Consider the following 57,671-nt stretch of genomic DNA (forward strand, 5'->3'; position numbering starts at 1 on the left):
AACTCTATATAATCCATTTTGTAAAACACGCGTCTTAACTCCTGTTATCATATAAGTCCAGAGTGCTACTTTGCTTCCATCAATAGGTGGTTGCTGAATTACAGAAATAGCACAGTCACTAGTTTCCATGTTGAATACATCGTTTTCTTGATTTGCGGAATCACTGAGAAAGTATCTCTTAAAAACGGCAACTGCATTGCCTGAAATATTAATTCTAACTTCATTGTATGTGTTAATCAATGTTTCAAGTTGTTGTTTGAAATTTAGTTCAGTATTTGTTACATGAACCATAATATGATATTCTCTAGCTTCCGTGTTGTTTGCAAAGCAGAATACTTCTGCATACGCATCTTTTAGTTTTACTGTTTCTTTGAATGATTTTTCTTGTAGCATATTGTTGTTGTTTATTTATTAATAAAGTTACGTTTAGGCATAAGAGTGCATACCTCCTAAAAAATAGTTTACTCCGAAATACGTCATGAGTATCATTGCAAATGCAACCGTAGTGTATATATGATAAGATAATGGACTATTGAATACAGGTAATGATTTTTTGTGTAATACAATTGCATAAAACATAAATGTAATCAAAGCCCATACTTCTTTTGGATCCCAACTCCAATATTGTCCCCACGAAATATTAGCCCAAATTGCACCCACGAAGATTCCTATTCCCAATGTAGACATTGCAGGATATAATAATATTTTTGATAGTAAGTATAATGATGATAGTTGATTATCAATTATAGTCTTTTCATCATGCTTTATTCTATGTGTAACATATAATATCAACGCTGTCAACCCGCATATAAATGTAAGTGACAGAAGAGCGAATGACATCATAATTATTGATACGTGGATGCTTAATAATGGTGATGACAATACAGGCATGATGGGAGTAATCTGAGGATCCATTTGTCCTATATGTGATACAAGAAGAAAGAAGCCAGACATAAGGAATCCGAAAGTTATAAGAATTTTAAATCTATGATAAAAAATTAGTGAGAACAGCATAACAAACCAAGCCAATAATAGCATCGTTTCGTATCCATTTGCCATAGGTATATTTTTACTAATTATCCATCTTAATATTTCACAATATGTTAATGCTATAAACGATAAAAGCATTATTATAATAGATGTGTAAGATATTATTTTATTAGTTGTATGTCTGTTGTTTTTTATACTTGTCAATCTGTATATATAATAGAATAGAGTTATAAATCCCATTGTAATATTGATCATAAATAGGATATTGGCAAATGGAATTCTATTATAAGTAAGTTCCGCTATAACCTGTGTTACTGAGGGTAATGTATTTCCTCCGTTTTGTTCTTGATATATCCTTATTTTAGCAATCAACGAGTTGAATTGATTATAGTCTCCTGAATGTGCAGACTGATTTAATAATGTGAATATATTTTTGACAAACATAGACTTGTCTGTATCCATACTCTTCGGAACTTGCGCTTTAGGACTATACCATATAATATTATTCCCTTTGCCGTAAGGGAATATTTTAAATGGTTCTCCATGTCGTAACGACATTATCAGTTGCACCTTATCATCAATTTCAACTACAGCTTTATGCAGTTTGTCATGATTACCTTGATAGTATTCCTGAACAGCCGGTCCGAGTATGTAACCACCTAAATTCTTATTGAAAAGTTGATTGATTGAAATGTATTTTGGTAATCCAAAATACTTTCTAAGCGTATTGTCTTTTATTTTAATAATTGGTTCATTCTTCCATTCATCATTCCAAAATATAAATCCTGTCAAGACTTGCTCTGCTGAATAGTCATTATACGATGAGCTTCCATAAAGTTTTTCAGTAAAATCTATTGCAAATGTCTGAATCGGACATATCCTATTGTTGTACATAATGTCTAGTTTGCCAAATTTATTAGCAGTGATATCAGGTAGCGTTGATGTGGCTTGTGTAACAGAAGAAAATCCGCCTAGAAACACAATGCACAACATGCCTTTTTTAAGCAAAGGAGATTTAAGCAGTTTTCGATAAGAACCATTTGGATCTATTAGTAGCCATATTAACGAAAAGAAAAGTAATGCATAGCCTGTATATGAAATAGCTATTCCGTAAGGATCAGAGTTTATAGTGAGATACGTTCCGTTTCCATCATCGTCGTATGAAGTTTGGTATAACCTTACGAAATTATATGTAAAAATGTTGTTAATAGAAATATATCCATCTTTACTTTGTTTGTCATTCGTAATAGTGATATACGAAATATAATCTTTGGGTGCTGATGTGCCATTATTATATATAATATTAAAATTGTTTAGACGTATGTTGAATGGCAGAGTTTTTATTTCTTTGCCATTGTTCACTATATATTGATTTGTCGTTATCCCCTTTCTTATATGGACAAGCCCTTTAATTGCAAACAAATGTGTGATGAGTGCACCTGTCAATATCACGATAAATGAAGTATGTAGTAGCAATAGTGTTACAGAATGCATGCGCATCTTTATTATATATGTTATTGTGCCTATGGCTAATGCAGCCCAAAGCACACAAAACCACCATGAACCGTAAATATGTGTTGAGACAAATTGTGTACCTTTTGAATATTCAATGAATGTAGCTAGAGCCATGACGATGATGATAGTAACATATAATGTAGTGATAGATCTTTTAATTTTTTGCCTCATTTTGTTTGTATTTAAGCCCGCCAATATATATTGACGGGCCTTATAGTTAATTTTGATTATATTGCATTTATGAAACTCACAACGGCATCTCTGTCATCTTTGGGTAGATTATAGAATTTTTGTGAAGCTCTGTATGCATCACTGTTCTTACTGTATCCATGCCACATAATCGCTTCAACTACGTTCCTGGCTCTACAATCGTGCAGCCTGTCATGAGCACCAGTTTCCTGATAGCTAAGTCCTCTTCCCCATAAAGGAGTTGTTCGACACCAGCCAGAGCGTATGTCATTTTCCATGTGTAATCTGTGTTGAACCATGTCTGTATATGGCCATATCTTCTGATGTGCATATCTTGGTAACGGTCCTTGATTCCTAACAATGTAGTCTTTCCAATATTCGTCATTACCAGTAGTCCATGATGGACGGTGGCAAGCAGTGCATCCCATAGAATAAAATAGAGTTTTGCCTCTTTTTACTTTATCTGTATTCAGACCACGTGCTTTTGGTACAGCTAGTCCTCTATGCCATACCATAAAGTCATAATAGTCTTGGTCACTCATTTCCTCGCCTTTACTATCGTTGTTAACAAAGTATTTTTCGTAGGTCTGTGAGTCAGATTTAGAGTTTAGTCCTAGTAATAGGTTTACTAGATAACTCACGCTATCCTTGCTTCCGTCTGCATAATACGGATGTAGAAGAGATGTTTTTGTAGCACCTTTATCTTGAATATACTTTATGACATTTGGATTTTCAGACATTGCTTTTGCCCATGCTTTTGTTGTGTATAGATAATGTCTGTCACTGCGTGTCACGTTTGTTATATTCCACATGGCATTAGCTCCAGGTCCATCCTGTAATGATCCACGTGTCAAAGCATACGTGAACTTTTTAATACGTTTGTCTCCATCCGCAAGTGTATACCATGCATTAGAAGCCCACGTCTTTGATGCAGCGTCCCACATTGTTGGATTTAATGTAACGTAAGGTGATTCGTGAGCATACTGCATTTGCAGCGAATCATCAGGAATTGCATCTAGAAGTGCTGTTCCATAAATGCCTATAGTTGATTCGAGACGAACTTCATAGTTGTCTGGCTTAGGATCAGTGTTAAATGCAGATTGAGGAATAGTCACATCTGGATATATGAGATCATAACTTTCACCGTCTGGAAATTTATTATTGTGTTCGTCGGTAGCTTTCTTCCATTTTATACTAATCTGACTTTCGTCGATAGGAGCGAGGAATGGGTCCATCGCTTTTGTCTGAGGCATACCTGTAACCTCCGAAATATAACTGTTTGCTGCATACGCATTACCGTTAATATCTGTTCCTGCTGTAAGATGATACACAACAAGTAGATATCCATTTCCCATATCATTAGCTTGATAACGTTCCATTCGTTTACCATGACCGTATGATGGATGACAATACATGCAGCTGGATCTTACCCATGCTGGTCCTAAGCCACGACGTGGCTGCGTGTTCAGTGTAAAGTCGTTCTCGAAAAATGTTTCTCCCTTTTTAAACGTTTGATACATTCCGTTGTTTTCTACATACGGAGACGGATTGGAATAACATCCCTCTTCATTTGATGTTGTTCCAAGTTCTCCGCCTGGATTCCATTCTGCAGCCGTAAACACATTGTTTGCTGAATCTACACCTGCGTTTGGATTGACAATATCAGCAGTGTCATTGTCAGTGCATGAGAATATAGCTACTGTTGACAGTCCTAAGAATAAAGTTTTGCTGATTTTTGATAATTTCATAATGTGGGTATTTAATAGTTTAAAGGAGAATGCCATATTAAATGGCAAACTCCTTTTCTAAATATAAAATAATTATGATGGGTTATTTATTTGTTTTCTGTACAAACTGGTCTGCCGCACTTAATGCATCGCTAAGTTCCTGACATGCAGAAATAGCTTTAGCACATTGTGCATTCTTATAATTATTTACGAATGGTGCAGGGATTGCTTTTATTTGTGCCAATGCATTCGTTATGGCTGTTTCAACACGCTTACCAGTTTCTGCGTCATATTTAGCAAAATAATCATGGAATGATTTTCCGTTGCTGCGATTATTTGCAGTTCCACCATACCAAATGTTTTCAATACTGTGTATGTTGTTTTGGAAATCAATAAGTGAATGTTGACTATATGGTGATTCAATGTAGCTAACGTCAGCACCAGAGTATGGGTTGTTAATCTTCGTGTTACCCACTTCATCTGCAATTCCTGCTGCTCCATGATCACCGCTAAGAATAGCACTTACTGCTGCTTTGACAGATGTATATGTACTACCTGTGTTTCCTGCATTCTGTAGGTCATATCCGTATGACTTTTCAAGGTCAGTTGTGTATGCCTTTCCAAGATTGTCTAGTTTGTCGAAATGACTTTTTGATGCGTTTTCGTTCCAAGAGCATTCCAATTGATAAACACTGTTGCGTAAGTCTTCTGACACAGCAGTTGCAAATTCAATCTCTCGGCTACCACTTACTGTGGTGAAATCCATTCCGTCTTGATTGTATGTATCTTTACTGTTTAGCTCTTGTGCATTTCTGCTTTTTCCGTCACGGAATAATATAAACTCGATTCCATGAAAGCCGATAAGACTTTGATCGTAATTGCTTGCAGTTGCAATGCTGTTATTACTTGTTAGCAACTTTTGTAAAGAAGCAAGGTCCAGCGGCCATGAGTCAATATGTGGATCAATGCTGAAGTGTGAAGCTGCACCAAGTAAGAAAGCCTCGCTGCGTTCATAATTGCTTCGTGCATTTAGAAATATCTTGCATGCGGCATCTACTTGTGTCTGAGTAATGTTGCCTGTTTTCATTGCAGCCAGTGCCTCGTAAAGTTGAGAACAACTATCAGCAAGAGCCTTGTATGTAGGATTAATTGTGTTGTTCACGTCTGCGGCTATAGCTTGTTGCAGCAGTTGGTCTCCTTCACTTAATGTGGTAGATGATGTTTTGTTATCATCATCAGAACAAGATGACATTCCGAGTGTAAATACAGAACTTAGTAGTAATGCTATTGAATAGCTTGCTAATTTTTTCATTTTCTTTGTTTTAAATTATTATAATTGATTATATATATTCTTTATAGGAAGAAACCTTCGTATGCTATTCCGATAGAAATAGAAGGTTCGTCGTTATATCCGCTTTTCAGGAATCTTTTTGAGTACTCTGCTTTTAAAGCAATTTGTGGAATAGGGTAGTAGTTGACTCCAAAGGCCATACGATTCTTTTTTGTATATGGATAAGCAGGTTCTTCTGATGTAGGTATATATGAGTTGTAATATTCATAATGTCCGAATACATAGAATTTTTGTTTATCTTGTCTTAGTTTTTGAATCTGTGAAAACACATCCCATCCAGCCTCAATGCCAGTAGCGATTGCAGCTTTGCCTACATAATCTCGATTGAATGGAGATGTTTTGGTCTGTCTTCCGGTAAGCAGTCTCACGTCGTTAGCATCGCCCAGATGTCCGTAGTCAAAGTTTCCTCTCACAATCCAGTTGTGGGCATTGTATGTAAAATCAAATGTACCTATTGTCACCGCTCCTTTTAGGTTTCTTGAACTAGCCTCTTTACTTGCTTCGCGACCTAGCGAGTTATCAATGCTATGACCGTAATATCCGCTTACGCCAAGTCTTAATCCTGGTATAGAATAGTTGTCAATTCTTAGTGCTACGGCATATTTGTTAGAAGGTTCAAACTCAAATGCTGTTGTTCCACCTTTCTGTATCCAGTTGTCACGACTGAAACTCAAAGCATTTAATCCAGCTAGTAACTGTACTTCATATCTGAATTTGCCTAACATCCCCCAAACGCTAGCTCCTGTCTGATGCCATGTGCATGGAAATATCGTAGCTTCGCCTTCCGGTCTGTATACCGTAAAGAAGTTTAGTGGTTCGTGATGTGCATTTGTAAGTCCTATTGGCACAACGATGTGACCGAAACGAAGATTCATTGCGCGAGAAAACGACTTCTGAATCCAAAACTGTTCTAGTTCCACTTCTCCACCTTTTTCTACTTCCTGTTCCCATTCTCCGCTTTCTTCATATTCCTTTTCAAATGAGCTTCCTGTTCCACCGTGTTCAAATTCAATTTCAGAGCCTATTGTCCAGCCTTTACCAAAGTCATAACTTAGATATATTACTGCATGTGGAATGTCAAATTTTCCATGACTCGGATCATTCTTGTAGGCGCTTGCCTTTGAATATCTATACACATTGTCACTAAAGAATTCGCGACTGTATGCCACTTCTCCGTATCCACCAACACTTAGTTTTTGCTTGTTGGCATGATTCATTACACTGTCTGATGCTGATACCTGTGCGCTTGAAGTACTTGGAACAGATAAACCTATTCCTGCTAATACGCATGCTGTAAATACATGTTTTAAATTATTCATTTATCTTTTTCTTAGTTATTATTTATTCTATCTTAAATCCCAGATTGCTGCTTAGAATTGATAAACAACATAATCTGGGATACGCAATGGAAAAGTGTCTTTCAATTTGCTGTCTCGTCTTAAGGTTAGTCTTTTTTCATGTAAGGATCTTTTATATAATCTAACCTTAAAAATCGGGAGTGACAATCTTCGTCACCTTTCCATTTCGTTTTCGTCTGCAAAGTTATGGCGAATGTTAAAGCAATGCAATACTCAAAAATCGGTAAATTGGCAATCAACATATCTAGGTATAGCCTGTAGAATAGGCATTCTTGCATGCCTAAAATTCAAATTCATTACATTTAGGTATTGTGGTTATAAACGAATAATTATAACTTTGCAGCAGATAAATTATATATTCATTTTATGATTCAATCAAATATCATGATGCATATAATTATATGATGTAGGATATGTATAATAGAATATTAGTAAACATACAAATTAAATTTCTTTAGAGTAAATGAATAGATGAAAATTAATAATGTTTTTGTACTGTATAAGGCTGCCAGTGATGGTAGCCCTATATGATTTATGATTCTTTGATTTTGATGGATAGTGTTAAAAGTTAGTATAAATAACGGATAATGTCATTATTTTTAATATCTTTGTACTTATAATAGGCATCATTGTTTATTTGAATTTACGTTAAGATTAATTTAATACCTTTGAAAAATGAAAAAACTTACACTTGAACAAATATCAGACAGCTTTATTCTTAGTTGTAAACGTTTCCCAATTTGCATATTTTTCCTGTTATGGTTGGCGGTTAGCTTAGTCTATTTTGGTTCTGGTGATTATAGTGATGCTAAGTTTTTCAATATATTCTATTCTGCATCGACTGCACTTTTGACCTGTGCTCTTCGTCTTTGGGAGGAAGAAGTTGAGGATTTGAAGCGATGCCGAGTTATTCAGGGAGCAATACATGTATGTTGGTTGGCGGTAGCTGTTTATATTAGTTTTTATTGTGATATTAATCAGACTGTTTTGAATAGTGTATTTGCATTATCATTTACTATTGCTATCGCATTTTTTATCGTTCCATTCTTCAAGGATAACGATGATATATCTTTATGGAAATTTACTTTCCATACATTCTTGATATCTATTTTGTCATTTGCTGTGGCTCAAATTCTTATGGGTGGCGTATTGCTGCTTCTAGAATCTTTCCGGCAATTGTTTGGTTTAGTTTTATGGAACGATGCTGCCTATGATGTTGCAGTTGTATGTAACGGTTTTATAGCACCATTTTTATTTCTTCAGCTTATTCCCAAGCATGATAAGATGCATAATGATTCAGTGAAAGGACTTCCTAAATTTATGTATGGTATCATCCATTATCTATTTATTCCTCTTACGGTGGTCTATCTTATCACACTCTATGCTTATGCCGTAAAGATTCTTCTTCTGTGGGAATTGCCAGAGGGGTGGGTCTCATGGCTAGTAACTGTTTTGATGACTTTGATGACAATCATTATTATTGCCGTTTATCCGTCTCAGTTTGTTGAGGGCCATGATGTAGATAAGAAGATTGTTAAATGGCTTCCTATGTTTGTATTGCCATTATTATTATTGATGTCAATTGGTATATTACGTAGAATTAGTGATTATGGTATAACAGTAAATAGACTCTATATATCCTTATTCAATCTGTGGTGTTATGGCGTATGTATCTGGTTAATTGTCAGTAAGGCTAGAAGAATCGTATGGATTCCAATCTCGTTCACAGTATTGCTTTTACTTTCTTCTGTTGGCCCACAAAACTTTTCAAGTTTAGCATTTTCTTATTTGAAATCTGATGTAATAAAGAGTTTGAAGATGACAAAAGTTGCAAAACTTCCAATGGATTTTGCTACATATAAAAAGTGGATAAAACAGAAAGATGCCTCAATGGGTGATATCATCAACAATCTTTATTATCTTAAATCTCAGTTTGGTAACAAGGTCTTGACTGATATTGCAGATTCTCTTACTCTTGAGAGAATTAATTCTTTCGGCGAAGATAAACGTATTCTTGATATAGAAATTAATAATGTAGGCGAAGAAAATGCTATAATGATTCCTTGTGGTTATAAGCATATAATACCTGCTTATCGTTATAATGAACATAAGGTTAAGGTAGATGGAGATAAAATCAGTTTTATTGTTGAGTACGTAGCTAATGGTCAAAAATTGAAGTTACCGATAGATATTTCTATCAAAAAATTGAAGAGTATAGAGAATTCAAAATATATTGTACCTGTCAAGTGTAGCAATGCTGTGTTATATTTTTCAGTGTTTTCATTCTATGAAAACTCTAAAACATTATATTTTTATGGTACAATCTTCTATTGATAATACCTAGAAATGATTATTGTGATTATGATTAATTTTATGTAATTTTGCAAACGATAATAAATAATATACAGAAGAAATGAAAAATCAGAAAATGTATGAGGCTGACGATCAGATGATTTCCCTTATAAGAGATAATTACAATATATTGCAGAGTTTGGGAGGTTTCGGTCTAAGTTTAGGATTTGGCGACAAGACTGTGAGACAAGTCTGTGAAGAACAAAAGGTAGACTGTTATACATTTTTGGCTGTTGTGAATTTTACTATCAATGGTTATACTGATGTAGATAATGAGGAACGTCTTTCATTACCTACACTATTGCATTATCTTAAAGCTAGCCATGACTATTATCTGGGTTTCCAGTTACCTTTTATACGCAAGGAGTTAGAGGATGCCCTTGATAAGACTGATAATTTGGCTATGCTGATACTTAAACTTTATGATGAGTATGCACGTGAAATACGCATGCACATGCGTTATGAAGAGAAAACAGTATTTCCTTATGTAGAATCATTGATTGAAAATCAGTCTTCTGTTAGTTATGATATTGACACATACTCAAAGCATCATAGTCAGATTGATAAAAAATTAAAGGAACTAAAGAATATTATTATCAAGTATCTGCCAAGTGATGAGTTGCATAACAATCAGCTCACAGCTACATTATATGATATATATAATAATGAGGACTGGTTGATGCAGCATTCAAAAGTGGAAGACCACATTTTTATACCAGCCATAAGACGACTGGAGCATAAGACAAGACAGAATGATGTCTCTGTGAAGATATCAAACATGATCAATAAAAATTCAGAAAGTAATGAAACGATTAGTGATAGAGAGAAAGATGTTATAATAAGTCTTGTTCAGGGAATGAGCAACAAAGAGATTGCCGATCACCTGTGTATTTCTATTAATACCGTTATCACGCATCGTAGAAATATTGCCAGAAAGTTACAGATCCATAGTGCTGCCGGACTAACTATTTATGCAATCGTAAATAATTTAGTTGATATCTCTGCGGTAAAACTATAATTTAAATATTGTTGATGTCAACATATCCGTGCATTACTGCATAAATAGTTAGTGCACTTACGCTCTTCAGTCCCAATTTATCCATGATATTCTTGCGGTGACTGATTACTGTTGTAAGACCAATATTCAGTTGGTCTGCTATTTCCTTATTAATTAATCCTTGCACGATTAGTGATAACACTTCAATTTCTCTGTCGCTAAGAATCTTTGTCTTTACAGGCTGTATCGTTTTAGGAAGATTTTTTCCTCCTGCATGACCGTGTTGTTCAAGTTGTAGCAGTGATTTTACAAGTTGTTCTTCTGGCACATTTATGCATAAGCTCTTGAAGTAGCTCATCTGTGTACTTGGATCGTTAGATGTAGTAAGTACGATCGTCTTGTGCTTGCGTTCCAAGAAGGCTGTTCTGTTTTCCAAAACAATCTTGATTGCAACGAAATAATGGAAGAAACTATCCATGTCATCCATTTGTAGTGCTTCGTAAGAGTTGAAAGTATCAATCTCTATTGAAGGCATCACATTCTGCAACATCGTTTTCAGTCCAATAACAGCCAATGTGTTATTGTCTACGATGGCGATTTTAGGTTTAAACCCCATTGTGGTATTATGTAATGTTTCGTTCATATTTCAATTATAAAGTAGAATTATAGGAATGGAGCAAGTAGATGTCCGAACCAGCCTCTGAACTTTTGCCATGGATCTCTCCATTTATCCCATCTAGCCTGAGTAAGTCTGAAACAGTTTGCTTTCTCTGTGTCAAACATATTGTCAAGTTCTTGTGTTGTGCATTTGTCAATTATCACAGCGTTGTCTTCATAGTCCCAGCTAAGGCTTCGCGCATTCAGGTTTGCACTTCCCACAGTGCACACTCTTCCGTCAACCATAATGATTTTTGTATGGTGGAATCCTGGTTTATACATCCATATATTGCAGCCTGCTTTCATCAACTTGTGTGCATTATAGAATCCGCAGTCTGGGGTCAGAGGAATATCGTTTCTTATGCTTAGCATTATATCCACTTTCACACCGCGCTTTACAGCATTTTTGAGTGCCTTCTTTATTTCGTGGTTTAGTGTAAAATATGGATTTATAATTTTTATGCTGTCTTGAGCATCGTTTATCGCAGCGAGATAAAACTGTCTGATAATCTTGTTCGAAGTATGTGGCTCTCTGTTCACAATACCTATCATCTTGTTTCCTGCCGATTCACATAAGTCAGGTTTCAGCCCTTTTATGTAATCTGCGTTGGTTACGCCTCGATAATATTGTTGTCCATGAACGTTCTGACCACTCACTTTATTCCACATCTTTAGGAATATAGCTTGAAGCGTGTTAACCTCGTCGCCTTCTATGCGACAGTGCATATCGTGCCATTCGCCTACATCCTCAGTTCCGGTTATGTAATAGTCGGCAACGTTCATACCGCCTGTATATGCAATTTTTCCATCAATGACAACAATCTTTCTGTGGTCACGAGAAAACACATGATTTATCCACGGAAATGTAATCGGGTCGAATTTATATATTTCAATTCCCTTTGCACGTATCTTTTCAAGATACTTGTTTTTAAGCGGGCGGTTGTTGGATGAGTTTCCAAAGGCATCAAACAAAGCCCTTACCTCGACACCCTGTCGCGCTTTCTCTTCTAGAATTTTGAACAGAAGTCCTGCAATAGAGTCGTTGCGGAAATTGAAATATTCAAGATGAACGCTTTTATGAGCCTGTCGTATAGCTTTGAATAAGTCGTCAAATTTTTCTTGTCCTGTTTTTAGAAGCGTTATCGAGTTGTTGTGTGAAAACTTTATTCCACAGTTGCGCAAATCTCTTACGATAAGAGAGTCGGAAGTTTGAGCACTACAGAAAGAGCAGCACAATATTAGAAATGAAAATATTAACTTTCTCAATGACATGTAAACGTTCTTTCTGTTAAATCATGCAAGCATAATGATCGACTACGCCAAGCAGATGCTCGTCTTCATCAACAACTAGTACTGTATGTATTTTGTGTTGGTGCATAATTCGTTGGACCTCACTAATCTTTGTTGTCGGTAATACCAGTTTTGGTGTGCGTGTCATGATGTCGCTCACTGTATGGTCGAAGAATTTTGCTTGCCATTTTTCCATAGCTCGGCGAATGTCTCCGTCGGTAATCAGTCCGATCACCTTATTGTCGTCTTCAACTGAAACTCCAAGTCCAAGTTGTCCCTTACTTACTCTGATGATAGCTTCTCCAAGGTGCATGTCCTGAGGTACTATAGGAAGATCGTCTACACGCATTACATCTGATGCTGTTGTAAGAAGACGTTTTCCAAGTTCTCCTCCAGGGTGGAACTGCGCAAAGTCCTGTGGTTTAAAGTCTCTTACCTGCATTAGAGCGATTGCTAGCGCGTCACCCATTGCTAGTGCGGCAGTAGTGCTGCTTGTAGGAGCTAGATTCAGCGGACATGCTTCTTTCTCCACCTTCACCTGTATATGTGCGTTGCTGTATTTTGCCAATAGTGAATTTGGATTACATGTCATAGATATAATCGGAATATTCATGTGTAGTACCATTGGGATGAAGCGAAGTAATTCGTCAGTCTGTCCAGAATTACTTAGTGCCAATACAACGTCGCTGGAAGTCATCACCCCTAAATCACCATGATATACATCCAAAGGGCTGATGAAGAATGCTGGTGTACCTGTTGAAGCCAATGTCGCAGCAATCTTCGCGCCAATATTTCCACTTTTTCCTACCCCGGTAACGATAATCTTTCCGTTGCAGTTATACATCATGTCTACAGCCTTCGTGAAGTTGTCGTCTATCTGCGGTATCAAGTCTGTGATAGCCTGTGATTCATCGCTTAATGCCTGAATGCCCCAATCACAAACGTGTTTCAGTCTTTCTTCAATATGTATGTCGTTCATTTTGTTACAATAGTTTTTCGATAAGTCCTTCTAATTTGTCAAGTTCCAACATGTTTGGTCCGTCACTAAGTCCTTCTTCAGGATTTGGATGAACTTCCAGAAAGTATCCTGTTGCTCCAAATGCTTTTGCAGCTAATGCCATAGACGGAACAAAACGACGGTCACCGCCAGTAGAACCGTTACCTGCTCCAGGACGCTGTACGCTATGCGTGCAATCCATGATTACGTTTGGAGTGATTTCCTTCATGTCTGGAATATTGCGGAAGTCAACTACAAGATTGTTGTAACCAAAACTGTTACCTCTTTCCGTAAGCCATACTTCCTTAGCACCGCTTTCCACCGCTTTCTCTACAGGATATTTCATGTCTGCACCACTAAGGAACTGTGCTTTTTTAATATTCACAATCTTTCCTGTTTTGGCAGCAGCTACAAGCAAGTCAGTCTGTCGACATAAAAATGCTGGAATCTGTATCACGTCGCATACTTCTCCGGCAGCTTCAGCCTGATAGCTTTCGTGTATATCAGTGAGTATTCTCAGTCCGTATTTCTCTTTTATGTCAGAAAGCATTTGTAATCCGCGTTCCAATCCAGGACCACGGAATGAATTTAGTGATGTGCGGTTAGCTTTGTCGAAAGACGACTTGAATATGATATCCACACCTAGTTTCTTGTTTATTCTTACCAGTTCGCGAGCTACTGTGTCAAGCAGTTCCGATGACTCTATAACGCAGGGGCCTGCAATAAATATTGGTTGCATACTTCTAGATTTTCTTAGATTGCAAAGTTACTAAAAATCTCTGAAATAGGCAAAGAAATAATACCAAAATGATGCTAATTGGCTAATTAATAAGCGATAACGATTGCATAGGTTACCAATAATAACACATGAGCGAATTAGGTTCGCCACATAAATCAATAGATTGGGCTATGATTGAACATGTTTTGATGTGTATGTTTTTGGAAAAACGAGTGAAGAGTTGATAAAATGCAAAAAAGGCGATTCTATACTTTTCAAACATGTTTATGCTTTAAAAAAAATCTATATAAGTAATGTGCGCTCGCTCGCACGCATAGACTTTTTCGTTTTTTCTAGCGTCTAAATGTTGACTTCTTGATAACCAGATTATTAGATGCTGTTTTTAGCGATCTATAGTGACGTTTAAGTGTCGTTAAAACTGGCGTTTCTACGATGAAATGCAAAAACTATGTTGCGTTGTAGCTAGTTTTATTAAATAAGACGCTTTTTCGACTCTATAATAATATAGAAATACAAGTTAACTTTCTGATATTCAGAGAATTGTCACTATGACGCTTGCTTTTTTGAAAAACCTATGTAGAAAGTGGTAAATCAGCTAGCATGTAGATCTAATAATTTGTAGCAAAACTATTCTCAATTTGCCCTTTGCGTTTTACGAAGAAATGCAATGCGTTTTACGAAGGAATAGGGGGCATTTTACGAAGGAATGCATTGCGTTTTACGATGTTTTGCATTGCATTGCTTCGTAAAACGCAAAAAATACGAAGTAAAAACGTAGCTCACCGTAGCTGAATATTGTTGGGTGAGTCTGTGATGTTTTGTCTATCAATGAATTAATATGCGACGTAGCTAGAAATAATAAATTAGCTAGAAGAGGCAACTATATTTTGACTGCATGGGCTTTAATCCTTAGTTGGTGGGGTGACTTCAAAAATTCGCTTTTAATTTTATGATTAGTGGGTCTTGTTTTTACTGTTATTATCATTTTTCGGTGTTGTGTATGGCGTAAAAAATCATAACAAAACCTGCTGCAATGTTGCGCGGGAAACATCAATTTTTGAAAAGTAATTATGCAAGAAAGTTCGAACTTTTTTGAAAAATGTTGGAACATTTTTGAAAAAAAGTTGCAAAAATAAACGTGTAACTCCCTGATTATCAATATCCCCACTATATATAATATACTAGATAGATATATAGATATATATATTCATAGAAACTAATGCTGCTACTGTAATAAAGAAAACAGCAGCAGCATTAGTTTTTCTAACGAAGATGAAATAAAACTTCTTTACATTATGATTTTGCGATATCTTCTGAATGCTTAATTGATATTTCGCGTTGCGGATATGGAATCTCAATATTGTATTTGTTCAGTGTGTCATAGATGCATTCAAGAATACATCCGTCGGCATTGTTTTGAGATAGCACAGGAACCCATACAAGAATCTTCAGATTTATGGCACTATCGCCAAAATCCTTTAATGTGATATTCACGTCCCGCTCTTTGTTGATGCAGTCTAGTTTTGAAATCTCGTCATGAAGCAACTGTTTCACTTTGTGGATATCTGTTCCGTAAGCCACACCAACTTCGAGGCAGTCAAGTTCGAAACCATGATTCTTAGTCATGTTCTTGTAGTTCTTTGTGAAGAGCTGACTATTTTGGAATGCAATCACCGAACCGTCATTTGCTTCAACGATGGTTGAAGTGTAACTTATCGAACTAACTTTGCCACGAGTTCCGTCACAGATGATATAATCGCCAATCTTTACACGTCCTGCCATCAAAGAAATACCGTAGTAAATGTTTTCTAGAATATCCTTCATTGCAAAACCAATACCAGTGGATAGACCTCCCGAAACAACAACCAGCCAAGTGCTGTCAATATGGAAAATCGCGAGTGCGCTTATCAACCATATACCCCACACAATAACTTGTACAAGATTCTTTGCCATCACGTTTCTACTGGCAGCGGTGCTGTAGTCGGCTTTCTCGAAATGTAGTTTCAGAAAAGCCTTAAAACATCTGTTGCCGTAAGAGAAAAGGTAAAATAATACGATTACCTGAGCGATAGAGAATATGCTAGCTGAGAACCATTTAGTTTCGATGTAGTTTTTTTTGAATATCATCCATGTGGTATCACTGAGGTTGAACACATCGGCAGCCCAGTATATAGCGATGATAAACGAATAGACGCTTAGCATGGGTAGAATCACCTGATAAATCAAGTCAAACATCCATGTCTTCTTGATATCCATGTTTTTATATCCTTTTCTGATGGCAATGCCTTTAAGCCATCCACGCAGACATGTTATTGTGAGGATACAAGTGAGCTGCATCACCCACCAGATCAGCAGTTGTACGCTGAGTAGAGTATAGCCATTCCATGCAGATAGCAAAGAAACGATGAACACAACCAGAGAAGCGTATGTGTAGGCTACATCACTTTTAGGAATGTTATTGTTGTGTCGTCTTATTACCCAAAATTGCCATATTGTGCAGACAAGTAGGATAGGCGAGAAGATGATATTTACTAAATCATTTGGAATCAATATGATACGGAATGCGATCACTACGAACCCTATAAATATCAACGGCGAGTATATTCTGAATCCGCTTGCAATCTGTTTGCCATCAAGTCGTAGAAGGAGTGAAATCAGAATCACACCTAACAGCCATGTGTATTCCACAAACAGTCCACTAGCCATGATTATGAAGTTTTGGTCGGAGAAGATAAGACTTGTAAGTCCTAGTATCACCGCTAGTGACACCACCGAAGAAGCCATAATAATGCATGTGCGCTTAGACATAAACGATTCTGTGCGAAATCTCTTAGGCATAAGAAATCTTATAGCCAGAACATTGATAAAGCTGGCAATGAAACTGTAGAAACAGATTATAGCAAACAGTCCGAAAATCAGTCGTGAGTCCCATTGTGATGGCACTTTAGTCTTAATGAAATATTTTGTTTCAATAGATTCCCGAGTTTCTCTAACATTCATCCGCAACTTTGATATAATCTTGAAATAGTTATCACCTGCATTGCTGAAAATGTTGTTTTGTATTTCAGAATAACGCTTATTGGCATAGTCGTTAAGATGTTTCAGTTGACTTTCTGTAGACTGATAATAGCCAATGTAGTCACTAAACTGATTGCTGTTATCATTGAGAGTATGCCTGATGTTGATTGCCAATGTGAGGCAGACATTCTTGTCGATTAACGCCTTTTTGCTGAGTGATGCAACGTGCATGCTGCTCAAAGTGTTAATGAGGCTGTCGTAGCGTGCTATTTCCGAGTTGGTTTTTGTGATATAGTTTTTAAACGGCAGTACGTTTTTCTTGTAGTCGTGATATTGTTCAGTTGCTTCATGGCAAGCGTATGCTAGGTCGAACACGTATTCAGGACGTTGCGAATAAAGCATCAGTGAGTTTTGACTGCTCTTGTTCATAATGCCAAACAGTTTGTCTACTACTTGAGTTTGCTGCTCTTTCATGAATCCCGATTGACGTTCGAGTTCTGTTCGATAGTTTGTGAGTTCGGAACGTAGAATAGACAGCGTGTTGTCAAGATTTTGTTCTTTGAGAACAGCTCTTGCCGGAGATAGTATCGTGGCAATGAGTAGAATTATTAGTAAGACTCTCTTGTTCATTATTTGCTTTGTTGTGAAAATATGAATGCAAAAATAATAAAAAGGCAATAATAAAGGCTTGAAAAGGCAATATTTTTTAAATAATTATCTTTAATCTCGTTTTTTATCACTACTTTTGTAGTTAAATAATTGATAATCCAAAACGATGTTGATAATAGCAGATAGCGGTAGTACCAAAACCGATTGGTTTGTTGTGAAAAACAACGAGATAACAAGAACATTCAAGTCGCAAGGCATAAATCCATTTCATCAGAAAGTTAATGAAATTAAGTATACACTCAAAGAAGAAGTGCTGTGCATGATGAGTGAAGAATTCTTGTCGTCTGACTTGAATATTGCATTTTACGGTAGCGGTTGTACCGTTGAGAAGATTCCTGTAATGCGAAATATTCTTGCAGAAGTATTCTCTTTGCCATTGCAAAACATTGAGGTTGCTGGTGATTTACTTGGTGCTGCGCGTGCGGTTTGTGGACACGAAAGTGGTATTGCGTGCATATTGGGCACAGGTGCAAATAGCTGTCTGTATGACGGACAAGAAATAACAGCCAACACACCACCGTTAGGTTACATACTTGGCGACGAAGGCAGTGGGGCTGTGCTTGGCAAAAGATTCATGAACGGAATATTCAAAGGATGGATTCCTGAACGTATAAAGGACATGTATCTTAAAGAGACAAATCAAACATATAGCAACATCATCAGCAAAGTGTATACTGAACCATTGGCAAATCGCTATCTGGCAACAGTGTCTAAGTTTGTTGGTGAGCATATTGATGAGGAACCTTTACGAAAACTTGTGAGGGATAATTTCTCTGATTTTATGAAATACAACATATTGCCTTACAGTGAGGTGCGCAAGATTGGTTTTATAGGCAGTGTTGCAGATGTATTTTCAGATATTCTCAAAGAAGTGTGTCAAGAATACGGATTTGAGGTGAGCAGAATTAGTCAAAGCCCTATTACTGGTTTGCTGGATTATTATAGAAAATAATACGTAAAATGAACGTTTTTTGCCTCTAACGCATTGTTATGTCGAAAAAATGTTGTAATTTAGCACCCTTGAAAAAGTATTAAAAATCGCTTAGAATGAAAATAAACGGCATTCTGATTGATTTTTACTTTTAGGTTTAAAGCTGATAAATAGAAAAATAAAATAATAACAAATAAATTTCAATGGACGAAAATCTGACAATTGATAACGACAGAATATTGAAAATCAATATCGAGGAAGAAATGAAATCCTCGTATATTGACTATTCTATGTCTGTTATTGTGGCTCGTGCACTACCGGATGTGCGTGATGGTTTTAAACCAGTTCATCGCCGTATCCTTTATGGTATGCAGGGACTTGGTAATACCAGTGACAAACCTTTCAAGAAATGTGCCCGTGTAGTTGGTGAAGTTCTTGGTAAGTATCACCCACATGGAGATGGATCTGTATATGGAGCACTTGTGCGTATGGGACAGGATTGGAACATGCGTTATAAACTTGTAGACGGTCAGGGAAACTTTGGTTCTGTAGACGGTGATTCTCCTGCAGCCATGCGTTATACAGAGTGTCGCCTTAGCAAAATGGGTGAGCGCGTCATGGACGACTTGGAAAAGGAAACTGTAGACATGACCAATAACTTTGACGATACGCTTGTAGAGCCTTCTGTTATGCCAACAAAGATTCCTAACTTGTTGGTAAACGGTGGTAATGGTATCGCTGTAGGTATGGCTACAAATATTCCTACTCATAATCTTTGTGAAGTAATCGACGGTTGTTGCGCATATATTGATAATCCAGAAATCGACTTGGACGGCTTGATGCAATACATCAAGGCTCCGGACTTCCCAACAGGTGCTTATATTTATGGCATACAGGGCGTACGTCAGGCTTATGAGACTGGTCGTGGCCGCATTATAATGCGTTCAAAAGCTGAAATAGAGAGTGGTGAAAGCCATGACAAGATTGTTGTTACTGAAATTCCTTATGGCGTAAACAAGCAGATGCTTATTGAGTATATTGCTGAGTTGGTTAAGGAAGGTAAAATTGATGGTATCAGCAATGCTAACGATGAGTCTGGCCGTCAGGGTATGCGTATCGTAATTGATGTAAAGAAAGATGCAAATGCCAATGTAATTCTGAATAAACTTTTCAAGATGACGGCATTGCAGAGTTCATTCTCTGTAAACTGTATCGCTCTTGTTAAGGGACGTCCACGTTTGCTTAGTTTACGCGAATGCGTTATGTATTTCGTAGAGCATCGTCACGACGTAACTATACGCAGAACAAAGTATGATTTGAGAAAGGCTCAGGAACGTGCCCACATCCTTGAAGGACTTATCATTGCATGTGATAATATTGATGAAGTTGTTCATCTTATCCGTGCAAGCAAGACTCCTGCTGAGGCTCAGAAGAACTTGGAACAGCGTTTCAACCTTGATGAATTGCAGAGTAGAGCTATCGTTGATATGCGATTAAGTCAACTCACAGGTCTCCGTATGGATCAGTTGCATGCTGAATATGAAGAACTAGAGCGTCAGATTGCTTATTATCAGCAGATCCTTGACGATCCAGAACTTTGCAAGAAGGTTATGAAAGATGAACTTAACGAGGTTAAGGATAAGTATGGCGATGAGCGCCGTACAGAGATTAAATACTCTAGCGAGGAATTCAATCCAGAAGACTTCTATCCAAATGATCCTGTTGTTATTACTGTCAGCCACATGGGTTACATCAAGCGTACACCGCTTAGTGAGTTCCGTGAGCAGGCACGTGGTGGAGTAGGTTCTAAGGGTGCACGTCATCGTGATCAGGACTTCACTGAATTTATCTATCCTGCTACAATGCACCAGACAATGTTGTTCTTCACAAAGAAGGGACGTTGCTATTGGTTGAAGTGTTATGAAATTCCTGAGGGCGACCGCAATAGTAAGGGACGCGCTATACAGAATATGCTCAATATTGAAAGTGACGACACACTGAACGCAATACTCCGTCTTCGTGGTCTTAACGATGATGAGTTTAATAATAGTCACTACGTTATCTTCGCAACTAAGAATGGTACTGTTAAGAAGACAAGTCTTGAGGCTTACAGCCGCCCACGCGCAAATGGTGTCATTGCCATAAATATCGCAGAGGGTGATGAGGTTGTAGATGTACGCCTTACTAACGGTAATAACGAGTTGATTATCGCAAATCGTAACGGTCGTGCCGTTCGCTTCAATGAGAATGCAATACGTACAATGGGGCGTACAGCTACTGGTGTAAGAGGTATGCGTCTTGACGCAGAAAATGATGATGTTATAGGTATGATTACCGTAAACGACGCTGAAAATGAAACTGTCATGGTAGTAAGTGAACAGGGTTATGGCAAGCGCAGTTTTGTTGAAGACTATCGTATCACTAATCGTGGTGGTAAGGGTGTTAAGACAATGTCTATAACCGATAAGACAGGTCGCTTGGTAAGCATAAAGAATGTTACCGACGATAATGATCTTATGATTATCAACAAGAGCGGAATCGTTATTCGTCTAGCAGTTGCAGATGTCCGAATCATGGGACGTGCTACTCAGGGCGTTCGCCTTATCAATCTAGCAAAGAAAAATGATGTAATTGCTAGCGTATGCAAGGTGATGAGTTCTGAGTTGGAAGTTACTATTGAGGAAGAAAGCCGTGCTCAATGGGCTAACAAAACTGAAGAGATAAAGAAGGATACGCTGTCTGAAGCTTCTGATGAAGATGAAGTTGAAGAGCAGGCTCCTTTGGTAGACTTCGACGACGAAGAAACACAAGAATAACAAACCTTTTAATATAAAAACGTAATTATGAGAAAGTTAATGATCGCAGCTTTGATGCTACTAGGTACATCTGCTGCTTTTGCCGGCGACAGCGAACCTTTGAAGGCGATACTTAAGGCAAAGACTTATGCTGATGCAGAAACACTGCTGAAGACTAACTTGAACCAGTTGGTTAATGACGCAGAAAAGGCAAAGGCTTACAATAAACTTGTTGATTTGGCAATGGAAAAAGTCACCAAGGAGCAAGCTACAATTACTTCTAATCAGATGGCAAAGCAGTTTGGTCAGGGTAAGGAAGTTGCTTATGATACAACAGGTTACAACAATGCACTTTTTGATGCAATCAACAGTGCTATAGTTTGTAATGAGTTTGACCAGAAGCCAAACGATGGTGGTAAAATCAAACCTAAGTTTGAGTCTTCAAACGCTACTCGCCTATACGGTTTGCGTGCAAACCTTATCAATGCCGGACAGGCTGCAGGTCAGAAGAATGACCAAGCTACTGCATTGAAATACTTTGGTATGTATGTAGAGAGTGCTGTTAACCCATTGTTTAAGAGCATTGACCGTACAAAGATGCCTGATCAGTATCTAGGTGAGGTTGCTCGTGTAGCTGGTGTTTATGCTTTCCAGAACAAACAATTGGACTTGGCAAATAAGTATGTAGACGTAGCTATGAAGGACACAGCCGTTTATAAGGATGCTCTTAACTTGAAGATGTATCTTATGCAGCAGGGCTTGAAGTCAAAGGCTGATTCTATTCAGTATGTTGAGACTTTGAAAGGTCTTTATGCTAAAGATTCAAAGAACGACCAGATTTTTGCAACACTTGTAAACATGTATGGTAGTCTTAAGATGACAGCTGATCAGGATAAGATCATTGCTGACAAAATAGCTGCTGAGCCTGAGAATTCTATCGCATGGGCTTTGAAGGGACAGAACTTTATGAACACAAACAAGCCAGAACAGGCTGTAGAGTGCTTCAAAAAGGCTATCATAAAGGATGATAAGAATGTTGTTGTTCTTACATATCTAGGTTTCTGTCTTAATGCACAGGCTGGTTCTATCAACGGTAACAAGGTTGAGCAGCAGAAACTTTACAAAGAAAGCCAAGACTACTTGGAGAAAGCACGTAGCTTGGATCCAAACCGCGAGAAGGCTAACTGGAGTTATCCTCTTTACTCTGTTTATTACAGCCTTTATGGCGCAACAGACAGCCGTACAAAGGAAATGGAATCTTTGAACAAGTAATTTTTTTTAATAAAAATAGAGCATTACCGTGGAGTTTTCCTCCATAGGTTATGCTCTATTTATCTTTATGAAACACAGTTTTCTTATAATAACAATATCATTTTGTATGTCATCGTTTATGACGTGCTTTGGGCAGGATATGCAGAATACTGCAAAACGACTAAACACAGAAATAGACAATATGCTTAATGATATGCCGTCGATAAGTGATGACACATTATCATATTATGAAAGTGTGGTTAAACTCATGAAAACGGCTGTGTTATGTGATTACTTCGATTCAAAAGCTGATTCAAAAGGCAAAATAAAATTACATTATAGACATGACAATTCAAAACGATTGTCAAAGTTTCTATCTCCACTGATCGATGCTGGAATGTATGAATATAGTCGCAGGAAAAACGACGATGCCATGGAAATCTTTAAGTTGTATCTTGATTGCACCGATGGACCTCTGTTCCAAAAGGAAAACCAGAATGTTGGACTTGTCGCATATTATGTGAGTCTGCTTTCTTTTGGAAAAGAGGATTATGATAATGCCAAACGTTACGCAGACTTGGCTTTAAAGGATGCAAATTTTGCACACGATGCAGCTGAAATAAAGATTAACTGCATTAGCAAGCAACTTGTGACGAAAGCAGATTCGTTGAAGTATGTATCAGAGTTGATTGATCTTTATGATAAGATGCCTGAGAATACAGCATATTTTAAAATGCTTGCTGATTATTTTTCTGTACATGGACATGAATGTGAAGTGTTGCAGTTTGCAGTAAGTGAAACAGAAAAGCATCCTGAAAATAGACTGGCATGGATGTTGAAAGGCGGAGCTGAACAGAAAAATAAGCATTGGAGTAAGGCTATCGATAGTTTTAAACATGCGTGGGACATTGATAGTACTTATGTGCCGGCAGTATATAACATAGGTAAATGTTATTTTGATGATGCCAAACTGTTGAAGGACAGTTTACAAGGCAGCAAACTTCGGTTTAGAAAAACTGATGATATTAAATATAGAGAGTTATTACAAAACGCAAAGAAATGGCTTGTTGAAACTTCGATACTAGATCCTAAACAGGATGTAGTGGAGTGGAAGCAAATGCTTGAATATATTAATAAGGTTATAAGATAATGAGAAAGTATATTTTATACATGTTGATATTTTTTCTGCCACAGTGTGTAATGGGGCAGAAAAAGGCCATATCGCAGGCTCGCGATTTTATAAAGAGCGGAAGTAGTCTTGATAATGCAGAAAAGCTTATGACTGATTTGCTGAAAGACTCAACAAATAGGGATAATGAAAAAATATGGATGACCCTTTTTGAGGCTCAGCAGAAACAGTACGAGCAGGGTAACGAGAAACTATATCTGAAGCAGAAATATGATACGGCGTCTCTGTTTAATCTTACAAAAAGGATATTCACTACGTTGGAAGGATTGGATTCTTTAGATATGAAACCTGATGCAAAGGGACGAATTAAGTTAAAATATCGTGATCATAGTGCGGAACTTCTTAATCAATATAGATCAAACCTCTATTATGGAGGTATATATTTTATAAAGAAACAGGACTACTTGCGAGCTTATGATTTCTTTAATACTTATATTGCTTGCTCTGTCAATCCGATGTTTGCGAAATACAAATATGCTTCCCATGATAAGAATCTTCCTCAGGCAGCATATTGGGCTGTGTATTGTGGATATAAGCAGAAAAATCCTCAAGCAACCCTTAGACATACTTATCTGGCACTGAAAGATACAGCGCATGCGAATTTGATGCTGCAATATCTTGCAGAGACATATAAACTTGAGAACGATACTGTAAGATACATTAAGACATTATGGGATGGTTTTGAAAAATACCCTACATTCTCATTCTTCTTTCCTCGACTTATTGATAATTATGTGCAGCAGAATCAATATGATGAGGCTTTGAAAATATGCGATACAGCTTTGAAGTCAGATAGCACCAGTGTGTTATTCAGATATGCCAAGAGTAATGTTCTTTTGTTACAAGGTAAGTATTCTGAGTGTCTTGATATATCTAAAAGTCTTATTGCTAAGAATGACACTCTTGCTGATGCATATCTGAATGCTGGTCTTTCATGGTTTAATCAAGCCGTGGAATTAGACAAGAACTTACAGATGAGTCAGAAAAAACGAAATAAAATATTAGACTGCTATCGCAATGCAATGCCGTATCTTGAGAGATATAGAGCACTTGCACCAGAACAGAAAAGCAAATGGGCTTTACCATTATATACCATATACTTAAATCTGAATATGGGTAAGCAGTTTGATGAAATAGATAAATTATTATGAATATAGATAAGATTATAAATAAACTCAATATTGAGTTGAACGTCATGCAGCAGGCTACAGTAGATGCCTTGCTTAATGGCAAAGATGATATAGTACTTCTTTCACCTACGGGTTCAGGAAAGACTCTTTCATACCTTCTTCCACTTTCTCAACTTGTAGATGCAAGTAGTGACGAAGTGCAGGCAGTTGTTGTTGTTCCTGGACGTGAACTTGCTTTGCAGTCTGCTAATGTACTTAAAGACATGGGAAGTGGACTTCGTGGAATGGCTTGCTATGGCGGTCGCCCTACGATGGATGAGCATAGAAAGTTGCGTGAGGTGAAACCACAGATCGTCTTTGCAACACCAGGAAGACTAAATGATCATCTTGATAAGTTGAATATATTATCAGACAATATTAAATATCTTGTACTTGATGAATTTGACAAGTGTCTTGAAATGGGTTTCCACGACGAGATGCAGTCTTTAATTTCCAAATTGCCTAGTGATGTAAGAAGTATTCTTCTTTCGGCAACACCAGCTGAGGAACTGAAAGACCAGAAAATCATTAATAACAAGTTTACTACACTCAACTTCCTTCCTGATTCTGAGCAGGTTCCTGATCGTGTGCACATATACAAAGTGGAAAGCCCAGAGAAGGATAAGCTGGAGACATTGCGACAATTGTTGTTGACATTTGGAAACCAGAGCAGTATCGTATTCCTCAATTTCCGAGATTCTGTTGAGCGTACAGCCGAATTCCTTAGTGATGCAGGATTCAGCATAAGCTTCTTTCATGGAGGAATGGAACAGAAACAGCGTGAAGACGCACTTTATAAATTCTCTAACGGAAGTGCGAATGTGTTCGTAAGTACTGATCTCGCTAGCCGTGGACTTGATATTCCTGATATTGACAATATCGTACACTATCACATACCAGAAAGTGAAGACGGATACATTCATCGTGTAGGAAGAACAGCGCGTTGGGATAAAATGGGACGTAGTTTCTTTATATTAAATTCACAAGAGCATGTGCCTGAGTATGTAGATGCAGAAGTTGATAATTACGAAATACCAGAAGAATTGCCAAAGCCTGCATTGCCTAAGATGTCTACAATATATATAGGAAAAGGCAAAAAAGACAAGATAAGTAAAGGTGATATTGTTGGATTTTTATGCAAGAATGCGGGACTTAAAAAAGATGAGATAGGCAAGATTGATGTTCAGGATAGATTCGCTTATGCTGCCGTTGCAAGGCAAAAACTTCAGACTGTATTGAAGCAGACGAGCGGAGAGAAAATTAAAGGAGTAAAAACTATTGTAGAGGAAGTGAGATAAAAAATTCACGTATTAGTGTATTAATATTCGCTTTTGCTGAAGAAAAATATAGAAGTATGTTACAAATTGAAAGAAATAAGACGCAATCGCTAAATTATTGCTAAATAATTTGTCCAACTAAAAATAAAAGTGTAATTTCGCATGCGTAAAAACTAAAAATTATCACGTAATTGATAAATCTTTAAAAAATACATTCAGATGAAGAAGTACAACTTTAATGCAGGTCCATCAATTCTTCCACGTGAGGTAATTGAGAACACAGCTAAGCAAATTTTGGATTTCAATGGCAGCGGTCTTTCATTAATGGAGATTAGCCATCGTGCTAAGGATTTCCAACCCGTTGTTGACGAGAGTGTAGCCTTGTTTAAGGAACTATTAGATATTCCAGAAGGCTATTCTGTAATTTTTCTTGGTGGTGGTGCGTCCTTGCAGTTCATGCAGATACCGGCAAACTTCTTGATTAAGAAAGCAGCTTATGTTAATTCCGGTGTATGGGCAAAGAAGGCTATTAAAGAGGCTAAACATTTTGGAGAGGTTATAGAGGTCGCTTCATCGGCTGATGCTAATTATACTTTCTATCCAAAAGGCTTTGAATCTAAAGTACCTGCAGATGTTGATTACTTGCACATATGTACAAATAATACAATTTACGGAACAGAAATTCGCAAGGATTTAGATGTAAATGTTCCTCTTATCGCTGATATGAGTTCTGATATTATGAGTCGCCCTATTGATGTTAGCAAATATAAAGCTATCTATGCTGGTGCTCAGAAGAATATTTCTATGGCTGGTGTTACTGTTATTATCGTTAAGGATGATGAACTTGGAAAAGCTCCAAGAGAATTGCCTACAATGATGGATTATCGCACTCATGTAGATAAGGGCTCTATGTTTAACACTCCTCCTGTTGTTCCAATCTATTCTATGATGGAAAACTTGAGATGGTTGAAGAAGAATGGTGGTCTTGAGGCTGCTGATAAGCGTGCTCAAGAGCGTGCAGAGACAATGTACACAGAGATTGACCGCAATAAGTTATTCAAGGGTACTGTTGAGAATGATTCTCGTTCATTGATGAATATTTGCTTCGTAATGAATGATGAATATGCTGAACTTGAAAAGCCGTTCTTAGAATTTGCTACAGAGCGTGGTATGGTTGGTGTTAAGGGTCACCGTTCTGTTGGTGGTTTCCGTGCAAGTTGCTATAATGCAATGACAATGGAAGGTGTGAACGCCCTTGTTCAAGCCATGAAGGATTTTGAAGCAAAATATTAATAATAATAATCAGAGTAATAGGGCGAATTTTGATTCGCCCTATATTCATTTAATAATACAAGACTATGAAAGTTTTAGTTGCAACAGAAAAACCTTTCGCAGCTGCAGCTGTTGAAGGTATAAAAAAAGAAGTTGAAGCAGCAGGTAATGAACTTGCTTTGCTTGAAAAATATACAGATAAGGCTCAGTTGCTTGATGCTGTTAAAGATGCAGACGCAATGATTATCCGTTCTGACAAAGTTGATGCAGAAGTGCTTGAGGCTGCAAAGAGCTTGAAGATAGTTGTTCGTGCAGGTGCAGGATATGATAATATTGATCTTGCTGCCGCAACAGCTAATAATGTTGTTGCTGAGAATACTCCTGGACAGAATTCAAACGCTGTAGCTGAATTGGTATTCGGATTGTTGGTTTATACAGTTCGTAACTTTTATAATGGCAAAGCTGGTTCTGAACTCAAGGATAAGAAAATCGGTATATTGGCATTTGGTAATGTAGGTCGTAATGTTGCACGTGTGGCAAAAGGCTTTGGTATGGATGTTTATGCTTTTGATGCTTTCTGTCCTGCAGACGTTATTGAAGCTGCTGGTGTACACGCTGTAAAGAGTCAAAACGAATTGTTTCAGACTTGTGACATCGTTTCTCTTCACATTCCTGCTACTCCAGAGACTATAAAGAGCATTAATTACGCAACTGTAAATCAAATGCCTAAGGGTGGTATCTTAATCAATACTGCACGTAAAGAAGTAATCAATGAGCCTGAACTTATAAAATTGCTTGCTGAGCGTGAGGACTTGAAATACATTACAGACATCAAGCCTGATGCAGATGAGGATTTTAAGAAGTTTGAAGGTCGTTATTTTTCAACACCTAAGAAGATGGGTGCGCAGACAGCAGAGGCAAATGTAAATGCTGGTATCGCTGCCGCAAAGCAGATTAATGCTTTCTTTAAGGATGGTTGTACAAAGTTTAAGGTAAACAAGTAATATTTACTTATATATCCTACCCATGTCTCTTTAATTGTAATCATGACATGGGTAGGATTTTTTTTATTCATACATTATTTTTCATACACTAATTTTGATCCGTTACCATGGCAATTATTAAACCTTTCAGGGGAGTACGCCCTCCAAGAAATCTTGTTGAGCAGATAGAGAGTCGCCCTTATGATGTTCTTGATTCAGAAGAGGCTCGTGATGAAGCTGGCACAAATGAAAAAAGTCTGTATCATATTATAAAACCCGAAATCAATTTTGCTCCTGGCACAAGTGAATATGACGCTAGAGTATATGAGAGTGCTGCTGAAAATTTCGACAAGTTTCAAAAGAATGGATGGCTGCTACAAGATGATAATGACCATTATTACATTTATGCACAGACAATGAATGACAAAACTCAGTATGGGTTGGTTGTAGGTGCATATGTTAATGACTATCTTAACGGAGTGATAAAGAAGCATGAACTTACTCGTCGTGACAAGGAAGAAGATAGAATGAAGCATGTGCGTGTTTGCAATGCTAATGTCGAACCTGTATTCTTTGCTTATCCAGATAATAAAGTTCTGGATGCACTCATAAATAAGTATGCTGTTACAGAACCCGAATATGATTTTATAGCTCCTATTGATGGCTTTAGGCATCAGTTCTGGGTTGTGTCTGATGATGCTGATATCACTGTTATCACAGAAGAGTTTGGCAAGATGCAGAGTCTTTATATAGCAGACGGACATCATCGTTCGGCAGCTGCGGCACTTGTTGGTGCTGAGAAGGCAAAGCAGAATATTAACCATACAGGTAAAGAGGAATATAATTATTTTATGGCTGTATGCTTTCAGTCTAGTCAATTGACAATTCTTGATTATAATAGGGTAGTGAAAGACTTGAACGGTTTGACTTCAGAGCAATTTATCGAGGCTTTAAAAAAGAGTTTCAAAGTTACTTTGATTGGAGACGAAGAATATAAGCCAAAGCAGTTACATGAGTTCTCGCTGTATCTTGACGGTAAATGGTATAGTTTGATCGCAAATAATGATACCTATGATGACAAGGATCCAATTGGGGTTTTAGATGTAGATATTTCTAGCAGATTAATTCTTGATGATATACTAGGAATAAAGGATTTACGTTCTGATAAAAGAATTGATTTTGTTGGAGGATTGCGTGGTCTGAAAGAATTGAAACGTCGCGTTGATAATGGAGAAATGCGTATGGCCTTAGCTTTATATCCAGTCAGCATGCAACAGATCATGGATATTGCCGACAGTGGTAAGATTATGCCCCCCAAGGCTACTTGGTTTGAACCAAAGTTGCGTAGCGGCTTAGTTATTCATAAATTACAATAAATGACAGAAGATCAATATAAAACTATAGATAATACAATAATAGGCGAGGGATGTTACACTGAAAAGAGAAGTAAGTTTCTCGCTTTCGCTCATCACATAGAATCGGTTGATGAAGTAAAGGAAATAATTGCTGTGTATCGTAGGAAATACTATGATGCACGGCATTGTTGTTATGCTTACATGCTTGGACCTGATAGGGAAGAATTTAGAGCAAATGATGATGGTGAACCAAGTTCTACAGCAGGAAAACCCATATTAGGTCAGATAAATAGTGCTGAACTTACTGATATCCTTATCGTTGTAGTGAGATATTATGGAGGAGTGAATCTTGGTACAGGTGGATTAATTGTTGCTTATCGTGCTGCTGCAGCTGAAGCTATATCCAATGCTAATATAGAAATACGTCAAGTTGAGGAAACAATAAAGTATGATTTCACTTATCCGATGATGAACGATGTGATGCGAATAGTTAAGGAACTTCAACCCAAAATTATTGACCAGAAGTTTGATAACACGTGTAGTATAACATTACGAATTCGTAAAAGCGAGGCAGAGTTGTTGAAAAGCAGATTAAAGAAACTTTCTTTTGAATAGTGTATGTGTAATATCTGTTAAATACGATAACTTCAATTATTCTTGATAGTCTGTTTCCGTTTTTTTTATTACTTTTGCATGACATTTATTGGAAGATTGGCAGAGTGACCGAATGCGCTGGACTCGAAATCCGGTATACCCTTTTCGGGGTATCGGGGGTTTGAATCCCTCATCTTCCGCAAAGCAGAAATTAACAATATTGTCTGCATCATCATCTATCATAGTTATCAAAAAAGACAAAACAACTGAAAAAAATCTGTTGCTTTACTAATGACTTTGATATGAAATTAAATTAGATGATAAATTAAAGATCGTCAATGATTGGAAAATAGATCTGTTTAACAGTAGCAAATAAACTTTAGCCTTTATTTGCCAGTTCTCTGAATAATTCGTATTTTTGCACATTTAGGAATAATTTGAAATAAGATTTTTAATGTATTCGGCTAAACAACGTGATGATTTCAGACATTTGTTTACTAAGGAGTATAAACATCTGTATTATTATTCTTTACAGATAACTAGACAACCCGAAGCAAGCAAGGATATCGTGAGTGAAGTGTTTGCTCGCGTATGGGAGCATTGGGCTGATTGGCAGCAGGAAAATATGTCAAGTCTGCTTATGGTGGCAGTTCGCCGTAAGTGTATAGACTTCTTGCGCAGTAATGTTGTTGCTTCAAAATATGCCAAATACTATATCCGATCTGTGGATGAAGCTTATGTACAGGATTCTGTACATTATAATCAGCAGTTACAGATAGAAGCCATGATGAAGTTGCTGCCTGAACCCACTCGTACTATACTGTATAAATGTTATGTTGAACATTTGAAATATGATGATGTGGCAAAGCAGTTGGGAATTCATCATGACACCGTAAAACGGCATATCATGAAGGCTCTTAAGATGTTGCGTGATAAGTATGCCGGTAAAAGCCCAGATGATATTGCCACCGATTTTGAGCCTGAAACGTATTAATACATAGACAACTGATAAATTATGAAAGATATTACTAGTGAGGATATTGCCATGAAGGTAATGAAATCCACAACAGAAAAGGTGGAATTATCAGAAGAGGAAGTTTCTATGTTGGAGAATGATGAGGAAACGCAGAAAAGTCTCCAGTTACTTGCAGCAGCACAGCGTAGTATGTTGGAAGCCACTATGCCTGTTCCTGATGTAAATGGTGAATTGGCGAAAATCATAAATGAGGAGGATGAAAATGAAACTTCTGAACACCATAATTTTAAGGGATATATTATAAGTGCTGTTGTTGGGGCTGCCGCCATGATAGCATTGGTCTTAGGTTATAATTATTTTTCTAGTATAGGTGAATCTGCGGATAAAATATCTAAAGTGGAAACTGGAAGTGGTGAGACGATGACAATAAATCTGGCAGATGGAACTGAAATCATTCTTAATGATAACAGTTCTATAGAATACCCTCATGGTTTTACGGGAACAGACAGAATAGTAAAACTATCAGGAGAGGCTCTTTTTAAAGTAAGCAAAAACAAGCATCATCCTTTTATTGTTGAGACGGATCAAATTAGGACACGTGTGCTAGGAACTGTTTTTGACGTGAAGGCATATCCAGGTATGGAAGCATCGGTGGCTCTTGTTGAGGGTAAGGTGGAAGTGAAAAATATGTCTTCAGGCAAAGTCACGAATATAATTCCCGGTCAGCAGTATAGAATGAATATGGCTGGTAAGGCAGATATAAAGAAGGTAAATACTGATGAAACTACAGCTTGGAGCGACGGCGTGTTTTATTATGATAACAAGCGATTGGAAGACATTATGTATGCTCTTGGCAGATGGTATAATAGAAAAGTGGTGTTTAAGGATTCTACACTTAAAGATATAAGGCTTAATTTTGCGGCTGAACGTAAGGGTAGCATTCAAGAAACTGTTGAACTGCTTAATAGTCTTGGAAAAGTGAAAGTGACACTAGATAATGAAAAAATAGTGATAGAGTGAAACTAAAATGATGAAAAACGAAGCATTTTGATATTTTTTTCTTCTTTTGTTGCCACCATTTCTCATTTATCAACGTATCTATTAATGTTCACACAAAATAGACTTTAATTTATGGTAAAAAAGAAGAGACTTTTGTTGTGGCTTGTTACAGTCACATTATGTTTTGCCACACCGATTTTACATGCAGAAGAGCAACAGCCCAAAAATGCTATTACGCTTTCATTACGCGGTGAATCGATGGCAAGTGCACTGAAGATAGTGCAGAAACAATCAGGATGGAAAATTTTATATGTTGTAGACGACGTCAAGGGCTATACTGTTGATGCCAACATTAGCAACGCAACAGCAGAGGAAGCAGTTGCTAAAATTTTGAGTGGCAAGCCTTTTACATATTCTGTCAAGGGGAAATTTATCAGTATCGCGTACAAGGCGACAAAAAAACAGGATAAAAAAGAAACAGGAGTAAACAGACTCAGACCAATATCTGGTGTGATAACAGATGAAAGCGGTGAAACGCTTATCGGAGCTTCTGTTAATGTTCCTGGCTCACCTTATGGTACTATTACGGGAACAGATGGAAGGTATGAACTCCTGATTCCTGAAAACTGTAACGACGTACAGGTTAGTTATGTCGGAATGCGTACGTCTAGGGTGAAGGTGGGACGCAATGAAAATGTTAATTTTGTGATGACCGCAGACCATACAACTATTGATGAAGTTGTGGTAACTGGTTACCAGACTCTTTCAAAAGAGCGTTCTACCGGTTCTTTTTCTAAGGTTACGGCTGAGGATCTTCAGAGTAAACGAATGAATACAATATCTAGTTTACTCGAAGGAGAAGTGGCGGGATACAACGATGGACTTATACGTGGCGTGACAACTATGAATGCCACGAAAACACCGCTGTATGTCATTGATGGTTTTCCCGTAGAGAATACCAAAATGGGGGTGTATGGTTCTTTGGAAGAAGGACTGCCTGATGTCAATGTTGATGATATAGAGAGTATCACAGTTCTAAAGGACGCTGCTGCCGCAAGTATATACGGAGCGCGTGCTGCCAATGGTGTCATTGTTATTACAACTAAGCATAGAACCAGTATAACTAATAAGACGGATGTTTCTTTTAGTACCACATTGACTTGGCATCCTTATAAAGTCTATACCGGCAATATAGCTGATTCTAAACTTGTTGTGGACTTGGAGAAGGAATGGGCATCACAAAATACTAATCTTTCAGGAAATAATGCCGCAAGTTATGCGCAGAATCTTCTTGATTATAAGGTTTATCCAAGCGCAGGTATTACCAGTATTCTTAATTATTATGCTGGCAATACATCCCAAACCGATATGGAACAGACGCTGAACAATCTTTCTTCAAAAGGGTATAACTATTATGATCAGATGGCAAAATATGCTAAGCGTGATCCTTTGTATCAGCAGTATAACCTTGGAATTGTCAGCAATACAGGCAAGAATATGTTCAAGGCTGATGTCACCTACCGTCACGATGCGAATGAGGATAGGTATAGTGGTAGCCAGTGGCTTGGGCTGAACCTAGCCAATACCACTCAGTTTACAAAGTGGCTTTCTCTTGATATGGGGGCTTATATGAAATTTTCTCAGGATAATGCGCAGGGATATAATGTCATGAGTCCGGGTTATAGTATATTTCCTTATGATGATTTGGTAAATTCTGACGGCAGCAATTATACAAAGACTCAGAATAGTTACCTGAGTACAGAGACTGTTAATTTGATAAACAAGTATGGACTGTATAATCTTGACATTACTCCTCTGGATGAACTCAATCGCAATACTGCTGTAACAAAGGGTTTTAACGTCAGAGCTTATACAAGATTGAATATAGAATTAACCTCTTGGCTGAAATATTCAGCTTCATTCCAATATGAGCGTTCGTCGTATAAATATGAGCAAATAGGTGACAAGCAGAGTCTTACCACCAGAAACGAGGTTGATAATTTTGCTTACGACAAAAATGGCTCTGCTGTTTATGCTATTCCTTATGGAAATATTTTTAACCGCAGAGATCAGTATGTGAGAGCTCTCAACTTTCGTCAGCAGTTGGACTTCAATAAGACTTTTGGAAATGTGCATAACGTTGTTGCCATCTTGGGTACAGAGACTCGTGATACCAAGATTGATATGCATCGCAACCAATTGTTCAACTATGACACGGATATGCTAAGTTCAGGACTTGTAGATGAAACTTCCCTTGTTTCCGGATTTACAGGAATTCTGGGAAACTACAGTTATCTACAGGCTACAGATCTGAACGCCTCTTATGAGAATATCAACCGTTTTGTATCAATATATGGTAATGCTTCGTATACTTATGATGACCGCTATACAGTAACCGGAAGTCTACGATGGGACCGTTCTAATCTCTGGGGTACTAGCAGTAAGTTTCAAAACAAACCCACATGGAGCCTTGGTGGCGGTTGGATTATCAGCAAGGAAAAATGGTTTGACGCTCCTTGGGTGAATTATCTGAAGCTGCGTGTCAGTGATGGTATTGGTGGTAATGTGTCTAAAAATTCAGCTCCATATTTGGTGGCATCTTACTATACTAATAATAATGTGGGTGGAAAATATGGATCTGTATCTTCACGCCCGAATCCAAAACTTTCTTGGGAAAAGACTAACACCTTTAATGTGGGTGTGGACTTTGCGTTGCTTGGCAATAGACTCAATGGTACTTTGGAATATTACAATAAGAAGGGTACAGACTTGCTTGCCAGCACTATGGGTGTGCCAACGGAAGGATTTGGCTACAGCACATATACTATAAACAACGGCGAAATGAACAACCGTGGCTTTGAGGCATCTCTTAAAGGTTTAATCCTGCATAGTCAGGACTGGCGTATTTCTGCCAATACCACTTTTGGCTATAACAAGAATAAGGTAACCTACGTGAATGTGAAGGCACCTGTGTATTATCTTGCTCTAGACTATGCGTCATCTTATCCTACTATAGGATATGAATACAATGCTATATTCGGATATAAATGGGCTGGACTAAGTTCTCAGGGACTTCCACAAGTGTATGATGAAAAAGGAGAAATAACAAGTCATCAACCAACTAATCTAGAATCTCTTCAATATATGGGAACTACTGTTCCAAAATATAATGGTTCTTTTGGTGCTGAGATTTCATATAAGAACTTTGATTTCAACATTCTGTTTACTTATGCCGGCGGAAATATAATGCGTAATGTCAATCCGGCATTCCTTACATGTTCTTATTCCCGTCTGGGATATATAACCAATATAGCCAGTGCTTCTTCAGCGCTTGCAGGTCGCTGGCAGAAAGCCGGTGATGAGGCTTACACGAATGTCCCAAGGGCTGTATTTGCTGAAAGCGGTTATTCGGCTTCAGAACTTTACAACGTGTATTACTATTCTTCACAGAACATATTGGATGCTGACTATCTGAAGCTTAGCAATATATCTCTTTCTTATCACATACCAGCTTCCGTATGTAGAAGGTTGTCTATGCAGAATGCCCGTGTTCAGGTGAATGTGGAAAATCCTTGTATGTGGACACATACCGATCAGGCTAAATACCAGCTAGGTGGTTATAATGCCACAAACTATATGGTAGGTTTATTCCTGAATTTCTAAACTAATAAAACAAGAAAATATGATGAAGACATATATTTCAACCATAATGACTGTTCTTGCGGCAGCTTTGCTGTTTACTTCGTGCAATGACTATCTTAACGAGAAACCCAAGGGGAAAAAGATTCCGACTACGCTTGCGGATTATGAGGCTTTTCTGCGTGACGAGTATGATGTTCACCGAATGGATGTCGGTCAGTCGTCTTATTTGCTTAACGACCGCTACCTCACTAATTCCAATGCAAGTTATTATCCTATGTATGCCGCCAACTACAATTGGGATACATCTGTAGACCGTGTTTATTATAACAATAGCGATGAGACTACGTATTACGCTGCTTATTCCGGTATCAACTACTGTAATCTTGTGATAGAGAATGCACCTACGGCAACAGAGGCAACAGATGCTAAAAAAAATGAAGTAATGGCATACGCCAAAGTACTTAGGACGATGCATTATTTTCTGTTGGCAAATTATTATGCTGACACTTATCAGAGTAGTTGTGCTGCAGAAACGCTCAGCGTACCTTTGATAACAAGCAGTGAAGTGGGGGCTTCTTACACTCAGGTTACGGTAAAGCAGATTTATGATTTCATGATAAATGATATCAACGAGGCTCTTCCATATCTTCCTGACATGGGCACCACGGTATTGCATCCTGGCAAGGGAGCTGCATACGCGATGCTAGCAAGGATATATTTGCAGATGATGGATTATACAGACGCTCTGGAATATGCTAACAAGGCTCTTGCCATAAATGACAAACTGATAGACTGGAATGATTTTTATAATGCTAACAAAAGCGTTATAGATGCTGTAAGTTCAGCTCAGACTTCACAGACTCCTCTTGGATTCAACAGTGTGGAAAGTTATAATTTCAACTATGGTAGTAGTTCTTCTGGTGCCAGAATCAATAATATGCCACAGTGGAGAGCAAAAATGTTTGAAGATGGTGATATTTATTTCAAGTGTAACTGGAAACTTTATACTGTTGGTTCTGAGACTTATTACCGTGGTATTACCACTGGAGCTATCAATTACAATGGCATGCGCACAGTGGAACAGTATCTCATAAAGGCGGAATGCTTGGCACGTAATAATCAGCTGGCTGAGGCAATGAATGTTCTCAATACAGTAAGAAAGCATACTGTCAGTACTGATAAGTATGTATCGCTTACAGCTTCGTCTATAGCAGAGGCTATCGGGTATATACGCAGAGAAAAGGATAATCTATTGATTTACAGTATCGTTCCTTTTGCTGATGCAAGGAGATATAACGCAGAGGGAATCTATACTCGCACGTTAAGCAAAGACAAAGACGGCAAGACCGTAACCCTTTCTCCTTCAAGTTATATGTGGACATTCCCGTTCCCTCAGGGAGCGATTAATAATGCTGGTAATGGCAGTATAACACAGAATGTTGAAAAGTAATAATATGAATATAATGAAAAAATTTTTAGTTTTACTAATTGCCTTTTCTGCCTGTGTGGCAGTGAACGCACAGTCTGTTGTTTCACTGAATATCAGTGGACTTCCTGATGGCACAGAGCTTGAAGCAGTGTATGCCTGCACGCATCAAAGTATTGAACCAGCTATTGCTGAAGCTAAAGTGATGAACGGTCAGTGTGTTGTCACGGTTCCGATGGATGAACCTCGCTATGTGGGATTCAAGGTCAATGGTTACAATGGTTATGTTGCTCAGCTAATGACTACCAAGGGAGAAACTCCTAAGGTTACAGCTACTGCTGAAAAAAATGTTACAGACAAGGGAACCTTTTATTATGGTTCTGGAGTCAAAGTTGTCAACAGTCCGCTTGAGGCTGAGTATATTAAAAAGATAGATGCCAAACGCAAATATCTGGATATTTTGTATGAAGCTTTTCATGATGGATATACAGACACAAAGAGTCAAGGTTATGCCGCTGCAGAGAAAAGCTTCTTTACAGAAGTAGAAAAAACTTATAAAGCTATTGCTGCCGACAACAAAGAATCATGGTGGGGACCATTCTCTATGTTGGCTCTGTATTCTTATTTCACAGAGCAAAACACGGCAGACTGGGCACAGTTTTCTACAGAAGCACAGCAGAGTTATTATGGTCAGTTGTTGAAGAAAAAGATTTCTCCAGAAGGACTTGTCGGTAAAGATTATCCGAAATTCAGTTTCACTGATGCTAAAGGTAAGGTTAATGAAGCTGCCAAGACAGTGAAAGGTAAAAAGATATTTCTTGTTGATTTCTGGGCAAGCTGGTGTGTGCCATGCCGTAAGGAAATTCCTAATCTGAAGAGTATCTATGCTGTCAACAGCAAGAAAGGACTCGAGATAATAAGTGTTTCTATAGACAAGAGTGAAGCAGCCTGGAAGAAAGCTCTTGAAAAGGAAAATCTGCCATGGCCTAATGGTATTGACAAGAGTGGTGTAGACGATTTGTATCATGTACAGGCTATTCCTGCAATATTTATTGTAGATGCAGTGACAGGCAAGGTGATTGGTGAGAACTTGCGTGGTGAAGAACTTGCTGCCAAGGTGACTGATTTGTTGAAGTAAGCATTGCTTTTTGCAAATTAAAATAAATAAGGGATGATATATATTGTCATCCCTTATTTTATGCTCGGCATGCATATCAACTAAAAGGTTATTACGCTTACATTAGTATGCGATCTTATATGATGAGTATGTCAAATGGTATCCTAAAAGAGGAACCGCGGTATGCTAAACTGCACGTACGATGGTGTGAGAGGTTGATAAATACGAAATAGGAGATAAATACCTATAATTAGTATTTACCTCCTAATTGATTTTTTTCAGTGAAAAATTATATTATACCTTGAGCAAGCATTGCTTTGGCAACCTTTAGGAAACCGGCAACATTTGCACCTTTCACATAATTAATATATCCATCAGGCTCAGTACCATATTTTACACAGTTGTCATGAATATCATCCATAATGGCGTGTAGTTTAGCATCAACTTCTTCACGTGTCCATTTAAGACGCTCTGAGTTCTGACTCATCTCAAGACCTGATACTGCAACACCACCTGCATTAGAAGCTTTTCCAGGACAATATAAAATCTTAGCGTCTTGGAATTGCTTGATAGCTGCAGGAACAGTTGGCATATTTGCGCCTTCGCTTACAGCGATAACGCCATTAGCAATAAGAACTTTAGCAGCTTCTTCGTTTATTTCGTTTTGTGTAGCACAAGGTGTAGCGATATCGCCTTTTTCAGACCAAGGTTTTGCTCCCTCTACATATTTAACTCCATATTTCTCAGCATATTCCTTAATGCGTCCGCGCTCTATATTCTTAAGTTCCATTACGTATGCAAGTTTCTTCTCGTCAATACCATTAGGATCATATATATAGCCGTCTGAATCAGATAAAGTAACTGGTTTTGCACCCAATTCAAGAAGTTTCTCAATTGTATACTGAGCTACATTTCCTGAACCAGAAACAAGTACGGTCTTACCTTTAATGTCTATGTTACGAGTCTTCAGCATATTCTGAAGAAAGTATACATTACCATATCCTGTAGCTTCAGGGCGGATAAGAGAACCACCGAATTCCTGACCTTTACCAGTAAGGATACCAACAAACTGGTGTGTTAGTTTTTTATACTGACCAAACATGTATCCAACTTCACGACCACCTACACCAATATCTCCAGCAGGAACATCTTCATTAGGTCCTATATGGCGATACAACTCTGTCATGAATGCTTGGCAGAAACGCATAACTTCAGCGTTGCTCTTGCCACGTGGTGAGAAGTCTGAACCACCTTTCGCTCCACCCATAGGGAGTGTTGTCAATGAATTCTTGAATGTCTGCTCGAATGCAAGAAACTTCAGTATTGATAAGGTTACTGATTTGTGGAAACGTAGACCTCCCTTGTAAGGACCGATACAATTGTTGTGCTGGACACGGTATCCCATGTTGGTCTGAACATGACCTTTATCGTCTACCCATGATACGCGGAATTCTATTAGGCGGTCTGGAATGCAAAGACGATCAATAATATTAGCTTTTTCAAATTCAGGATGCTTGTTATATTCATCCTCAATAGTTCCTAGTACTTGACTCACTGCCTGAATATATTCAGGTTCGTTAGGAAATCTGTTTTTCAGTTTTTCTACAACTTCTGTTGCTTTCATAATCTTTTTTCTTTTATTGGTTGGTTAAATTAAGTCTGCTCTATTTCTTTATTATTGCAAAGATATGTTTTTTTAGTTATAAAACAAACAGATAGTTATCTTTTTTGTTTATATTGTATAAAAAAGATAGTTTTTCGTGGCTTTGTGGTCTTTTGGTAATATAGATGAAACTCATTGTTTCTTTTTATTATGGGTAAAATGAAAGTCCGGTATGTTAATACCGGACTAATATTTATTTGATGCTAAACACCTTCTTAAAGAATTTCTTTATACCACTTTCTTTCTTGATAGGTTTTTGCGTGTGTGGCGCAGTACTATGCTTCGGTTTAGCGTTTGCAGCCTGTGGATTATTTCTCTTCTTGTAGTTACCTTCTACATTTCCACGTCGCTTATTGTATTGAGGCTTAGTCTCATCATACTTTTTGCGTGGCTCAACTGTCTTTTGAGTAGGCTGTTGATCGTCCTTTTTGTATTCACCCTTATTACTGTTGCGTGCTTTGTATTCACGTCTTTCTTCAGCAGTATAATAGCGCTTCTTTGGGTAATTACTTTTTGGTGCAACATCACCTTCAGGTGCATTTACGTTGTTCGGATTACTATATTTCTGTCTTTGATTCTGTTGTTTCTTATCCTTGTGTGTAGACTGGTCTCTGTCGTTTCTTCTGCGGTTCTTAGCAGAAGTTCCATTCTTAGGCTTTCCGTCAGACTTGTATTCTGGTGATTCACCTAATCCTACTGGTAGAGGAATTTTCTCTACATCCTTTTCTAGGAATTTTTCAATCTGCTGGAAATAGTAAATGTCGTCTTCTGAAACAAAAGTTATTGCTGTACCAGTACGCGCAGCTCTTGCAGTACGTCCAATTCTATGAACATAATCTTCTGCATCATGAGGCACATCGTAGTTGAGTACCATTGCAATGTCGTCAATGTCTATTCCACGTGATACAATATCGGTAGCTACAAGTACATCCAATTGTCCACTCTTGAATTTGAACATTACATCATCACGAGTAGCCTGATCCAAGTCTGAATGCATTTCTCCGCAATTGATATGCTTGCGTTGAAGGGCACCTGCTACTTGCTTTACTTTTATCTTGCTCCCGCAGAAGATGATAACACGCTGAAGATCGCCATTCTTGAATATATCTTTTATGACACCCATTTTCTGAGTTTCATAACAAACATAAGCCATCTGCTTTATTTTCTCAGCAGGCTTGCTAACAGCAAGTTTTAATTCTACTGGATCCTTAAGTAAAGTCTTTGCTAGTCCCTCAATCTTGTTAGGCATTGTTGCCGAAAACATGATTGTTTGGCAAGTCTTAGGTAGTTTCTTTGCTATCTTTATGATGTCATCAGAAAATCCCATATCAAGCATTCTGTCGGCTTCGTCAAGAATGAAGAATGAAACTTTACTCAAATCTACATTACCAAGACTGATGTGAGAAATAAGTCGTCCTGGAGTGGCTATAATAATGTCTGCTCCAAGTTGTAAACTCTTAATCTCTTGATCATATCGATTTCCGTCATTACCGCCGTAAACGGCAACACTGCTGACCCCGTTAAGGTAATATCCAAATCCTTGCATCGCTTGGTCTATCTGTTGTGCAAGTTCGCGTGTAGGACTCATAATAAGGCAATTTATCGCCTTGTCTGGATAACCGCCGTCATCCAGTTTACTTAATACGGGCAATAAATACGCTGCCGTTTTTCCTGTTCCTGTTTGTGCTACCCCTAATACGTCTTTGCCCTTTAATATTTCAGGAATACATTTTTCCTGAACAGGTGTGCATTCGTCAAAATGCATATCATATAGAGCGTCAAGGACGTTTTCATTTAAATTTAACTCGTCGAAATACATAAATTTCTTTTTATTAATTTGGTGCCTGTCTGTAGCAAAAATAAGCCACAGCGGCAAATATTATATTCGGTATCCATGCTGCTATCATTGGTGGTAGGTTAGCATTTATGGCAAATGTTGATGATACCGTCTGCAACATTATATATATAAAGCTGAGTGCCATACCTATTCCAAGATACATACCCATACCGCCTTTACGTTTCTTTGCTGATAGTGAAAGACCTATTATCGTCAGTATGAATGATGCAAAACTTGCAGCTATTCGTTTGTGATATTCCACCTGATATTGTACTACATTGCTGGAACCACGATCTATTTGTTTTGCAATGTAATCTTGCAGTTCAGGATTGGTGAATGTTTCTTGTTGTCCCCTTGAGTACACCAAGTCATTAGGTTCCATTTGTATTAAAGTATCTTTTTTTACTCCTGTCTGTATTTGTTCTCGGTATCCATTAAATCTGCGTATCTTAAAATTAGTAGCCGACCAGTGATATTTAGAGTCGCTCACAGTGTCGTATTGGATTTCCATTGCTGTCATGTGGCTGACAAGTTTCTTATTGTTGAACTTGTCTAAAGAAAATCCGTAGCCTTTTTTAGCATTGTTGTCATAGTGCTGAATGTATGCAATAGTTCCTCTTTCTACTTGGAGCATAACATTGTCAGCTGCAGTATTTTTCTTTTTGTTTTTATACATTGACTCAAAATTCTGCCTTATAACATTACTATGTGGAATAACATATGCACTTAAATAAAAAGACAAGGAAGATATCAATATACATGAAATCATATACGGACGCATTAGACGTCTGAAAGATATACCTGTAGCAAGCATGGAAATAATCTCACTGTTTCCTGCTAGTTTCGACGTAAAGAAAATTACCGCAATAAATACAAATAGTGGGCTGAACAGATTGGCGAAGTATGGTATGAAATTCATATAGTAATCAAATACTATCGCTTTTAAAGGCGCATGATATTGACTGAATTTCGCCAAGTTCTCATTTATATCAAATACAATTGATATACTTATAATCAAGGCTATAGAATAGATGTATGTACCAATAAATTTCTTGATAATATACCAATCTATTCTCTTGATATAGCGTAATGGATTCAGATACTTCATCCAACGCATCTTATGACATGTCCATCTTAAGATTCTACGTAACCACGCTGTATGGCTATGGAGCCATTCTATCAGTCTGTGCAGCCATAGTGGGTGTTTGCTGATCCAGCGCAGAAAGCTATATAGTTTATGATGTTTTTTAAGTCTTCTGAATTCCGTCATGATTATTTATAAACGTTGACCTAATTGATCTATTATAGAGTTTTTCCATGCAACAAAGTCACCTTTCTCAATGTGATTTCTTGCATCTGTAACTAGTCGTAGGTAGAAAGCCAGATTGTGTATACTTCCTATTTGCATTGCAAGAAGTTCTTTTGCCTTGAACAAATGATGGAGATATGCCTTTGTATAGACTTTGTCAACTTCACATCCGTCTTCGTCAATAGGAGTGAAATCATTTTCCCATTTTTTGTTACGCATGTTCATTGTTCCATTGTAAGTAAACAATAATGCATTGCGACCGTTGCGTGTAGGCATAACGCAGTCAAACATGTCAACACCGCGTTCTATTCCTTCTAAAATGTTTTGAGGTGTACCAACTCCCATTAGATAACGAGGCTTGTCTTTTGGCAAGATTTCGTTAACCACTTCTATCATCTCATACATAACATCAGTTGGCTCTCCTACTGCAAGACCACCAATAGCATTACCATCAGCACCTTTGTCGGCAATGAATTTGGCTGCATCGCGTCGTAAGTCCTTATATGTGCATCCCTGAACAATAGGGAAGAGACTTTGATTGTATCCGTAAAGTGGTTCAGTCTCATTAAATCTTTTAAAGCATCTATCCAGCCATCTTTGAGTCATGGCAAGACTTTTCTTGGCATACGCATAATCGCTTTTGCCCGGAGGACATTCGTCTAGTGCCATCATGATGTCTGCACCGATGACACGTTCTGTATCCATAACGTTCTCTGGAGTGAAAATATGTTTGCTTCCGTCAATGTGTGACTGGAAAGTGCATCCTTCTTCTGTTAGTTTACGAATGCCAGTCAGTGAAAATACTTGAAAGCCTCCACTGTCTGTAAGAATAGGGCGTTCCCATCCGTTAAAGCCGTGCAATCCACCTGCAGCACGGAGTGTTTCCAATCCAGGACGAAGATACAGATGATATGTGTTTCCTAGAATGATCTGGGCATTTACCTGATCACGCAATTCACTGAAGTGTACACCCTTTACGGTACCGGCTGTGCCCACTGGCATAAAGATAGGTGTCTTTATCTGTCCGTGATCGGTTGTGATGACTCCTGTGCGTGCGTCGCTAGCGTTATCTGTGTGTTGAACTTCAAATGTCATTTGTCTTTTTCTTCTGGAATAGTAAATTCTACAGCGTTGTCTACTTTTTCTTCTGTTAGGGCGAAGTCCCATACCTGTTGAACATTCTCAACGTAATGGAACTCAACACCAATACGATATTTCTCAGGTATTTCCTCAATATCCTTTTGGTTTTCCTTGCACATCACGATGTCTGTTATTCCTGCACGCTTTGCAGCAAGTATCTTTTCTTTTATACCACCTACAGGGAGAACTTTACCTCTAAGAGTAATTTCACCAGTCATAGCTGTATTTTTGCGCACTTTGCGTTGGGTAATAGCAGATGCTATTGATGTAGCGATTGTTATACCTGCAGAAGGACCATCTTTTGGTGTTGCACCTTCTGGTACATGAATATGTATATTCCAGTTGTCAAAGATGCGGTAGTCAACGTTTAAATTGTCAATGTGAGCCTTTACGTATTGTAAAGCAATCATCGCCGATTCCTTCATCACGTCACCAAGATTGCCTGTTAAAGTGAGTTTACCGCCCTTACCCTGATTGAGTGATGTTTCAATAAACAATATTTCACCACCAACACTTGTCCAAGCCAAGCCTGTTACTACTCCAGCATAGTCATTACCCTGGTATATATCTCTGTAGAAAGGCGCTTTACCCAATAGAGATTCTATTTCGTTTGGAGTAATGTTGTTTTCTACGATATATCCCTTAACAGCTTTTTCGTATGCTATTTTGCGTAAAGCCTTGTTTATTTGCTTTTCTAGTTGTCTTACACCGCTTTCACGTGTGTATTGTTCTATAATTCTTTCAAGTGCGACCTTGTTGAATTTTATTTTAGGTCTTATAGAGTCTAGACCTGTATTCTCAAGTTCTTTAGGAAGAAGATGGCGTTTTGCTATTTCAATCTTTTCTTCTGTAATATATCCGCTAACCTCAATTATTTCCATACGGTCGAGTAGAGGGCGTGGAATTGTATTTAGATCATTTGCAGTAGCAATGAACAACACTTTTGATAAGTCATAATCCACGTCAAGATAATTATCGTGGAATGCGTTGTTCTGTTCTGGATCCAAAACTTCAAGAAGTGCAGATGAAGGATCACCATTTACGGTGTTTTGAGTAACCTTATCAATCTCATCAAGTATGAATACAGGGTTACTTGAACCTGCTTTTTGTATGCTCTTTATGATTCTTCCAGGCATGGCACCAATATATGTGCGGCGATGTCCGCGAATCTCAGACTCATCGTGTACACCACCTAGTGATACGCGTACATACTTACGGTGTAGAGATTCTGCAATACTTTTTCCGAGAGAAGTTTTACCGACTCCAGGAGGACCATAAAGACAGATTATCGGTGATTTAAGGTCTCCGCGTAACTGTAGTACGGAAATGTATTCAAGGATTCTTTCCTTTACTTTTTCCATGCCGTAGTGGTCGTGGTCCAAAACCTTTTGGGCACGATTGATATTCAAGTCGTCTTTAGTGTATATACCCCAAGGTAAATTCACCATGTTTTGTAGGTAATTAACCAGAACGGTGTATTCAGGACTTTGGGGATTACACGTCTCTAACTTTTCAAGATCCTTGTAAAATGTCTTCGAAACATCTATGTTCCATTTCTTATTCTTGGCCTTCTCTGCTAGCTCGTGTGCCTCAGGAGATTCGCCATGTCCAAGTTCTTCCTTGATGTTCTTTATCTGTTGTTGCAGAAAATATTCTTTCTGTTGATCATCAAGGTCGGTGCGAGTCTTCTGGAAGATATCTTGCTTCAGCTTCATTAGCTGAATATCACGGTCAAGTATCTTTAGTAGTGATAAAGCGCGCTCCTGTATATTTATTGCTTTTAAAAGTTTTATTTTCTCTTCAACATCTAAAGGCAAGTTTGAACAAACATAGTTTATCGTTAACACATCATTGTGTATGTTGTCAAGTGCAAACTGAGCCTCATCAGGCATTTCATCACTGAGAGTGATGTATTTTTTTGCCGTGTTAAGTACGGTTTCGTATATAGCCTTGAAATCTTTGTCTTTTGCAGGTGTAATATCTTCAGCTAAAGGTGAAACCTTGCCTACATAGTATGGTTTTGTCTTTACTAAATCCTCTAGTTGGCATCTTCCTAATCCTTGAATGATGGCAGTGACGTTTTTCTCAACTCCTGGCATCTCAACAACTTTAACAATCTTAGCATAAACTCCACTATTATATAAATCCTTGAAAGTTGGATTTTCAACATTTTCATCTTCCTGACTGAATATTCCGAATATTGTTTCAGGGTTCTTTTGTAGTTTTTTTATGAGCTTTACGCTAGGTTCTCTACCTACTAAAACAGGCATAAGTATACCTGGGAACAATACTAGGTTACGTGTAGCAAGAATAGGAATGTCGCCGGCGATGTTTATATCAAGCAGATTGTTGATATCGCCTTCATAGTCGGCAATCATTTGTATCGATGTATATTTGTTATTCATTTTTATAATTGATAACTTTTTGGTCTGCAAAGATACATATTTTAATTAGAAATTCTGCAAAAGCGAGAGACAAAATCAACTTAATAATATGTAAATCAGTAAAATGTATAAAATAAATCTATTCGATATACGTTATTCTGATGATTGAATATGAGTAGTAATATCTTTAAATTCAGACAATTTGATGTCTGCCAGGATTTTGACGGCATGAAGGTAGGCTCCGATGGGGTCATGCTTGGAGCTTGGGCTAAAGGAGGCAATCGCATTCTTGATGTAGGTACTGGTACTGGATTGATTGCGTTGATGATGGCACAGCGGTATCCCAAAGCAGAGTTGTTGGCAATAGATATTTCAGAGGATGCATTTTTGCAGGCTAGTAGAAATGTAGCGAACAGTAAATTTGCAGATAGAATAGAAGTTAGTTATACTTCTTTACAAAATTTATCGGTTAATGATCGTTTTGATGCTATCGTTACAAACCCTCCATTCTTTATAGACTCATTGAAGAATCCTAATAAAACTAGAAATATTGCGCGTCATACAGACATGCTGTCTTATTCAGACTTGTTCCATTCAGCAAAGAACTTATTAGCTGATGATGGTTGTCTTTCTGCTATCATTCCGTCTGATTATAAGGATAGATTTATTTATGAAGCTTGTTTGTATGGATTCTTTATATCTCGCATTTATGGGATAAAAACAGTAGAGCGTAAAACGGTTAAGCGTTATTTGCTGGAGTTTAAACTTAAACGCTCTGATGTCATTGAAACAAAAACGTTCACAATGATGACTCATAATGAACGTTCTGAATGGTATGAAAAATTAGTTTCTGAATTTTATTTATAAATTCAGTCTACGTTGGATGACTTTGTTTATAGCCAAAATATGTCTTTTCTGTCTGCTTATGTCTTTTCTAAAAAGGTCTATTTCGTTAAACAGTTCCGATGCAGCGTTTTGTACAGCGTTTGGTTTGCGTAACTTTTTGTTGGCATTTGGGTTTACTATAACTTTTATGCCTTTTTCTTTCAGTGTGATTTCTATATCTTTTCCTGTCATCACAGGATCTCCGTCATAGTGAATATAGCCAGGTTCTTTGCGATGTATGCTTAGATGTTTGCACTTGAATGTTTTTATCTTTGAATTTTTATCCAAAGTTTTGTTAAACATATCTATGCTAATCTGCGGTGCCTCAATCACATCGAATGGTTCCATAACTATAATATCCATCAAGCCGTCGCTCATTGATGCTTGGGGTGCAATATATGCATTGTTGCCATATTGTGATGCATTGGCGCATGAAATGAGAAATGCTTTTAGGCGTGTAGTGCCTTTCTCATCTTGTATTTCATAAGTTTCAGGCTTGTATTTAAGTCCCTCTTTTAAAACGTTTTCCACATAAGTTATAGGACCGCGTTTACCAGCTTCTGCAAATTTATGACTTACAAAAGCATCAAATCCCATTCCGCATGTGCAGAAAAAAGGAATATCGTTAATTATGCCATAATCTAGTTGATGTATTTCGCACAAATTAATTATCTGTATAGCTTTAGCTAGATTCATTGGCAGCATCAGGTGTCTTGCCAGTCCGTTACCGGAACCACATGGAATTATACCCAGTGCTGTGTTTGAATTTACGATGGCTCTAGCCACTTCATTCACTGTTCCATCACCACCTACAGCTACGACGATGTCTATGTTCTCGTCTTTAGCTTTAGATGCAATTTCTGAGGCATTTCCTGCATATTCTGTAAGTGAAATCTCATAATCAAATATATCGTGGTTGATATATTTATCAATTAGGCTCGGTATTCCGGATTTATTAACCGTACCTGAGATGGGATTCATTATAAAAATTATCTTCTTTTTTTCCATGAGTTTATTATGTGCTGCAAAATTAATAAAATTGTATTATAAATGTGTTTTACCTTTGAATATTTTTGCTATTTGGTATATTTCTTATGAAAAATAGAGAATTATTGGTTCTTTTTTGTATCTTTGCAGCCTAAAATGAATATAAAGTAGTTTACTACACCTAATTAAAATGGGACAGTTACAAGAAAGATACAAAAAATATCGTGAGCCTCAAAAATTTATGGAGGCAGGTGTGTATCCTTATTTTCGCGCTATAACAAGCAAGCAGGGTACCGAAGTCGAAATGGCTGGTCAAAATGTTCTTATGTTTGGTTCTAATGCCTATACAGGATTGACTGGTGACCAGAGAGTTATTGACGCAGCTAAGGCTGCTCTTGATAAATACGGTTCAGGATGTGCCGGAAGTCGTTTCCTTAATGGAACACTCGATCTACATGTTCAGTTAGAAAAAGAACTCGCAGAATTTGTTCACAAAGATGATACACTTTGTTTTTCAACAGGTTTTTCTGTTAATCAAGGTGTCTTGGCACAAGTTGTCGGAAAGGGTGACTATATAATCTGTGATGATCGCGACCATGCAAGTATTGTTGATGGACGTCGTTTGTCATTTGCTCGTCAACTTCATTATAAGCACAATGATATGGAAGACCTTGAGAGAGTACTGAAAGGATTACCTCAAGACTCTATCAAACTTATTGTTGTAGACGGTGTGTTCTCTATGGAGGGTGACCTTGCTAAATTGCCAGAAATTGTAGAATTAAAGCATAAGTATAATTGCTCTGTCATGGTTGATGAGGCACATGGTCTAGGTGTATTTGGTAAGAATGGACGTGGAGTTTGTGACTATTTTGGCCTTACTGATGATATTGATCTTATCATGGGTACATTCTCAAAGAGCTTAGCTTCAATAGGTGGTTTTATCGCTTCTGATAAGGATACAATAAACTATCTTCGTCATACATGTCGTACATATATCTTCAGTGCATCAAATACTCCAGCTGCAACTGCTGCTGCTATGGAAGCACTTCACATCTTGCAGGAAGAGCCTGAGCGCATTGAGCATCTTTGGGATGTTACCAAGTATGCGTTAAAGCGTTTCCGTGAAGAGGGATTTGAAATTGGTGAGACTGAGAGTCCTATCATTCCACTTTATGTACGTGATATTGAAAAAACATTCATTGTAACTAAGTTGGCTTTTGATGCAGGTGTCTTTATAAATCCTGTTATTCCACCAGCTTGTGCTCCTCAGGACACACTTGTTCGTTTCGCTCTTATGGCAAATCATACAAAGGAACAGGTTGAGCGTGGTGTTGTTGCTCTTAAGAAAGTATTCGTAGAGCTGGGCATTATTAAGTAAATTTGTATATTAAAATATACTAAGAGGCTACAGTTTTTCTGTAGCCTTTTTTGTTAGTTTCTTTTTCTCGTTTTATCAATTGATATCGTTCTTATTGAATTTATATTAATTAAATATTTCTTTGGTGTAAGTGAATAGTTTGTACTGTCGTTGATACATTGCAATCAAACTACTTTTTTACACGATAAACGGTTTATATTATAAAGATAGGTATTTGATTAATTCTTAGTATTATTCGTATGATGATTGATGTTCTTAGCATATACATCTTTATCTGCTTACTGCAAATCATATAGTTTTACTTATTATATTGTGGCGGATTTTATATAAAAGTTATAAAAAAAACATTGAATTATTTGGTGCTTTCGGATAAAAGTGATACCTTTGCATTCGCAATTGAGAAATAAGATGCAAAGCGGGGTGTAGCGCAGCCCGGTAGCGCTCCTGGTTTGGGACCAGGCGGCCGCAGGTTCGAATCCTGTCGCCCCGACTTTTAATCTTGTTCTTGCAGCGGGGTGTAGCGCAGCCCGGTAGCGCTCCTGGTTTGGGACCAGGCGGCCGCAGGTTCGAATCCTGTCGCCCCGACAAAATAAAAAAGAGACAATCTATAATAGATTGTCTCTTTTTTTTGTTCGCCCAACACAAACGCATTCTAACGGCTCTATTCATATGTTTGGGGATTTAACAATTCTACGCATAAAGTTTAGCAACCCAAAGGAGGATGAATCTGGCATAGCCTCTAGATGTAGCCTTGAATCCATTGATCTTTAGCTAAATTAATAAAGTTTTATACTACAAATAGATAAATTCTATTTCACTAAAGTTATGTTTGCCCACAAATTCTATCTTATCATTAATTTATTGCCTTAGAAGAAATGTTCGTTGACACTATAATATAGACTTAACTTATCAAGTGGCACTTTTGCTATATATGTGCAAATTAGAAATTCTATATAACTTTATCAAAATTCATCATATGATCCTCTCCAATATAGTTATTCCATCAGTCAAATTATGAAACCAATAGAGTCATGAGTATCAAATATATTTTTTTATTTTTGATTTTTTGATGCTGTTTCCTACATGTTTTTGCGAAACGTATTGTTATACAATATGTTAGCTTATGTAGGTTAGTCAGTTGTTATACATTTTAGGGGGTGATAAGGGCCTTATCACTCGGTTATCCTACATGCTTTGCAGAGTGATAAGGGCCTTATTACTCAAAGGCGCAACGAAAAAGGTGATTTTATTTTTGCTGCGCTTCATACATTTTGCCTAAAAAGGATTTGATTATAAATATTTGTGGTTATAGTTACTGAAACACTATGCATTTTTTTAAGCTGTTACTGATTAACATTATAGTTTCTGAAATCCTGTACTATAAAGGTTGATATACAAAAGTGTTTTTATAAATTAGTTTGGTTTCCAAATTCTATTTACCAAGAGAAATAATATTCCGATATTTATAATTTCCAAGAAAGGCATCATGGTGATTTGCTTTACAGTCGGATACACAGCCTAATGTTACAACAAAAAAGCGATTTTCGTATAGATATTTAAGCAAAATTTATCATTTTATGTACAAATACGTGCTTATAATGTAGGAATCATGTAGGAAAGATGTAGGATAAGGTATAAACCTACATAAGGTAATATATTGATTAGTAATAGCTTAAGTCAAAAATGTATATAATGTAGGTTCGTTCTATGTTTTTTGGGGATTCTTTATTTATTTTGGGGGGTGATGTTCTCGGTAAATGGTCTTTGATCTTAGTAATTTTTATGCCTGATCTATTAAATATCATTGCTGTTAATGAGTAATTCATTTCTCATCTCTATTGAAATAATTTGTAGTCAGTGGTGTTACTCCCAGTTGATCTGTTATAACACTGTTAGGAGCGTTGAAATTCACCAAGCATACGCCCTAAAGATGTAAGCAACCATAACCATTCTTATCTGTTAAGGAACTTATATCCTCCTTTTTTATCAGATTTGGGGTAAATAGCATTATCCTAAGTCGGATTATAAGGACTATTTTCCCAGTAATGAAATACATGTGTATTATGCAAATGCTATAACTATGTAAAAAACACCAAAAGCAGGTGGAGTATGAGGCTTAATGTCATTTTCCCCCCAATAATGTCACTTAATGTCACTCGCTAATCCCTCATAAATAAAGGGTTTGTGACATTATGACATTAGTGACATTAAAAAAACTTTTTATGTTGGTGGCAAATATTGTTTTGTACCTTTGGTAAATGCCAATACTTATGAATAAAAAGGACTTGGCAATTTAGTCAAGTCCTAATCTTTTTCTTCTTTTTATATACCACTTCACTAAGAAATATATAAATGCTATTGCAACAAGTGCCATTATGATAACCTTTATATATTCTCCATATTCCATGATCTTATCAGTCAGTTTATCTTCAGGAACAATAGCATGTAAATACCATCCAAGTCCAGCTAGAATGCAATTCCATAAACCTGCACCAAGCGTTGTGTAGAGCAGAAATTGCCAGTATTTCATTTTCGAAAGACCTGCAGGAATTGATATAAGATGTCTGATTCCAGGTATAAGTCTTCCTGTTATTGTAGCGACCATTCCATGTTGGTAGAAGAATTTCTCACTTTTTTCTACCTTATGTTGATTAAGAAGGCATATCTTACCCCATTTGCTGTTGGCGAAACGATATATTATAGGTCTTCCTAAATAGTATCCAGCTAAGTAGTTTATAGTTGCTCCAAAGTCTGCACCTAGAGTAGCGAAGAGTACGACTAGAAATACGTTTAAATTGCCTCCTGCAGCATGATATGCGGCAGGAGATACTACAAATTCAGATGGAACAGGAATGACAGTACTTTCCAATAGCATAAGAAGGAAAATCGTACCATAATTAAGATTACCTAATAGTGTAGATAGCCAATTCATTATTGATCTCTTTTTTTGTTAGTTAGATATTTATAATAGTCTTTGGGATCCATATTTTCTGGAAAATAATCCTTTAATATTTTTTTTGCTTCATTAGGAGTTTTCTTTACGGCTTTTTTGACTACTTTTTTGAATTCATCATCATATCCCAAAGTTTTGCAGCAAGCAGCTAGGAACACATATACCTTGTCTGATTGTGCTTCATCGTAACTAATCATGCAATGAAGAATCTTATATGCCATTTCTACGTATCCATTATCCATAAGTGATGCTGATATACGCACATATGTTTCTGGATCATTGTTAGATTCTGTTGCAGCTTTCTCAAATATGTCTCTGGCCGTTTCCATATCACCATGCTGCAGATATAAATTACCCTTGTTAAGGATAGCTTCAACACTTCCGCTATTTTCATAGCATTCGTCAGCGATCTTTATAGCTTCATCAAATTTATCTGCTAGCGAGAGTGCATTAGTTAACTCATCGTATATTTCGTTTTTAGCGGGGGCAAAGTTTGGACAATACTTAAGCGCCTTATTAAAAGCATCTATAGCTTCTTCATAGCGTCCAAGATTAGTTAGTGCCATACCTTGCAAGATATAAGCTGAGTATTCCTCAGGACATAGTTCTGTGTATCTTTTTAAATATTTAAGAGATTCCTCAAAATTTTCTAATCCGAAAAGTCCATTACTTTTGTTTAGTATGGCATCTGGATCATTAGGATTTATTGCAATTGAAAACTCACTACTAGATATACAAGCACTAAATTCAGAGTTAAGCAACTGAGTAGCTGCCAATTGATTCCAATACTCAGTAGAGTAGGGTTCTTTGTCTAGAAGACTATTATATATATCTTCGCTTTCTTTCAGATTACCCAATCCTAATTCAATTTGTCCCTTAACTTGCCAATAGTCAGGGTCCTCAGGATTGTTGGACATGTCAATCCATTTTCTCGCTATTTCTAGTTCTTTGTAGTCTGTGAAAAGAGTGGCTACTTCTATTATATAGCTTTCAATCTCATCTTCATCAATCTCGTTTTCTTTACGTTTAAGATACTTAGAAGCTAGTTCTGGATGTCCCTCTGCAATTTTTACTTCAGCTACGGCATAATAATATTCTATATCGTGCTTATCTACTACTGCTTTAAGATATTTTTTTGCTTTTGCAATATTATCTTCTAACAATATTGCCATTCTTGCTCTGAAGACCAATGGATACACGTCACCAGGATAGAGTCTTATTGCATAATCAATTGTATCTATAGCGGCAAGTATATTTTCCTGAGATTCGTAGTAGCCCGCTATATTGGCAAGGACTTCTGTCTCAAGATAGATGTCCTTGCCATTCTGACGCGCTTCCTCATACTCTTTTAAAATATTGAGGAAATCGTCTTGCTCTAAGTACTCTGATTTATCAAAATGCTTCATTAATAGTTTTTTAGTTATTTTATCACAGCCTTTTATTTATTCTGCTTTGCCCATGTATCTTTTAATCCTACAGTCTTGTTGTAAACAACATGCTCGGTTGTAGAGTCTGGGTCAGCAATAAAATAGCCTGTACGTTGGAATTGCAAATATTCACCATGTAGCAATGTTGCAGCATAGTTTTCTACATAGCAATTATTGTAAATTTTAAGACTGTCTGGATTTAGCAACTCTCTAAAATCACGCTCGTCAGCAGATGGATTTTCGATATTGAAAAGGCGGTCATATTCGCGGATTTCTGCTTTCTGACAATGATCAATAGATACCCAATGAAGTGTACCTTTTACCTTGCGGTTGGCACCTTCCATTCCACTTTTGCTTTCAGGGTCGTATTCTGCTTGTATTTCAACAATGTTACCTTCTGCATCCTTTGTGCATCCAGTACATTTAATGATGTATGCGTTTTTAAGGCGAACCTCTTTTCCTGGAGTCATTCTGAAGAACTTTTTCGGAGCATCTTCCATAAAGTCAGCACGTTCAATCCAAAGATCCTTTGTGAAAATAATCTTATGGCTTCCTGCTGTTTCATCTTCAGGATTGTTTATTGCGTCCATCTCTTCTATTTGATTATCAGGATAGTTGGTTATTACCAGTTTTACGGGATCTAGTACTGCACTTACACGGATAGCCTTCTTGTTTAGATCTTCGCGAACGCTTGCTTCTAACAATGCCATATCATTTAGTGCCTCGAACTTTGTATAACCAATAGAATTGATAAACATTCTGATGCTTTCAGGGCTGTAACCACGACGGCGCATACCACAAAGTGTCGGCATACGGGGATCATCCCATCCATTAACCAAATTTTCATCAACAAGAGTATGTAACTTACGTTTACTCATTACTGTGTATGTAAGGTTCAAACGGTTGAATTCAATCTGTCGTGGGCGGTTGTCATGCATGTCGCCTTTGATACCTGTTTCGTCATATTCTTTTAATAAATCGACTAACTTATCATATAGAGGACGGTGAGGTACAAATTCTAAGGTACAAATAGAATGAGTTACACCTTCGAAGTAATCACTTTGTCCGTGTGCGAAGTCATACATTGGATAGCAATGCCATTTTGTTCCTGTGCGGTGATGAGGAGTTTGTATAATTCTATACATTATAGGGTCACGGAAGTGCATGTTTGGATTCGCCATGTCTAGTTTGGCGCGTAATACCATGCTACCTTCTACAGCTTCAGGAGTATTCATCTTCTCAAAGAGATCAAGATTTTCTTCTACTGAGCGGTCACGATATGGACTAGGAGTACCAGAGGTTGTAGGGGTACCCTTTTGTAAGGCAATCTCCTCACTAGTCTGCTGGTCTACGTAAGCATAGCCCTTCTTTATCATCCAGATGGCGAAATCCCATAATTTCTCGAAATAATCAGAAGCATAGTATATATTTCCCCATTTGAATCCCAACCATTTGATATCGTTAAGTATATTTTCTACATACTCATTGTTTTCCTTGCTAGGATTGGTATCATCGAAACGAAGGTTGCAAACTCCATTATAAGTTTCAGCAACTCCGAAGTCCATACATATAGCTTTTGCGTGTCCGATATGAAGATATCCGTTAGGTTCTGGCGGAAAACGAGTTTGTATTTTTCCTCCATTCTTGCCATTGGCAAGATCTTCTTCAACAAATTGTTCTACGAAGCTAATGCTTTTCTTCTCTTCGTTTATTTCTTCTTTATTTGCCATGATGTATATACTTGTTATTTTTTGTTTTGCAAAGGTAACTACATTAAGGTTAAGAATCAACAAAGTTGTGTGATTTTTATATATTAATGTAATTAAACGATGCAAAGATAGTGCAAAAATCTGATTAATCGAAGCGAATAGAGATAAAATTTCCATTATATAATGCTTGGAACGCCATATCATTGGTTTTTCGCTGTCATAAATTTGTTTCTATATCGCTAATATCCCGTTATTGTACCAATAAATATTACAAATCGAACAAATGTTATGGTAAAAACATGTTTATAAACATAAAAAAACATTTGCATAGAAATGAAAAATCATTTATCTTTGCAAATGTTATCCTGAATACAATCTTTTTACCTTAAAAAAAAGCTAATACCTATTGAGATTGATGCCGCACTCTGTGAAGAGGGCGGCATTTTTTATTTAATCCCACGTTCGTTAAGTGCTTTTGAATATTTAGCTGCATTCTTCATATGTTCTTCGTAAGTTGTTGCGAAGTTATGGGTACCACTAAAGTCTTCTTTTGCACACATATATAGGTAATTGTGATGTACTCTGTTTAGAACAGCATCAATACCAGCTACTGATGGAATACGTATAGGACCAGGAGGAAGACCCGGATTCTTGTATGTGTTGTATGGGCTCTTTATAAACAACAAATTGTCATATATGCGCTTGAGTTCGAACTTCTTCCACGCAAACTTTATTGTAGGGTCGGCCTGAAGTGGCATTCCTTCTGGATATTTAGCATCGCGGAACATCAGACGATTATAATACATTCCTGCAATCATTGGCTTTTCTGAATTGTTAGCAGTTTCTTCGTCAATGATACTAGCAAGTGTTATAACTTGATTAGCTGTAAGATTCTCTTGTTTAGCTTTTTCTGTTCTTTCAAAGTTCCAGAATTTCTTACTCTCTTTTTGCATACGATCAAGGAATTTATCTATTGATACGTTCCAATAAATGTCGTATGTGTTTGGTATGAACATACAAGCAATAGTTGCTGTATCATATCCGTACTTCTGACAAGTGGCTTCATCTGTTAATTTCTTGTACAATTGTGTACTGTCAATCATAAGTTTTTTAGAGATTTCAGCTGATAGCTTGTCTAAAGTTCTAACGCTTGGAATTGTTAGACTAACAGGAG

At 37.4% G+C, this 57,671-nt stretch carries 38 protein-coding genes, 3 tRNA genes and 1 pseudogene (2 of these 42 cut by a window edge); 22 read left to right on the forward strand and 20 right to left on the reverse strand.

Going from position 1 to position 57,671, the window contains the following annotated elements; genetic code table 11:
* From B045_RS0108565 to B045_RS0108585, 5 genes are all read right to left on the reverse strand, one after another.
* On the reverse strand, window positions 1–393 hold the beginning of the coding sequence (locus B045_RS0108565; RefSeq protein WP_018463858.1) for a Rid family hydrolase. Its footprint begins 762 nt before the window's first position; only the first 393 of its 1,155 coding nucleotides appear in the window; the start codon lies at window positions 391–393; its stop codon lies beyond the left edge, outside the window.
* 33 nt (window positions 394–426) lie between these two features.
* On the reverse strand, window positions 427–2,676 hold the full coding sequence (gene ccsA / locus B045_RS0108570) for a cytochrome c biogenesis protein CcsA (RefSeq protein ID WP_018463859.1): 2,250 nt from the start codon (window positions 2,674–2,676) through the stop codon (window positions 427–429).
* Between the two features lie 56 nt (window positions 2,677–2,732).
* Window positions 2,733–4,442, reverse strand: a complete 1,710-nt coding sequence (locus tag B045_RS0108575) for a di-heme oxidoredictase family protein (protein ID WP_018463860.1) — start codon at window positions 4,440–4,442, stop codon at window positions 2,733–2,735.
* Window positions 4,443–4,524: 82 nt separating this feature from the next.
* Window positions 4,525–5,733: an imelysin family protein gene (locus B045_RS0108580; protein ID WP_025883386.1), complete on the reverse strand. Its 1,209-nt coding sequence runs from the start codon at window positions 5,731–5,733 to the stop codon at window positions 4,525–4,527.
* Window positions 5,734–5,774: 41 nt separating this feature from the next.
* Window positions 5,775–7,091 (reverse strand): hypothetical protein, encoded by a 1,317-nt coding sequence (locus B045_RS0108585; protein ID WP_018463862.1) that lies wholly within the window; start codon window positions 7,089–7,091, stop codon window positions 5,775–5,777.
* Window positions 7,092–7,805: 714 nt separating this feature from the next.
* Between B045_RS0108585 and B045_RS0108590 the strand changes: the two genes are divergently transcribed.
* Complete coding sequence (locus tag B045_RS0108590) at window positions 7,806–9,464, forward strand: DUF4153 domain-containing protein (RefSeq protein ID WP_018463863.1); 1,659 nt, start codon at window positions 7,806–7,808, stop codon at window positions 9,462–9,464.
* Between the two features lie 79 nt (window positions 9,465–9,543).
* On the forward strand, window positions 9,544–10,500 hold the full coding sequence (locus B045_RS0108595) for a LuxR C-terminal-related transcriptional regulator (protein ID WP_018463864.1): 957 nt from the start codon (window positions 9,544–9,546) through the stop codon (window positions 10,498–10,500).
* Between the two features lies 1 nt (window position 10,501).
* On the opposite strand, the gene B045_RS0108600 is transcribed toward B045_RS0108595, so the two are convergent.
* The 5 genes and pseudogenes from B045_RS0108600 to B045_RS0108620 all read right to left on the reverse strand — a co-directional run bounded on the left by B045_RS0108600 (window position 10,502) and on the right by B045_RS0108620 (window position 17,810).
* Window positions 10,502–11,122, reverse strand: coding sequence for a response regulator transcription factor (locus B045_RS0108600; RefSeq protein ID WP_018463865.1), 621 nt, complete (start codon window positions 11,120–11,122; stop codon window positions 10,502–10,504).
* A 20-nt stretch (window positions 11,123–11,142) separates the two neighbouring features.
* On the reverse strand, window positions 11,143–12,408 hold the full coding sequence (gene cls, locus B045_RS0108605; RefSeq protein WP_018463866.1) for a cardiolipin synthase: 1,266 nt from the start codon (window positions 12,406–12,408) through the stop codon (window positions 11,143–11,145).
* 16 nt (window positions 12,409–12,424) lie between these two features.
* The gene (locus tag B045_RS0108610; RefSeq protein ID WP_018463867.1) at window positions 12,425–13,405 is read right to left on the reverse strand and encodes a KpsF/GutQ family sugar-phosphate isomerase; all 981 of its coding nucleotides are present in this window, start codon (window positions 13,403–13,405) and stop codon (window positions 12,425–12,427) included.
* Between the two features lie 4 nt (window positions 13,406–13,409).
* Window positions 13,410–14,168, reverse strand: a pseudogene (gene kdsA / locus B045_RS0108615) (3-deoxy-8-phosphooctulonate synthase); the annotation flags it as partial.
* Window positions 14,169–15,455: 1,287 nt separating this feature from the next.
* Window positions 15,456–17,810 carry a mechanosensitive ion channel family protein gene (locus tag B045_RS0108620; protein ID WP_018463869.1) on the reverse strand — a complete coding sequence of 785 codons (2,355 nt, stop codon included), beginning with the start codon at window positions 17,808–17,810 and terminating at the stop codon, window positions 15,456–15,458.
* Window positions 17,811–17,955: 145 nt separating this feature from the next.
* Here B045_RS0108620 and B045_RS0108625 point away from each other — a divergent pair, with 145 nt between their 5' ends.
* The 16 genes from B045_RS0108625 (at window position 17,956) to B045_RS0108700 (ending at window position 38,846) form a co-directional block, all read left to right on the forward strand.
* Complete coding sequence (locus B045_RS0108625; protein WP_018463870.1) at window positions 17,956–18,801, forward strand: hypothetical protein; 846 nt, start codon at window positions 17,956–17,958, stop codon at window positions 18,799–18,801.
* 182 nt (window positions 18,802–18,983) lie between these two features.
* On the forward strand, window positions 18,984–21,596 hold the full coding sequence (gyrA, locus tag B045_RS0108630; protein WP_018463871.1) for a DNA gyrase subunit A: 2,613 nt from the start codon (window positions 18,984–18,986) through the stop codon (window positions 21,594–21,596).
* A 27-nt stretch (window positions 21,597–21,623) separates the two neighbouring features.
* Window positions 21,624–22,847 (forward strand): tetratricopeptide repeat protein, encoded by a 1,224-nt coding sequence (locus B045_RS0108635; protein WP_044067706.1) that lies wholly within the window; start codon window positions 21,624–21,626, stop codon window positions 22,845–22,847.
* 118 nt (window positions 22,848–22,965) lie between these two features.
* Window positions 22,966–23,976, forward strand: a complete 1,011-nt coding sequence (locus B045_RS0108640; protein WP_018463873.1) for a tetratricopeptide repeat protein — start codon at window positions 22,966–22,968, stop codon at window positions 23,974–23,976.
* On the forward strand, window positions 23,976–25,166 hold the full coding sequence (locus tag B045_RS0108645) for a CDC27 family protein (protein ID WP_025883396.1): 1,191 nt from the start codon (window positions 23,976–23,978) through the stop codon (window positions 25,164–25,166). The genes B045_RS0108640 and B045_RS0108645 overlap by 1 nt, the downstream gene beginning before the upstream one ends.
* The gene (locus B045_RS0108650) at window positions 25,163–26,482 is read left to right on the forward strand and encodes a DEAD/DEAH box helicase (protein ID WP_018463875.1); all 1,320 of its coding nucleotides are present in this window, start codon (window positions 25,163–25,165) and stop codon (window positions 26,480–26,482) included. The genes B045_RS0108645 and B045_RS0108650 overlap by 4 nt, the downstream gene beginning before the upstream one ends.
* A gap of 198 nt (window positions 26,483–26,680) precedes the next feature.
* Entirely contained in the window at window positions 26,681–27,754 is a 1,074-nt protein-coding gene (gene serC, locus B045_RS0108655; RefSeq protein ID WP_018463876.1) for a 3-phosphoserine/phosphohydroxythreonine transaminase, read from the forward strand.
* Between the two features lie 65 nt (window positions 27,755–27,819).
* Complete coding sequence (locus B045_RS0108660; RefSeq protein ID WP_018463877.1) at window positions 27,820–28,737, forward strand: NAD(P)-dependent oxidoreductase; 918 nt, start codon at window positions 27,820–27,822, stop codon at window positions 28,735–28,737.
* Between the two features lie 107 nt (window positions 28,738–28,844).
* On the forward strand, window positions 28,845–30,092 hold the full coding sequence (locus B045_RS0108665; RefSeq protein ID WP_018463878.1) for a DUF1015 domain-containing protein: 1,248 nt from the start codon (window positions 28,845–28,847) through the stop codon (window positions 30,090–30,092).
* Window positions 30,093–30,686, forward strand: coding sequence for an IMPACT family protein (locus tag B045_RS0108670; RefSeq protein ID WP_018463879.1), 594 nt, complete (start codon window positions 30,093–30,095; stop codon window positions 30,684–30,686).
* Between the two features lie 90 nt (window positions 30,687–30,776).
* Window positions 30,777–30,865, forward strand: a tRNA-Ser gene (locus B045_RS0108675).
* A 254-nt stretch (window positions 30,866–31,119) separates the two neighbouring features.
* Window positions 31,120–31,659, forward strand: a complete 540-nt coding sequence (locus tag B045_RS14470; protein ID WP_018463880.1) for an RNA polymerase sigma factor — start codon at window positions 31,120–31,122, stop codon at window positions 31,657–31,659.
* Window positions 31,660–31,680: 21 nt separating this feature from the next.
* Complete coding sequence (locus B045_RS0108685; protein WP_018463881.1) at window positions 31,681–32,661, forward strand: FecR family protein; 981 nt, start codon at window positions 31,681–31,683, stop codon at window positions 32,659–32,661.
* Between the two features lie 111 nt (window positions 32,662–32,772).
* Window positions 32,773–36,303, forward strand: coding sequence for a SusC/RagA family TonB-linked outer membrane protein (locus B045_RS0108690; protein ID WP_018463882.1), 3,531 nt, complete (start codon window positions 32,773–32,775; stop codon window positions 36,301–36,303).
* 22 nt (window positions 36,304–36,325) lie between these two features.
* Window positions 36,326–37,732: a RagB/SusD family nutrient uptake outer membrane protein gene (locus tag B045_RS0108695; RefSeq protein WP_025883402.1), complete on the forward strand. Its 1,407-nt coding sequence runs from the start codon at window positions 36,326–36,328 to the stop codon at window positions 37,730–37,732.
* Between the two features lie 13 nt (window positions 37,733–37,745).
* Window positions 37,746–38,846, forward strand: coding sequence for a TlpA family protein disulfide reductase (locus B045_RS0108700; RefSeq protein WP_025883403.1), 1,101 nt, complete (start codon window positions 37,746–37,748; stop codon window positions 38,844–38,846).
* A gap of 268 nt (window positions 38,847–39,114) precedes the next feature.
* Here B045_RS0108700 and B045_RS0108705 read toward each other — a convergent pair whose 3' ends face one another.
* The 5 genes from B045_RS0108705 to lon all read right to left on the reverse strand — a co-directional run bounded on the left by B045_RS0108705 (window position 39,115) and on the right by lon (window position 47,179).
* Entirely contained in the window at window positions 39,115–40,449 is a 1,335-nt protein-coding gene (locus B045_RS0108705; RefSeq protein WP_018463885.1) for an NADP-specific glutamate dehydrogenase, read from the reverse strand.
* A gap of 232 nt (window positions 40,450–40,681) precedes the next feature.
* Window positions 40,682–42,307 (reverse strand): DEAD/DEAH box helicase, encoded by a 1,626-nt coding sequence (locus B045_RS0108710; RefSeq protein ID WP_018463886.1) that lies wholly within the window; start codon window positions 42,305–42,307, stop codon window positions 40,682–40,684.
* A gap of 13 nt (window positions 42,308–42,320) precedes the next feature.
* Window positions 42,321–43,595, reverse strand: coding sequence for an LptF/LptG family permease (locus B045_RS0108715; RefSeq protein WP_025883407.1), 1,275 nt, complete (start codon window positions 43,593–43,595; stop codon window positions 42,321–42,323).
* A gap of 6 nt (window positions 43,596–43,601) precedes the next feature.
* Window positions 43,602–44,729 (reverse strand): tRNA guanosine(34) transglycosylase Tgt, encoded by a 1,128-nt coding sequence (tgt, locus tag B045_RS0108720; RefSeq protein WP_018463888.1) that lies wholly within the window; start codon window positions 44,727–44,729, stop codon window positions 43,602–43,604.
* Window positions 44,726–47,179, reverse strand: a complete 2,454-nt coding sequence (gene lon / locus B045_RS0108725) for an endopeptidase La (RefSeq protein WP_018463889.1) — start codon at window positions 47,177–47,179, stop codon at window positions 44,726–44,728. The genes tgt and lon overlap by 4 nt, the downstream gene beginning before the upstream one ends.
* A 150-nt stretch (window positions 47,180–47,329) precedes the next feature.
* Between lon and B045_RS0108730 the strand changes: the two genes are divergently transcribed.
* Window positions 47,330–48,025, forward strand: a complete 696-nt coding sequence (locus B045_RS0108730; protein ID WP_018463890.1) for a tRNA1(Val) (adenine(37)-N6)-methyltransferase — start codon at window positions 47,330–47,332, stop codon at window positions 48,023–48,025.
* Here the strand turns inward: B045_RS0108730 and B045_RS0108735 are convergent.
* Window positions 48,020–49,051: a diacylglycerol/lipid kinase family protein gene (locus B045_RS0108735; protein WP_018463891.1), complete on the reverse strand. Its 1,032-nt coding sequence runs from the start codon at window positions 49,049–49,051 to the stop codon at window positions 48,020–48,022. The genes B045_RS0108730 and B045_RS0108735 overlap by 6 nt on opposite strands.
* A gap of 169 nt (window positions 49,052–49,220) precedes the next feature.
* On the opposite strand from B045_RS0108735, the gene spt reads away from it, so the two are divergent.
* From spt to B045_RS0108750, 3 genes are all read left to right on the forward strand, one after another.
* A complete protein-coding gene (gene spt / locus B045_RS0108740; protein WP_018463892.1) occupies window positions 49,221–50,408 on the forward strand; it encodes a serine palmitoyltransferase in 1,188 nt (395 codons plus the stop codon).
* A 416-nt stretch (window positions 50,409–50,824) separates the two neighbouring features.
* Window positions 50,825–50,898, forward strand: a tRNA-Pro gene (locus B045_RS0108745).
* 21 nt (window positions 50,899–50,919) lie between these two features.
* A tRNA-Pro gene (locus B045_RS0108750) sits at window positions 50,920–50,993 on the forward strand.
* Window positions 50,994–52,701: 1,708 nt separating this feature from the next.
* Here B045_RS0108750 and B045_RS0108755 read toward each other — a convergent pair.
* The 4 genes from B045_RS0108755 to mltG form a co-directional block, all read right to left on the reverse strand.
* Entirely contained in the window at window positions 52,702–53,340 is a 639-nt protein-coding gene (locus B045_RS0108755; RefSeq protein ID WP_018463893.1) for a DedA family protein, read from the reverse strand.
* Entirely contained in the window at window positions 53,340–54,767 is a 1,428-nt protein-coding gene (locus B045_RS0108760) for a tetratricopeptide repeat protein (RefSeq protein WP_018463894.1), read from the reverse strand. Before B045_RS0108760 ends, B045_RS0108755 begins: the two co-directional genes overlap by 1 nt.
* Window positions 54,768–54,799: 32 nt before the next feature.
* Complete coding sequence (locus tag B045_RS0108765; RefSeq protein ID WP_018463895.1) at window positions 54,800–56,518, reverse strand: glutamine--tRNA ligase/YqeY domain fusion protein; 1,719 nt, start codon at window positions 56,516–56,518, stop codon at window positions 54,800–54,802.
* A 425-nt stretch (window positions 56,519–56,943) separates the two neighbouring features.
* On the reverse strand, window positions 56,944–57,671 hold the 3' portion of the coding sequence (gene mltG / locus B045_RS0108770) for an endolytic transglycosylase MltG (RefSeq protein WP_018463896.1). 319 nt of this gene lie beyond the right edge of the window; the window shows 728 of its 1,047 coding nt (coding positions 320–1,047); the start codon falls outside the window, past its right edge; its stop codon occupies window positions 56,944–56,946.

This window comes from Segatella paludivivens DSM 17968 = JCM 13650 (assembly GCF_000373185.1).
GTDB classification, from domain to species: domain Bacteria; phylum Bacteroidota; class Bacteroidia; order Bacteroidales; family Bacteroidaceae; genus Prevotella; species Prevotella paludivivens.

What these genes read in the sequence shown, in the direction of transcription:
- ccsA (WP_018463859.1), bottom strand. Translation starts at nt 2,676, where the DNA reads ATGAGGCAAAAAATTAAAAGATCTATCACTACATTATATGTTACTATC.
- B045_RS0108575 (WP_018463860.1), bottom strand. Translation starts at nt 4,442, where the DNA reads ATGAAATTATCAAAAATCAGCAAAACTTTATTCTTAGGACTGTCAACA.
- B045_RS0108580 (WP_025883386.1), bottom strand. Translation starts at nt 5,733, where the DNA reads ATGAAAAAATTAGCAAGCTATTCAATAGCATTACTACTAAGTTCTGTA.
- B045_RS0108585 (WP_018463862.1), bottom strand. Translation starts at nt 7,091, where the DNA reads ATGAATAATTTAAAACATGTATTTACAGCATGCGTATTAGCAGGAATA.
- B045_RS0108590 (WP_018463863.1), top strand. Translation starts at nt 7,806, where the DNA reads ATGAAAAAACTTACACTTGAACAAATATCAGACAGCTTTATTCTTAGT.
- B045_RS0108595 (WP_018463864.1), top strand. Translation starts at nt 9,544, where the DNA reads ATGAAAAATCAGAAAATGTATGAGGCTGACGATCAGATGATTTCCCTT.
- B045_RS0108600 (WP_018463865.1), bottom strand. Translation starts at nt 11,122, where the DNA reads ATGAACGAAACATTACATAATACCACAATGGGGTTTAAACCTAAAATC.
- cls (WP_018463866.1), bottom strand. Translation starts at nt 12,408, where the DNA reads ATGTCATTGAGAAAGTTAATATTTTCATTTCTAATATTGTGCTGCTCT.
- B045_RS0108610 (WP_018463867.1), bottom strand. Translation starts at nt 13,405, where the DNA reads ATGAACGACATACATATTGAAGAAAGACTGAAACACGTTTGTGATTGG.
- B045_RS0108620 (WP_018463869.1), bottom strand. Translation starts at nt 17,810, where the DNA reads ATGAACAAGAGAGTCTTACTAATAATTCTACTCATTGCCACGATACTA.
- B045_RS0108625 (WP_018463870.1), top strand. Translation starts at nt 17,956, where the DNA reads ATGTTGATAATAGCAGATAGCGGTAGTACCAAAACCGATTGGTTTGTT.
- gyrA (WP_018463871.1), top strand. Translation starts at nt 18,984, where the DNA reads ATGGACGAAAATCTGACAATTGATAACGACAGAATATTGAAAATCAAT.
- B045_RS0108635 (WP_044067706.1), top strand. Translation starts at nt 21,624, where the DNA reads ATGAGAAAGTTAATGATCGCAGCTTTGATGCTACTAGGTACATCTGCT.
- B045_RS0108640 (WP_018463873.1), top strand. Translation starts at nt 22,966, where the DNA reads ATGACGTGCTTTGGGCAGGATATGCAGAATACTGCAAAACGACTAAAC.
- B045_RS0108645 (WP_025883396.1), top strand. Translation starts at nt 23,976, where the DNA reads ATGAGAAAGTATATTTTATACATGTTGATATTTTTTCTGCCACAGTGT.
- B045_RS0108650 (WP_018463875.1), top strand. Translation starts at nt 25,163, where the DNA reads ATGAATATAGATAAGATTATAAATAAACTCAATATTGAGTTGAACGTC.
- serC (WP_018463876.1), top strand. Translation starts at nt 26,681, where the DNA reads ATGAAGAAGTACAACTTTAATGCAGGTCCATCAATTCTTCCACGTGAG.
- B045_RS0108660 (WP_018463877.1), top strand. Translation starts at nt 27,820, where the DNA reads ATGAAAGTTTTAGTTGCAACAGAAAAACCTTTCGCAGCTGCAGCTGTT.
- B045_RS0108665 (WP_018463878.1), top strand. Translation starts at nt 28,845, where the DNA reads ATGGCAATTATTAAACCTTTCAGGGGAGTACGCCCTCCAAGAAATCTT.
- B045_RS0108670 (WP_018463879.1), top strand. Translation starts at nt 30,093, where the DNA reads ATGACAGAAGATCAATATAAAACTATAGATAATACAATAATAGGCGAG.
- B045_RS14470 (WP_018463880.1), top strand. Translation starts at nt 31,120, where the DNA reads ATGTATTCGGCTAAACAACGTGATGATTTCAGACATTTGTTTACTAAG.
- B045_RS0108685 (WP_018463881.1), top strand. Translation starts at nt 31,681, where the DNA reads ATGAAAGATATTACTAGTGAGGATATTGCCATGAAGGTAATGAAATCC.
- B045_RS0108690 (WP_018463882.1), top strand. Translation starts at nt 32,773, where the DNA reads ATGGTAAAAAAGAAGAGACTTTTGTTGTGGCTTGTTACAGTCACATTA.
- B045_RS0108695 (WP_025883402.1), top strand. Translation starts at nt 36,326, where the DNA reads ATGAAGACATATATTTCAACCATAATGACTGTTCTTGCGGCAGCTTTG.
- B045_RS0108700 (WP_025883403.1), top strand. Translation starts at nt 37,746, where the DNA reads ATGAAAAAATTTTTAGTTTTACTAATTGCCTTTTCTGCCTGTGTGGCA.
- B045_RS0108705 (WP_018463885.1), bottom strand. Translation starts at nt 40,449, where the DNA reads ATGAAAGCAACAGAAGTTGTAGAAAAACTGAAAAACAGATTTCCTAAC.
- B045_RS0108710 (WP_018463886.1), bottom strand. Translation starts at nt 42,307, where the DNA reads ATGTATTTCGACGAGTTAAATTTAAATGAAAACGTCCTTGACGCTCTA.
- B045_RS0108715 (WP_025883407.1), bottom strand. Translation starts at nt 43,595, where the DNA reads ATGACGGAATTCAGAAGACTTAAAAAACATCATAAACTATATAGCTTT.
- tgt (WP_018463888.1), bottom strand. Translation starts at nt 44,729, where the DNA reads ATGACATTTGAAGTTCAACACACAGATAACGCTAGCGACGCACGCACA.
- lon (WP_018463889.1), bottom strand. Translation starts at nt 47,179, where the DNA reads ATGAATAACAAATATACATCGATACAAATGATTGCCGACTATGAAGGC.
- B045_RS0108730 (WP_018463890.1), top strand. Translation starts at nt 47,330, where the DNA reads ATGAGTAGTAATATCTTTAAATTCAGACAATTTGATGTCTGCCAGGAT.
- B045_RS0108735 (WP_018463891.1), bottom strand. Translation starts at nt 49,051, where the DNA reads ATGGAAAAAAAGAAGATAATTTTTATAATGAATCCCATCTCAGGTACG.
- spt (WP_018463892.1), top strand. Translation starts at nt 49,221, where the DNA reads ATGGGACAGTTACAAGAAAGATACAAAAAATATCGTGAGCCTCAAAAA.
- B045_RS0108755 (WP_018463893.1), bottom strand. Translation starts at nt 53,340, where the DNA reads ATGAATTGGCTATCTACACTATTAGGTAATCTTAATTATGGTACGATT.
- B045_RS0108760 (WP_018463894.1), bottom strand. Translation starts at nt 54,767, where the DNA reads ATGAAGCATTTTGATAAATCAGAGTACTTAGAGCAAGACGATTTCCTC.
- B045_RS0108765 (WP_018463895.1), bottom strand. Translation starts at nt 56,518, where the DNA reads ATGGCAAATAAAGAAGAAATAAACGAAGAGAAGAAAAGCATTAGCTTC.